At 40.8% G+C, this 57671-nt stretch carries 46 protein-coding genes (2 of these 46 only partly in view); 15 read left to right on the top strand and 31 right to left on the bottom strand.

The annotated features are described in order from the left end of the window. The 5 genes from nirB to HWV03_RS01550 form a co-directional block, all read left to right on the top strand. On the top strand, positions 1–1492 hold the 3' portion of the coding sequence (gene nirB, locus HWV03_RS01570; RefSeq protein WP_211678195.1) for a nitrite reductase large subunit NirB. The gene continues 1043 nt to the left of window position 1, outside the view; the window shows 1492 of its 2535 coding nt (coding positions 1044–2535); its start codon lies off the left edge, out of view; its stop codon occupies positions 1490–1492. A 93-nt stretch (positions 1493–1585) separates the two neighbouring features. Next, entirely contained in the window at positions 1586–1912 is a 327-nt protein-coding gene (gene nirD, locus HWV03_RS01565; RefSeq protein WP_211678194.1) for a nitrite reductase small subunit NirD, read from the top strand. A gap of 25 nt (positions 1913–1937) precedes the next feature. Continuing rightward, on the top strand, positions 1938–3677 hold the full coding sequence (locus tag HWV03_RS01560; RefSeq protein WP_211678193.1) for a bifunctional protein-serine/threonine kinase/phosphatase: 1740 nt from the start codon (positions 1938–1940) through the stop codon (positions 3675–3677). A gap of 271 nt (positions 3678–3948) precedes the next feature. After that, positions 3949–4557 (top strand): MarC family protein, encoded by a 609-nt coding sequence (locus tag HWV03_RS01555; protein WP_211678192.1) that lies wholly within the window; start codon positions 3949–3951, stop codon positions 4555–4557. A 67-nt stretch (positions 4558–4624) separates the two neighbouring features. Further along, on the top strand, positions 4625–5260 hold the full coding sequence (locus tag HWV03_RS01550) for a bifunctional 4-hydroxy-2-oxoglutarate aldolase/2-dehydro-3-deoxy-phosphogluconate aldolase (RefSeq protein ID WP_211678191.1): 636 nt from the start codon (positions 4625–4627) through the stop codon (positions 5258–5260). Between the two features lie 88 nt (positions 5261–5348). Here the strand turns inward: HWV03_RS01550 and trpS are convergent, their stop codons facing one another. From trpS to pilM, 12 genes are all read right to left on the bottom strand, one after another. Then, the gene (gene trpS / locus HWV03_RS01545; protein ID WP_211678190.1) at positions 5349–6350 is read right to left on the bottom strand and encodes a tryptophan--tRNA ligase; all 1002 of its coding nucleotides are present in this window, start codon (positions 6348–6350) and stop codon (positions 5349–5351) included. Between the two features lie 92 nt (positions 6351–6442). After that, positions 6443–7114: a phosphoglycolate phosphatase gene (locus HWV03_RS01540; protein ID WP_211678189.1), complete on the bottom strand. Its 672-nt coding sequence runs from the start codon at positions 7112–7114 to the stop codon at positions 6443–6445. Beyond that, complete coding sequence (gene rpe / locus HWV03_RS01535; protein ID WP_211673776.1) at positions 7107–7781, bottom strand: ribulose-phosphate 3-epimerase; 675 nt, start codon at positions 7779–7781, stop codon at positions 7107–7109. The genes HWV03_RS01540 and rpe overlap by 8 nt, the downstream gene beginning before the upstream one ends. A gap of 148 nt (positions 7782–7929) precedes the next feature. After that, positions 7930–8742, bottom strand: a complete 813-nt coding sequence (locus HWV03_RS01530) for a Dam family site-specific DNA-(adenine-N6)-methyltransferase (RefSeq protein ID WP_211678188.1) — start codon at positions 8740–8742, stop codon at positions 7930–7932. Positions 8743–8811: 69 nt separating this feature from the next. Continuing rightward, positions 8812–10299 (bottom strand): AAA family ATPase, encoded by a 1488-nt coding sequence (locus HWV03_RS01525; protein WP_211678187.1) that lies wholly within the window; start codon positions 10297–10299, stop codon positions 8812–8814. Beyond that, positions 10277–11386, bottom strand: coding sequence for a 3-dehydroquinate synthase (aroB, locus tag HWV03_RS01520; RefSeq protein WP_211678186.1), 1110 nt, complete (start codon positions 11384–11386; stop codon positions 10277–10279). Before aroB ends, HWV03_RS01525 begins: the two co-directional genes overlap by 23 nt. A gap of 10 nt (positions 11387–11396) precedes the next feature. Further along, positions 11397–11912, bottom strand: a complete 516-nt coding sequence (gene aroK / locus HWV03_RS01515; RefSeq protein WP_211673772.1) for a shikimate kinase AroK — start codon at positions 11910–11912, stop codon at positions 11397–11399. Between the two features lie 212 nt (positions 11913–12124). Beyond that, positions 12125–14389 (bottom strand): type IV pilus secretin PilQ, encoded by a 2265-nt coding sequence (locus tag HWV03_RS01510; RefSeq protein WP_211678185.1) that lies wholly within the window; start codon positions 14387–14389, stop codon positions 12125–12127. 21 nt (positions 14390–14410) lie between these two features. Further along, positions 14411–14938 carry a pilus assembly protein PilP gene (locus HWV03_RS01505; RefSeq protein WP_211678184.1) on the bottom strand — a complete coding sequence of 176 codons (528 nt, stop codon included), beginning with the start codon at positions 14936–14938 and terminating at the stop codon, positions 14411–14413. Next, positions 14935–15513 carry a type 4a pilus biogenesis protein PilO gene (locus HWV03_RS01500; RefSeq protein ID WP_211678183.1) on the bottom strand — a complete coding sequence of 193 codons (579 nt, stop codon included), beginning with the start codon at positions 15511–15513 and terminating at the stop codon, positions 14935–14937. Before HWV03_RS01500 ends, HWV03_RS01505 begins: the two co-directional genes overlap by 4 nt. Continuing rightward, on the bottom strand, positions 15510–16070 hold the full coding sequence (locus HWV03_RS01495) for a PilN domain-containing protein (protein ID WP_211678182.1): 561 nt from the start codon (positions 16068–16070) through the stop codon (positions 15510–15512). Before HWV03_RS01495 ends, HWV03_RS01500 begins: the two co-directional genes overlap by 4 nt. Then, positions 16070–17101 carry a type IV pilus assembly protein PilM gene (pilM, locus tag HWV03_RS01490; protein WP_255547168.1) on the bottom strand — a complete coding sequence of 344 codons (1032 nt, stop codon included), beginning with the start codon at positions 17099–17101 and terminating at the stop codon, positions 16070–16072. The genes HWV03_RS01495 and pilM overlap by 1 nt, the downstream gene beginning before the upstream one ends. Positions 17102–17291: 190 nt before the next feature. On the opposite strand from pilM, the gene HWV03_RS01485 reads away from it, so the two are divergent. Beyond that, positions 17292–19865, top strand: a complete 2574-nt coding sequence (locus tag HWV03_RS01485) for a penicillin-binding protein 1A (protein WP_211678180.1) — start codon at positions 17292–17294, stop codon at positions 19863–19865. Positions 19866–19973: 108 nt separating this feature from the next. Here HWV03_RS01485 and oxyR read toward each other — a convergent pair whose 3' ends face one another. After that, positions 19974–20870 (bottom strand): DNA-binding transcriptional regulator OxyR, encoded by an 897-nt coding sequence (oxyR, locus tag HWV03_RS01480; RefSeq protein WP_211673765.1) that lies wholly within the window; start codon positions 20868–20870, stop codon positions 19974–19976. A 298-nt stretch (positions 20871–21168) separates the two neighbouring features. Here oxyR and HWV03_RS01475 point away from each other — a divergent pair, with 298 nt between their 5' ends. Next, a complete protein-coding gene (locus HWV03_RS01475; protein ID WP_211678179.1) occupies positions 21169–22770 on the top strand; it encodes an Lcl domain-containing protein in 1602 nt (533 codons plus the stop codon). Positions 22771–22781: 11 nt separating this feature from the next. Continuing rightward, positions 22782–23357, top strand: a complete 576-nt coding sequence (locus HWV03_RS01470; protein WP_211678178.1) for an Lcl C-terminal domain-containing protein — start codon at positions 22782–22784, stop codon at positions 23355–23357. Positions 23358–23435: 78 nt separating this feature from the next. Here the strand turns inward: HWV03_RS01470 and dapA are convergent, their stop codons facing one another. Then, the gene (gene dapA / locus HWV03_RS01465; protein WP_211678177.1) at positions 23436–24353 is read right to left on the bottom strand and encodes a 4-hydroxy-tetrahydrodipicolinate synthase; all 918 of its coding nucleotides are present in this window, start codon (positions 24351–24353) and stop codon (positions 23436–23438) included. A 397-nt stretch (positions 24354–24750) separates the two neighbouring features. Between dapA and rsmC the strand changes: the two genes are divergently transcribed. Beyond that, positions 24751–25785, top strand: coding sequence for a 16S rRNA (guanine(1207)-N(2))-methyltransferase RsmC (gene rsmC / locus HWV03_RS01460; RefSeq protein ID WP_211678176.1), 1035 nt, complete (start codon positions 24751–24753; stop codon positions 25783–25785). Positions 25786–25944: 159 nt separating this feature from the next. On the opposite strand, the gene HWV03_RS01455 is transcribed toward rsmC, so the two are convergent. Both HWV03_RS01455 and parC read right to left on the bottom strand, forming a co-directional pair. Beyond that, positions 25945–26664 (bottom strand): 1-acylglycerol-3-phosphate O-acyltransferase, encoded by a 720-nt coding sequence (locus tag HWV03_RS01455; RefSeq protein ID WP_211678175.1) that lies wholly within the window; start codon positions 26662–26664, stop codon positions 25945–25947. Between the two features lie 59 nt (positions 26665–26723). Continuing rightward, positions 26724–28988, bottom strand: a complete 2265-nt coding sequence (parC, locus tag HWV03_RS01450; RefSeq protein ID WP_211678174.1) for a DNA topoisomerase IV subunit A — start codon at positions 28986–28988, stop codon at positions 26724–26726. A 249-nt stretch (positions 28989–29237) separates the two neighbouring features. Between parC and HWV03_RS01445 the strand changes: the two genes are divergently transcribed. Further along, positions 29238–29837, top strand: a complete 600-nt coding sequence (locus tag HWV03_RS01445; RefSeq protein ID WP_211678173.1) for a LysM-like peptidoglycan-binding domain-containing protein — start codon at positions 29238–29240, stop codon at positions 29835–29837. A gap of 110 nt (positions 29838–29947) precedes the next feature. Here the strand turns inward: HWV03_RS01445 and ftsX are convergent, their stop codons facing one another. The 3 genes from ftsX to ftsY form a co-directional block, all read right to left on the bottom strand. Further along, positions 29948–30907: a permease-like cell division protein FtsX gene (gene ftsX, locus HWV03_RS01440; RefSeq protein WP_211678172.1), complete on the bottom strand. Its 960-nt coding sequence runs from the start codon at positions 30905–30907 to the stop codon at positions 29948–29950. Between the two features lies 1 nt (position 30908). Continuing rightward, on the bottom strand, positions 30909–31580 hold the full coding sequence (gene ftsE, locus HWV03_RS01435; protein WP_045112086.1) for a cell division ATP-binding protein FtsE: 672 nt from the start codon (positions 31578–31580) through the stop codon (positions 30909–30911). Positions 31581–31728: 148 nt separating this feature from the next. Further along, the gene (gene ftsY / locus HWV03_RS01430; protein WP_211678171.1) at positions 31729–33189 is read right to left on the bottom strand and encodes a signal recognition particle-docking protein FtsY; all 1461 of its coding nucleotides are present in this window, start codon (positions 33187–33189) and stop codon (positions 31729–31731) included. Between the two features lie 173 nt (positions 33190–33362). On the opposite strand from ftsY, the gene rsmD reads away from it, so the two are divergent. Next, a complete protein-coding gene (rsmD, locus tag HWV03_RS01425; protein ID WP_211678170.1) occupies positions 33363–33956 on the top strand; it encodes a 16S rRNA (guanine(966)-N(2))-methyltransferase RsmD in 594 nt (197 codons plus the stop codon). Positions 33957–33990: 34 nt separating this feature from the next. Here rsmD and HWV03_RS01420 read toward each other — a convergent pair whose 3' ends face one another. Then, positions 33991–34905 (bottom strand): AraC family transcriptional regulator, encoded by a 915-nt coding sequence (locus HWV03_RS01420; RefSeq protein ID WP_211678169.1) that lies wholly within the window; start codon positions 34903–34905, stop codon positions 33991–33993. Positions 34906–35072: 167 nt separating this feature from the next. Here HWV03_RS01420 and HWV03_RS01415 point away from each other — a divergent pair, with 167 nt between their 5' ends. Beyond that, a complete protein-coding gene (locus tag HWV03_RS01415) occupies positions 35073–35981 on the top strand; it encodes a DMT family transporter (RefSeq protein WP_211678168.1) in 909 nt (302 codons plus the stop codon). Between the two features lie 91 nt (positions 35982–36072). Here the strand turns inward: HWV03_RS01415 and metH are convergent, their stop codons facing one another. Further along, complete coding sequence (gene metH, locus HWV03_RS01410) at positions 36073–39792, bottom strand: methionine synthase (RefSeq protein ID WP_211678167.1); 3720 nt, start codon at positions 39790–39792, stop codon at positions 36073–36075. 82 nt (positions 39793–39874) lie between these two features. Further along, positions 39875–40786, bottom strand: a complete 912-nt coding sequence (gene metA, locus HWV03_RS01405; RefSeq protein ID WP_211678166.1) for a homoserine O-acetyltransferase MetA — start codon at positions 40784–40786, stop codon at positions 39875–39877. A 252-nt stretch (positions 40787–41038) separates the two neighbouring features. On the opposite strand from metA, the gene HWV03_RS01400 reads away from it, so the two are divergent. Beyond that, entirely contained in the window at positions 41039–41656 is a 618-nt protein-coding gene (locus HWV03_RS01400) for a trimeric intracellular cation channel family protein (protein WP_211678165.1), read from the top strand. Here the strand turns inward: HWV03_RS01400 and HWV03_RS01395 are convergent. From HWV03_RS01395 to ampD, 9 genes are all read right to left on the bottom strand, one after another. Beyond that, positions 41653–42024: a UPF0231 family protein gene (locus HWV03_RS01395; RefSeq protein ID WP_211673749.1), complete on the bottom strand. Its 372-nt coding sequence runs from the start codon at positions 42022–42024 to the stop codon at positions 41653–41655. The two genes, HWV03_RS01400 and HWV03_RS01395, sit on opposite strands and share 4 nt — an antisense overlap. Positions 42025–42192: 168 nt before the next feature. Beyond that, positions 42193–44772: a bifunctional aconitate hydratase 2/2-methylisocitrate dehydratase gene (acnB, locus tag HWV03_RS01390; RefSeq protein ID WP_211678164.1), complete on the bottom strand. Its 2580-nt coding sequence runs from the start codon at positions 44770–44772 to the stop codon at positions 42193–42195. A gap of 277 nt (positions 44773–45049) precedes the next feature. Further along, positions 45050–47356: a patatin-like phospholipase family protein gene (locus HWV03_RS01385; protein WP_211678163.1), complete on the bottom strand. Its 2307-nt coding sequence runs from the start codon at positions 47354–47356 to the stop codon at positions 45050–45052. Between the two features lie 167 nt (positions 47357–47523). Then, the gene (gene lpdA, locus HWV03_RS01380) at positions 47524–48954 is read right to left on the bottom strand and encodes a dihydrolipoyl dehydrogenase (RefSeq protein WP_211678162.1); all 1431 of its coding nucleotides are present in this window, start codon (positions 48952–48954) and stop codon (positions 47524–47526) included. A gap of 244 nt (positions 48955–49198) precedes the next feature. Further along, a complete protein-coding gene (gene aceF, locus HWV03_RS01375; RefSeq protein WP_211678161.1) occupies positions 49199–50776 on the bottom strand; it encodes a pyruvate dehydrogenase complex dihydrolipoyllysine-residue acetyltransferase in 1578 nt (525 codons plus the stop codon). A 10-nt stretch (positions 50777–50786) separates the two neighbouring features. After that, a complete protein-coding gene (gene aceE, locus HWV03_RS01370; RefSeq protein WP_211678160.1) occupies positions 50787–53447 on the bottom strand; it encodes a pyruvate dehydrogenase (acetyl-transferring), homodimeric type in 2661 nt (886 codons plus the stop codon). A gap of 85 nt (positions 53448–53532) precedes the next feature. Continuing rightward, complete coding sequence (gene pdhR / locus HWV03_RS01365; protein WP_211678159.1) at positions 53533–54294, bottom strand: pyruvate dehydrogenase complex transcriptional repressor PdhR; 762 nt, start codon at positions 54292–54294, stop codon at positions 53533–53535. 539 nt (positions 54295–54833) lie between these two features. Further along, positions 54834–55682: a beta-lactamase regulator AmpE gene (ampE, locus tag HWV03_RS01360; protein WP_211678158.1), complete on the bottom strand. Its 849-nt coding sequence runs from the start codon at positions 55680–55682 to the stop codon at positions 54834–54836. 1 nt (position 55683) lies between these two features. Continuing rightward, on the bottom strand, positions 55684–56256 hold the full coding sequence (gene ampD / locus HWV03_RS01355) for a 1,6-anhydro-N-acetylmuramyl-L-alanine amidase AmpD (protein WP_211678157.1): 573 nt from the start codon (positions 56254–56256) through the stop codon (positions 55684–55686). A 144-nt stretch (positions 56257–56400) separates the two neighbouring features. Between ampD and HWV03_RS01350 the strand changes: the two genes are divergently transcribed. Beyond that, a complete protein-coding gene (locus HWV03_RS01350) occupies positions 56401–56907 on the top strand; it encodes a retropepsin-like aspartic protease family protein (protein ID WP_211678156.1) in 507 nt (168 codons plus the stop codon). Between the two features lie 24 nt (positions 56908–56931). Further along, positions 56932–57671: the 5' portion of a carboxylating nicotinate-nucleotide diphosphorylase gene (nadC, locus tag HWV03_RS01345; RefSeq protein ID WP_211673739.1), read on the top strand. The gene runs 103 nt beyond the window's last position; 740 of the gene's 843 nt are visible here — the first part of the coding sequence; its start codon is at positions 56932–56934; its stop codon lies off the right edge, out of view.

Below are 57671 nucleotides of genomic sequence, written 5' to 3'. Positions count from 1 at the left end.
TGAAGCAGACCAAGTTTACAAAAAGCTGGTTATCAGCGAATGTGGTAAGAAACTGCTTGGCGCGGTCATGGTTGGTGAAGCGGAAGATTACGGTACTTGGTTACAAATTTATTTAAACGACATGGATATTCCAGGAGCACCTGAGAATATGTTAGTCCCACCAGCAGAAGGTGGTGCAGTCACGATGGGGATTGATGCTCTCCCTGATTCAGCCGTTATCTGTTCATGTCTTGATGTCACTAAAGGTCAAATATGTGCTGCAGTACAGGATGGCGCAACCAACCTCGGTGATATCAAATCTATCACTAAAGCCTGTACTGGTTGTGGTGGTTGTAACGCATTAGCAACTCAGGTTCTTAACGCTGAACTGGAAAACATGGGGGTGGAAGTTAATACCGACCTTTGTGAGCATTTCCCGTACTCACGTGCCGAACTGGCTGACATAGTGCGCGTTAAACGTATCAAAACGTTCGAAGCATTAATCACCGAGTTTGGTTCTGGCCATGGTTGTGAAGTTTGTCGTCCAACAGTAGCTAATATTCTAGCTTCATTCTGGAATGACTATATCTTAGAAGACGATCATCTTGGTCTACAGGATGTAAACGACGTTTACTTAGGTAACATGCAAAAAGACGGTACTTACTCTATCGTACCGCGTATTGCCGGTGGTGAAATCACCCCTGATAAATTAATTGTATTAGGTCAAATTGCCAAAGAATATAACCTCTATACAAAAATTACCGGTGGTCAGCGTATTGATTTATTCGGTGCACAACTTCACGAATTACCTGAAATTTGGAAATGGTTAGTCGATGAAGGTTTTGAAACTGGTCATGCCTACGGTAAATCCGTACGTACGGTTAAATCATGTGTTGGTAGTACTTGGTGTCGTTACGGCGTAAAGGACAGTGTTGGTTTAGCGATCGACATCGAAAACCGTTATAAAGGTTTACGCTCTCCCCACAAACTTAAATTTGCGGTATCAGGTTGTACACGTGAGTGTGCCGAAGCACAAAGTAAAGATATTGGTATCATCGCGACAGAAGGCGGTTGGGGTCTATATGTCTGTGGTAACGGTGGTATGCGCCCTCGTCATGCAGACTTATTTGCAACTGACCTCGATACTGAAACACTGTACAAATATGTTGACCGCGTATTGATGTTCTATATACGCACAGCAGACCGCCTACAACGTACATCAGTTTGGTTAGAAAATCTTGAAGGTGGATTAGATTACCTTAAAGAAGTGGTTATTAACGACAAACTTGGTCTTGCCGCAGAGCTCGAAAGTGAAATGGAAGCGAATATTGGTAACTACCAATGTGAGTGGAAAACAACGATTGAAAGCCCTGAAAAACTTATCCGCTTTAAACACTTCATTAACTCTGAAGAAAAAGACAATGCGGTTCAGTTTGTTGAAGTTCGTGACCAGATCCGCCCTGCGACACCTGCAGAACGTGAAGGTCTCATCGAAATTGTTGAAGTGAGCTAACGATTACCTGACGACTCACACGACTATTTATCAATATATAACCAACAATTAGCAGGTGGCGACACCTGCTAAAACAAGATGTAAGGATTTATTATGACTAATTGGACTCCTATTATTGCAAAAGACAAGCTAACACCCGATACAGGTGTGTGTGCATTAGTTAACGATAAGCAAGTTGCAATTTTCTTTGACCGTAAAACAGATCAACTATTTGCGATTGATAACTACTGCCCAGCCAGTAAAGCCAACGTATTATCACGCGGTCTAATTACTTCTGTGAAAGATGTATTAACCGTTTCATCACCACTTTATAAAGAACATTTCAGCCTAATCACAGGTGTATGTCTTGAAAATGAGACTTTATCGGTACCCGTATATGAGATACGAGTCACTGATGGTATTGTAGAAGTGTCAGCATAAAAGATAATATTTACAGGGAGTTATTATGTCGCCATGGCACTTACAAGGCGGTGCGACCTTTACCATTGGTCAGCGCTCAGTTGAAGGGATAAAAGCACATAATGAAGATGCCATTGGTATTCGCATTCCAGATGACTTACTGCTCACAACCAAAGGTGCTGTTGCCATTATCGCTGATGGTGTTAGCGCGTCAGAAGCAGGTAAAGAAGCCAGTGAAACCTGCGTACATAATTTCTTATCTGATTATTACTCTACACCTGAAACCTGGTCCGTTGGTAAATCAACAGGTCAGGTATTAACAGCCCTCAATCGTTGGCTATACAGCCAAGGTCGACAATTTGCCGATGCTCAAAAAGGCTACCTCACCACCTTAAGCGCCATTGTCTTTAAATCACATGCTGCGCATTTACTGCATGTTGGTGATTCACGAATATACCGTTTACGTAACAATAGCCTTGAGCAATTAACCCGAGACCACACCACTGTTGTTAATAGTAAACAGTCTTATCTCGCCCGTGCAATGGGCTTAGATGTCACCCTCGATGTGGATTATAAAGAAGTAGAATTGCAAGTCGGTGATGTGTTTTTATTATCAACCGATGGTTTGCATGATTTTGTTAGCGATAAATTATTACGGAATATGGTGCAACAAGCGCATACATCTGCAGAGAGTGATTTCGAAGCATGCTGCGATCAACTAATTCAACATGCAATGACCAATAACAGTAATGATAATATCAGCTGCCAATTGTTGCGTATCGACAGTTTACCTAAGCTCAGTGCCGAAGATGTGCATGTGCACCTTGCCTCCATGCCTTTCCCTCCCGCATTACGCACTGGGTTATCAATTGATGGACTAAAAGTCATTAAAGAGTTGCATGCCAGTAGTAGCAGTCATTTATATTTAGTCGAAGATAAGGAGACCAAACAGCAATACTGCATGAAAGCACCCTCGGTCAATTATATCGATGATCATGCTTATATCGAGCGTTTTACCATGGAGACCTGGATTGGCTCACGACTGCATAACCCGCATATTTTAAAAATTGTCGAAACCAACAGGAAAAAAAGCCACCTCTATTATTTAATGGAAGTCATTGAAGGTATTACCCTAGAGCAATGGATAAGTCAAAATCCGAATCCGCCGATCCAAGATGTACTTAATATTGTTGAACAGGTCATTAAAGGCTTACGTGCTTTTCATCGTAAAGAAACACTGCATCAAGATTTAAAGCCGGGTAATATTATGATCGATAATAATAGCCAAGTGAAGATCATTGATTTTGGTTCTTGTTTCGTCAAAGGCATCGCAGAAATAGCCACCCCATTGCAGCGAGATAAGATCCTTGGCACAGCAGCCTACTCCGCCCCAGAAACCGTAATCAATGGTGACAGTACTGCGCAATCCGATATCTTCGCCATTTCAGTTATAATTTTTGAAATGCTCACAGGTAAACAACCTTTTAATGGCAAACTCGAAACCTGCCGAACCCAAAAGGCCTATCTTAATACCAAGTATATTCCGGCCTATGAACACAACCCATTAGTCCCATTCTGGTTAGATGGCACAATAAAAAAAGGCCTGCGCTTCAATCCAAATAAGCGTCATGCAGATGTATCCGAACTCTTATATGAGTTACAACATCCTAATCCCAAATATAAGAATAATCGTAAGCAAACATTGGTTGAAAAGAATCCGGAACGTTTTTGGCAAGTTATCTCACTATTATTACTCTTTGCTTTGTGCATTTCATTATTTAGCTAAGCCATACGAGGTTAAATCTAACCTTATATGTAAACATACGTAAAACACCTCAATATCATTGGGTATTAAATAAATGCGTATACTATACAAGGTATAATACTGATCTATAAAGTTGAACCTATTTAACCGCAGATCATTAAAAACCAACTGTATGACAGGAGCCCATTACCGATGAATAATGTGTTTACACTCATTATAAAAATAACGACGCCAACATTACTCCACACACTTTTCTGCCATCAGCACACACCTCAGTTAATAGGTAACCACTATGATTGATTATATATCGGTATTTATATTTTTCTTTGCTGTGATTGACCCAGTGGGAACTGTGCCTGTATTTATTGCAGCAACCTGTCAGTTTGATGAAAAATCGAAACGCAAAATTGCACTACAAGCAGCCTGTGCCGCAGCAGTCATTTTGCTCTTTTTTATTGTCGCAGGAGAATTAATTTTAACGGCGATAGATATACCGTTACCAGCATTTGAAATTGCTGGCGGAATCATCTTATTTTTATTTGCCCTGTCCATGATATTTGGAGATAGCAAACCTGATACTGAAATGCAGATGGTCAAAGATAGTGGTGAGACAGCCATCTTTCCACTCGCCGTACCTTCCCTAGCAAGCCCTGGAGCGATGTTAGCAGCTGTATTACTCACTGAGAATTCGAGCTTTAGCATTTTCCAACAAGTGCAAACCGCGGGCGTGATGCTGTCGGTATTATTTATCGCTTTTCTCTTCATGCTCGCAGCAAGTTGGATCCATCGCTACATTGGCAATAGTGGCGCCAGTATTATCAGTAAGGTGATGGGCATGATCTTGGCAGCCGTCGCGACCAACAGTGTGTTATCAGGTATTAAGGTTTATTTCTTACTTTAATGTCATGACATCTGGGCTATTATTCCCCAATAGCGACAGACAAATTTCAAATAGCAGGAGCATAACCATGTCTAAAGATCTAATTGCTAAATTAAAGCAATTCAAAATCATCCCAGTGATTCAAATTGATGACGCTTCACAAGCCGTGCCATTGGCTAAAGCCTTAGTAGAGAATGGTTTACCGGTTGCAGAAGTCACATTCAGAACAGAAGCGGCAACTGAAGCTATCCGCCTAATGCGTGAAGCCTACCCTGACATGTGTATTGGCGCAGGCACAGTATTAAACGCCGAACAAGTAGATAAGGCAAAGGCAGTAGGTGCTGAATTTGTCGTAGCACCAGGGCTAAACCCAACCACAGTAAAATACTGCCAAGAAATTGGTATGCCGATCGTTCCTGGCGTTAATAGTCCCAGTCAAATTGAGCAAGGTTTAGCGCTTAACTTAACGTTTATGAAATTCTTCCCTGCTGAAGCGTCAGGCGGTATTGCAATGGTAAAATCGTTACTCGCGCCTTATGTCGACGTTTCTCTAATGCCAACTGGCGGCATCAGTAAAAACAATGTGTCTGATTACCTCGGTTTAGAGCGTGTCGTCTGCTGTGGTGGTACTTGGATGGTCGCGCCGAAACTGATTACGGCAGGACACTGGGAAGAGATTGGCCGTCTCGTACGTGAAGCTGTTGCACATGTAGCGGAACACTAAATCACAAAAGGCCCTATACCAATATGATATAGGGCTTTAACAATTAAGTTATTCAGTAATACTTTTATTTAGTAATGGGCCTAACAGTTTATTTATTAGCAATAAAACCAACAGCCTCGTATGCTTTAGCTAACGTAGGAGCAGCACGCTCAGACGCTTTTTCAGCACCAACACGCATAATACGCTGTAATTCAGTCTCATCAGCACGTAACTCATGGTAGCGCGCTTGAATCGGCTCTATCATAGCGACTACTGCATCCGCCGTATCACCTTTCAAATGGCCATACATTTTATCTTCGTATTCAGGCACAAGATCAGCAACTGAGCGTTTCGTTGCAATAGAAAGTAGCGTCAATAAATTAGATACACCCGGTTTTTCTTTATTATCAAAGTAAATACGCGCTTGTTCATCACTGTCTGTGACTGCACTTTTAAGCTTCTTAGCAATCTTTTTCGGATCATCTAATAACTTGATAAATGCTTTTGGATTAGCATCTGATTTTGACATTTTCTTCAGCGGATCTTGCAAGCTCATAATACGTGCGCCCAAAGTTGGGATCATCGGTTCTGGCACTTTAAATACATCACCGTAGATATTATTAAAACGAGTCGCGATAGTACGCGCTAACTCTAGGTGCTGCTTTTGATCATCACCAACAGGCACTTCATCAGCTTGGTAAAGCAGGATATCTGCAGCCATCAATACAGGGTAAGTATATAAACCTGAATTACTGCTGCTAGAGTTATTCGATTTATCTTTAAACTGCGTCATGCGGTTTAATTCACCCATCTGCGTATAGCAGTTAAGTAACCAACTCAATTGTGCATGTTCTGGTACTTGAGATTGTAAGAAGATAGTCGATTTTTCAGGGTCTAGACCACATGCAACATACATTGCGAGGCCTTCAAGCACCTGAGATTTAAACTCTTTAGGGTCTTGACGTACCGTGATGGTATGTAAGTCCGCAAGCATGAAATGACAGTCGCTGTGTTCCTGCATGTCCAGCCATTGATTGATTGCACCAATATAGTTACCAATAGTCATACTGCCAGAAGGCTGAATACCACTTAATACCACAGGTTTTGTCATAGATATATTCCCAATCTCTTAATTTATTCAATTGTGGGCAAGCTTACTTACCCAATCATGTTTATCACGCTATTTATCGCTAAAGTAGGCGATTACTTTAATTTCACTGCCGTTAATAGCTCACTGATATCATCTGCCACAAAGTCAGGATTACTGTCACTAATTGGAATGCCGTAGTTATAACCATACGTTAAACCAAAGCTAGTGAAGTTTGCCGCTTGTGCTGCAATAATATCGTTCTTAGAATCTCCCACCATTAGCGCATCTTCAGCTTTAAACTGATAGTGCTCTAAACAATGTAATAACGGTAATGGATTAGGTTTTTTCTCAGCCAGCGAATCGCCACCAAGTACCAGTTCAAAGAACTCACTGATACCCGCTAATTCAAGTACTGGCGTGGTTTGAACCATAGGTTTGTTGGTCACTATAGCAAGTTTAAACCCTGCCTCTCTCAATGCTGTTAGCGTTTCTTTTACATTTGGGTATAACACGCTGTGTGTATATACATTTGCAGAATAGTGCTTTAAAAATGACGCCAGCGCATCATTAAATAATGCCGGATCAATATCATCAGATATATTAACACTGCCTGATAACGCACGTTGCACGAGTACTTGGGCACCATTGCCAACCCAACCGCGTACTTCATCTTCCGAGAAATGAGCACGTTCAAAATCACTCAGCATACAATTAACGGCAGCTGCAAGGTCAGGTACACTATCAACAAGGGTACCGTCTAAATCAAAACAAATAAGCTTAAACATTGGCTTTTTCTAACTCCGAACGCATTTCATCAATGACTTTTTTATAGTCTTCTTGGCCGTAAATAGCAGAGCCTGCAACAAACATATCAGCACCTGCTTCTGCAATTTCACGGATATTATCAACTTTAACACCACCATCAATTTCAAGAATGATGTCATGACCACTGGCATCAATCAATTTACGTACATCACGTAATTTTTGTAAGGTGGAAGGAATAAAACTTTGACCGCCAAAACCAGGGTTTACCGACATCAATAAAATCATGTCCAACTTGTCCATCACATAATCTAAGTAATGCAGAGGTGTCGCAGGATTTAATACTAACCCAGCTTTTAAACCATGCTCTTTAATTAGTTGCAAAGAACGGTCTACATGATCAGACGCTTCAGCATGAAAAGTGATCATTGATGCACCCGCTTTGGCAAATTCATTAATCATATGATCAACCGGTCGTACCATTAAATGCACATCGATCGGCGCGGTCACACCATGATCACGCAATGCTTTACAGATCATTGGACCAATAGTTAAATTAGGGACGTAGTGGTTATCCATAACATCAAAATGAATGACGTCAGCACCAGCAGCTAGTACAGCATCGACTTCTTGGCCAAGGCTAGCAAAATTAGCAGACAGAATTGAAGGGGCAATCAGAAAGTTTTTCATTTAGCGTGCTCTCAGTTGTTATTATTCCATTACTCTGTGCAAATCTTACCCTAAGTTAGCCCCTAGGGTAAAATAATAAAACCAGAATAACACTGACAACTCAGCATTGGCCGATAAATTAAAGCGAATAGTGTTAATACATTAGGATTTAGCTGTATAACGCCAACAGTTCGTCGACTTTATTACGCTTACCAGCATTACGGCTGATGGTACGTTTAACCTGAACAACCTCAAATATAGAACCATGATAAAGTTCACGCGTTAAAGGAATGTCATGATTCGAAATCAATATCGGGATCTGTCGCTCTTGTGCTGTTTCACGAGAAACTTTAGCCAGTAGCGCCTGATCATCCAGACTAAATCCATTGGTCGCATACGAAGTAAAACTTGCAGTTGTACTTAATGGCGCATACGGCGGATCACAATAAACGACATCATCACTGCGTAAACGTTTATAAACTTCAGAATAAGATTCACAAATAAACGTGGCTTTTTTCGATTTTTCAGCAAAAAAACGTAATTCTTTTAACGGGAAGTACGGCTTCTTATAAGAACCAAATGGCACATTAAAACCACCTGATTTGTTATAACGGCATAAACCATTAAAGCCATGACGATTCATGTAAAGAAACATTAACGAACGCTGATAAGGGTCACGAGTTTTGTTAAACTTTTCACGTACTTTGTAATAACGCTCTTTATCATTAAATTCAGGCGTAAAGAAACGCTGAGCATCGGCAATAAATTGCTCTGGTTTTTGTTGCAGAATCTTATACATATTAATCAAATCAGGATTAATATCATTCAACAGGTATTCGTCATAATCAGTATTTAAAAATACTGAACAAGCGCCAACAAACGGTTCAACTAAACGCTTACCAGTCGGTAGTTTTTCACGTAGATGATCAACCAGAGAATACTTACCTCCGGCCCATTTTAAGAAGGCTCGCGTTTTCTGCATTTGTGACTTATATCGCTAAATAAAAGGGGGCCGATTGTACATGGATTACAGCTAAATTGCGCTGTTTATTTATAAATCTCTTTGGATCTGAGCGAATCGTTTCAGCCACGGTTTATCTTTTTGTACGGACGCCGGCAATTTTAGTTTCGCGGCATTCGCCTGCTCAACACTGGTAAAGCTACCATAAAGAACCACATACCAAGGCTTGTTGTTACGTAGTGTTTGATATGTCCAGACATTTTCAGGTAATTCGTTCTCGTTTAAATACTGCTTTAGCTGTGATTGACGACTTAACCCTGCAATTTGAAATGTATAATTTTTCGCCGGTTGAGCCATCAACCAAGCTTGACTGGTTAATGTTTTAGCTGTATTTACAGCGTCTTTTAGTACTACTTTGTCAGCGACTTCCACAACCATTTTACTATCAATTACTTTTGCAGTATCTGATGTTTTTTGCTCGGCAATCATCTTATTCACAGCAGCATCATCAATCACAATTCGCTGTTTACCCACTTGCGGTCTTGGTACGGACACAACAGGATCTGTTAACGTGATAGTTTGACCTATTTCGGTTGGTAACTCATCATCCCAATCACTGGCCAACATTTGAGGTTCGCTCGCATCGACGATAGCCCCTGCACCTGTATTTACATCCGTTGTCACTGCATCATCTTGTGTCATCACAGGAGAAAGCAATAGAGGCTCTTTCAGTACGGTATCAGCAGCTTGTTCCTGCTCAGTTTGATAAGTGTCATATAAAAATGTGCCTACACTACCTAACAGCAACACGCCAGTAATCATCGCCGCTAAATAAAATGACTTATTTGATGTTATCACAGATTTATCCGTCGTACTCGGCGTTGGTGATTCAGCGCGATAAACCTGCCCCTGCATGATCGCTTGCGCACATTTTGCTAATTCAGCTGGATTACCATGACACGCTTCAATTTGACGATTAATTGCATCCTGATTAACAAACGTGGGTTTATAATCAGCTTGACTAAATTGCTGCTCAACAAATTGCACAGCGGCTTGCGAATCTAATACGGTCATTTCCAACTCCAATACATTGGTTGCTGATTTTGCCAATGGCAGTATGGTTATATCAACCCACTTACTTTCTGCAAATGAAATGATATTTACTTTAATATTAATTTTATGATTAAGACTTAATTCTACTAATTGCGCAAACTCAGCAATACTTGCTGGCGATAATGACATGGCATTATCAATACATAGCGTGAATTCATGTTCAAGCTGCTGAGCAAGTAACGATAAGCTCTCGGCTAACATTATATGCGCATTGAAACGACCATCATAGCTGATCTGCTGTAATATTTGCGTTCTAACTTCCGTATCATCATGGCACTGCTGCGCATCAATTGTAATGGTTTTTTGATTAAGATCTGATTCTACATAATTACGTAATACCGTTGATTTACCTGAACCGGATTCACCGCTTACGAATAATAAATGTGAAGAGAATTGTGTGAGATGACGCAGCCGTTCACACAGCTGCGTTTGAGAATAAATTTCAGTTTGAACTGAATAGTGCACTAGAATCCGCCTGATTATGGAAATTAACCACATCGCGTAACGTACTTTCAGTTACTGTCGATAATACTTCGGCACTGCCAATTGATGTTGGTAAAATAAAACGAAGCTGGCCATTAAGTACTTTCTTGTCACGTTTCATGTGCTTCATAAATGCATCAAAGCTCATTTCTGCTGGCGCCAGTAAAGGCAACTCAGCAGCCGCGATTAATGCAGCAATACGTGTTACTTGAGATGCTGTTAATAGCCCCATTAATGCCGATGTTTGTGCTGCCATTATCATTCCAGCAGCAACCGCTTCACCGTGTAACCAAACGCCATAACCCATTTCAGCTTCAATAGCATGACCATATGTATGACCAAGATTGAGCAACGCGCGTAAGCCCTGCTCTTTTTCATCAATAGCAACAATTTCAGCTTTAATTTCACAACAACGATAAATTGCGTATTCCAACGCAGCCGTATCGAGCGCCATTAGCGCTGCAATGTTTTCTTCTAGCCAAACAAAAAAGTCCGCATCATAAATGATCCCATACTTAATCACTTCAGCTATACCAGCCGCCAGTTCGCGTCGAGGCAAGGTCGCTAAACAATCCGTATCGATAAAAACAGCATTGGGCTGATAAAAAGCACCAATCATATTTTTACCCAACGGATGATTAACTGCCGTTTTACCGCCAACCGAGGAATCAACTTGACTCAACACAGTCGTCGGGATTTGAATAAAGGGGATACCGCGTTGGTAACAGGCGGCCGCAAAGCCAACCATGTCACCAATAACACCACCACCGAGAGCGATCAACGTGGTATCACGTCCACAGTTCTCACGCAGTAGCGCGGTAAAGATCTCATTTAAAGTATCTAGGGTTTTAAATTGTTCACCATCAGAAAGAATAATACTGTCAAATTTATAGTCGTGTAACAATGCTTGTACGCGTTGTAAATACAACGGTGCAACCGTATCGTTTGAGATCACGACAACTTTATTGGTTGTTATTGCAGCCGTAAATTGCGCTACTTGCGTTAATACGCCTTCACCAATATAAATAGGGTAGCTCCGCTCACCCAGTTCAACAGTTAAACTTTCCATGTTACTCCAATTAAAAATCCAATAACTTTATAATTTGATTCGCCACAACTTTCGCACTTTGTTCGTCTGTTTTAACTGTAAAATCAGCAATCTCTTCGTACAAAGGATTACGAGCATCAGCTAATGTTTCCAGAACTTCACGTGGTTCTTCAGTTTGTAGTAAAGGGCGACGCTTATCGCGTGATGTTCTTACTAACTGCTTATCAATAGTTGTTTCTAAATAAACAACTACACCACGAGCAGAAAGGTAATTACGACTCTCATTACTTAAAATAGAGCCACCACCCGTTGCTAACACAATACCTTGCTCTTGTGTTAGATCGTCAATCACTTCCGCCTCACGAACACGGAAACCAGCTTCACCTTCAACATCGAACACCCATGAGATATCAGCACCTGTACGGCGTTCAATTTCATGATCCGAATCGATAAAGTCTAAATGCAACTGGCTCGCTAGTTGGCGACCAATTGTACTTTTACCTGCGCCCATTGGGCCTATTAGGAATATATTACGTTTTTCAGCCATTTTAACTCTTCAATAAATCTAAAGTAATAACACCCTTTTTCTTAGGGGCACCAGACCTACCTATAAAATGTCCTCTGATTGCAGCAACCAGTGATGAGACATTTGGCAACAGCCAAAATCAGCAACACCCGGTAAAAAAACCAGGTGATGACATTTCAGGCAGAAAAAGACCGCTATTTATATAGTTTTTACGGCCTTTTGTCAAAGGTAGGTTACAACGTATCCACTACCACTTTTGGTGTAACGAAGATTAACAGCTCTCGTTTTTGGTTAACATTCTTAGTACTACGGAACAATACACCTAACCAAGGGATATCACCGAGAACCGGAACTTTCGTTACAATCTTTTTAATTTCATGCTTAAATATACCGCCTAACACGATAGTTTCGCCATTCTCAACCAACACTTGCGTGCTAATAACTTGGGTATCAATGGAGACAGCTTCACCACCAACGGTTTTCACATCATCACCACGAGTATCCTGATTAATTTTCAAATCTAAGATTATTTTATTATCCGGAGTAATGTGTGGTGTAACTTGTAAACCCAATACCGCTTTTTTAAAGGCGATAGTGGTTGCACCACTTGAACTTGATTCAACATACGGGATTTCCGTACCTTGTTCAATATACGCAGACTTTTGGTCAGTAGTGGTAATTCTTGGACTCGCAATCACTTCAGCTTTTTGTTCTGCTTCTAATGCTGAAAGTTCTAAATCGAGTATCTGACCATTCGCTAATTCAGCAATCTGAAAAGCGATAGAACCAGCAGGTGATGCCACGGGTAAATTAACATTGAGTCTGTCACCAATAGCAGGTACATGACCACCAGCAGTAGCATCGTTACCTTCAATCGAACCCGATGATAAACCAAAGCCTCTGCCAATGTCAGTACTACCGCCTAGACCCCAACGGATCCCAAGTTCATCATCCAGATTATCAACTACAGACACCATTCTCGCTTCAATAACCACCTGGCGAACCGGAATGTCCAATACGTCAACAATCCGCCTCACATTAGCGATTGCTGTCGCTGTATCTTTAATTAATAGCGTATTCGTACGTGCATCAAAACTAACCGAACCCCGCGATGATAACAGACTAGAATCTTTTTGTGCTAAAAGCTTTGTGATATCAGCGGCTTTTGCAAAGCTAATCTGAATAAATTCTGATTGTAACTCAGCTAAATCTTCCACTTCTTTTTTACTGACAAGATCACGGCGCTCTAATGCCGATAATTCATCCGAAGGGGCAACCATCAGTACATTACCTTCAAGCTGCTTACTTAAACCTTTCACTTTCATGACAATATCAAGAGCCTGCTCCCATGGTACACTATCTAAACGCAGGGTGATATTACCATTCACAGAATCAGTGGTAACTAAGTTAAACTCATTAAAATCAGCGATTAACTGTAATACTGTACGCACAGGAATATCTTGGAAGTTAAGTGAAATCGCTTGTCCTTGATATTTACTGGTTTTTTCATCTGGATCTTGCTTAGTAATTTCAATCACAAAAATATTATCAGCTTGATCATAACGGTAAGTAAAATCATCACTCACGTCTAATTCAAACGCAGTCACACCTTCAGCATGAAAAGTTTCAATCGTGGTTACAGGTGTACCAAAATCAGCCACATCTAAAATATAGAGCAATTTTTTCAAAATAGCCGTACTGTGAAACTTTGCGATTAATTTATTGCCTTTACGTTGAATATCAACGGCCATAGAGCTGTTTTTCATGGTTAAAATTAACTTACCACTGCCATCATTACCAGTTCGAAAATCAATCCCGCGCACTTGGTTTACAAAACCGCTAACATCTTCTTCAACCGGTATAATCTCTTCAATTTTAGGCGACTGCACTGTCACTTGACGACCATCTTTAGTGACTAACAATGAAGGATTTACTGTCGCAGAAGGTACATCAAGGCTAACAATATTACTATCAATAACAGAGGCAGCTGGCAGCACTGCACTATTGCCGGTAGTGGCAACTGTCGGCTCAACAGCAAGCACCAAAGTATCCATATCCGCGGTATTATCTGTGATTTCAGGTACGGTCACATCACTAGTAAGTAAACCAAACGTTGCGATTAAGCTGTTATTAGTTTGAATGATTTGATACGGTACGAGTTCATCTAAAGCAATGGTAATTTTAAGGCCTAAATCAACACGTTCTGCTGCTACATTTAATACATTACCTTGTTCGATAACCACGGGGTTAAGTAGTAAGGTTGAGCTAGCATCCGGTACTAAAATAATTAATTGATGTGGTGAATATTGCAACTTATCTGCATATTCAACAACATTTTCACTAAACTCCAGTTCGAGCTCTAACTGCCCCTCTGCCAAAGCGTTTAAATGAATTTGTTTTAGTTGCGGTTCAGCAAAGCTGAAAGCAGAACATAAAATGGTCGTCCATAACACCAAAATTTTTGCTATTTTGGCACATCTTACATGTGATTTAGTCATTTTATCATCCCTGAAAATGGCTTAACTGTGGTCTTGGTTACTGAGTGGAATTTGGGTCGTACGTACTTGCCAGCATCCCTTTCCTGTTAATATCAACTCAGAAAGTTCAATATAGTTTTTAGTAATATCGAGTATTTCACCGTGATTAAGTCCAATATAATCACCTGGTGAGACTCTAAATATTTCCCCCGAACTTGCTCTAATCAATCCCCAAAGGTGTTTATCACTTCCAAGGGTGCCATGCATGTCCAAATTATCTAATGAGTAAGTTTCTAACGGTCCTTTAATCCGCGCAAAATTAGGCTGCGGACAATCTTGTGGAAACGGTGTTTCTGCTTTTACCGATTCCGGACGAGGATTTGAAAAGGGATTACGCGCCCCTGTTTCAGAATAATGTAAAGCTACAAAGCTTTCCATATCCGGTACACTTTCAATTTGAACCATTTTACGCGCTTTAACTTCATTAATATAATCAACAAGATCCTGATTATCCGTGGTACAACCACCTACCGTCAGAGATAGAAAAATTAGGCTACTAATACGCTTCATTTATCCCCCTTATAACGATAAGTACGGGCAATCATATTCACTTTGAGTAATTCCCCTTGCAACTTAGTAATAGTGAAATCTTCTAGCGTTACAATCCGTGGCAACGCTGCAATATCACTGGTAAACTGACCAAGTTGATGAAAAGTCCCTATCACTTCAAGATTAACGGGTACTTCATAAGAAAAGTCTCGTTTTACTTCCTGCAACCATTTGAATTTACGTAATTGCAAACCATTATGCTGACCAATATAGCTCAAATCATCAAGCAATCCAGCTGTCTCACTTTTGGATGGTAACTGCCTAAGCATACTGTTAAATAAATTTTCCATTTCCGACATCTGATCGGTATATAAACTTAAGTTACCAGCAAGACTTGCTTTTGCTTCAAACTGTAACCTTAAACTCGCCTCTTTCTTTTCAAGATTATCGAGTGTTTGTAGTGAAGTCGAAATAAAAACCCAATAAAATAACGCAGCAATTAACACTGAAAATATAATATTAATGGCTATTTTAGCGGGCTTAGGCCAATTACCAAGATCTTCAAGATCAAGTTCATTAAGTTCCTGTAAATTCATTCTAGCTCTCCCTCATCCGTCATCATTGGCGTTACCGAAAATCGCATTTCAAAACGATTTCCTTCTGCTTCTGACAAAGCAATAATGGAGTCTAAATTACCATCACTGAGCCAAGTTGATTCCTCAATATTTCGCAATAATACCGCAAGACGCGTATTCGAATCACTGGTGCCATTTATTTTAATAATGTCATTTTTAAACGTGAGAGTGGCGAGATTAACACCGGCTGGAACCAATTGCGGCAAGGTGTTCATTAACTGTGTTGGAGTATTGCGACTACGCTGTAAACTTTGAATTAAATCAATACGTTCTTGTAGTTTATCTTTACGCCCTCGTAACTCTTTAATTTTACCTAGTTTGACATCAATAACTTGCATCTCTTGCATCAACAAGGCATTACGTTGCTTTTGATTACTGATGTAACCACCAACCACCATATTTAATATCATCATAACCAACAAGGTAACACCTAGGCTCATGCCACTTAAGGTAAAGAAACGCTGCTGTCGGGACTTTTTCTCGGTTTCTCGCCAAGGTAGAAGATTAATATTTGACATTATAAAGCCCTCATCGCTAAACCAAGTGCCACCATATAACGAGGACCATTAGCGATTAAACGCGCTTTATCTTCGACATCTTCAGAATAATCAAATTGTGCAAAAGGATTCGCGACCCGAGTAGTAATCCCCAATTCGTTTTCAACTTGTTGAGCCAACTCCATGATTAATGCAGAGCCACCACTCAATGTGATCATATCAATCTTTTGTAACGATCCTGAGTTAGTAAACAATTGTACATTACGACGGATTTGTTGGATGCATGCAGTTATATAAGGGGCGAGAACATCAATGTCGTAATCCAACGGCAAGTTTTGAGCGAGTTTCATTTTCTCTGCTTCGTCACGCTTTAAACTATAATGCTCGCTGATTGTTCGCGTGTAATTTTCGCCACCAAAATTTTGCACACGAGAATAAATCGACTCACCCTGATGCAACATTGAAAAAATAGTCATATTGGTGCCAATATCTATTGCAGCAACCACCTTGCTATCATCTTGTAATTCAGCCAAACGTAAATAAAGATCATGAGATCGTGCTAACGCATGTGCAGCTACATCGACAATTTGAGGGATAAAGTCATTTTCTTCTAAACAGCCCGCTAATGAAGTAACGCTTTCGGTACGAGTAGCACTCAACAACACATTATGCTTGCTGGGATTATTGTCATTAACGCCTAATATTTCAAAATCTAGGCTGATTTCGTCAAGCGGAAATGGAATTAAACTCTCCGCTTCCAGTTCGATATGCATTTCAAGCTCTGGGCCAGAAAGGTCTGTATCAACATATATAATTTTTGTAATAACATTCGTACCAGATACGGCAGTAGCAGCTTGTTTATAACGGAAAGGAAAATCTTGACGCACTTGTTGCAACACATTAATTAATGCTTCTATATCTTGCAATTGGTGATCAACGACACATCCTTTTGGCGTTGCAACCTCTGATACCATATCTACCACATAATGCTCTGATCGCTTAGACAGCGCTAGGGCTTTTACGGACGATGATCCAAAATCAACTCCGATCATTGCCACTGTCTGATTCCTTTTAAACAGCTTTAGCATGATGACCTTCAACTCTATGTAATAACAATGAATTTTACTTGTTAATTATTTGTTACAAACAAAGCATACAGTCTTAAATGTATTAGGTCTATCATAAAGAACTCGTACTATTTCACAAAACAGAGATATAATGGTTAATCCTTGGTAAATCATTGTGGAAATTATTGTGAAATGGGCTAAACGATTATCCGTATTTATATTGGTTAGTGGGTTATTAGGAATAGCGAGTATTTTTGCGCTTTATTTCTATATTAAGCCAGAACTACCTGATGTTAGTAGCTTAAAAACGGTACAGCTGCAAACACCAATGAAGGTCTACAGCCAAGATGGTAAACTGATCTCGCAATTTGGTGAAAAACGGCGTATCCCTATAGAGATTGACGATGTCCCGCCCTTAATGATCAAGGCATTTCTTGCTACAGAAGATAACCGCTTTTATACCCACCCAGGCATAGATCCAATTGGAATCATACGCGCAGCCAGCATTATGATTATGACAGGTGAACGTAAACAGGGTGCGAGTACCATCACCCAGCAGGTTGCTAGAAATTTCTTTTTAACCCGAGAAAAAACCTTTATTCGTAAGATTAAAGAGATCTTTTTAGCGTGGCATATCGAACAAAATCTCACTAAAAATGAAATCTTAACGCTATATCTTAATAAGATCCCTCTCGGTTACCGCTCGTTTGGTATTGGTTCCGCAGCACAAGTTTATTACGGTAAAACGTTAGATGAGTTAACCCTAGCCCAAATGGCGGTCATTGCCGGATTACCAAAAGCTCCTTCTGCATTAAATCCAATCCGTTCACCAAAGCGCGCCAAAGCACGTCGTCACACAGTATTATTACGCATGCTAGACGAGAACTATATTACTCAAGCGCAATTTGAAGAAGCGAACAATACCCCTATCACAGGTAAATATCACGGTGCAGAAATTGACTTATCTGCGCCTTATTTAGCTGAAATGGTACGTAGTGAAATGATTTCACGCTATGGTGAAGATAAAGCCTACACCCAAGGCTTTAACGTTTATACGACAGTACTCAGCGATCGCCAAACTGCAGCAACCACTGCATTGATAAATAACCTACTCAATTATGACTTGCGCCACGGTTATCGTGGGCCCCTTGGTCAAGCTTGGACTAATGATGAAGTACTAAGCAACGAAGATATCTTGTTATTGCTTAAAGATAAGCCAAGTTATAAGCCACTACAGCCAGCCGTTATCATGACTGTAAAAGAGCAACAAGTTGAAGCTTTACTTGCCAATGGTGATCAAGTTACCGTGAGTTGGAATGGACTGAAATGGGCTCGTCCATTCATTTCTGATAAAAAACAAGGTCCGGCACCGCAAACAGCAGATTCGATCGTCAACGCTGGTGATATAGTACTATTACGTCCAATGTCAGTGAACAACAAGCAAAATCAGTGGATGCTGGGTCAGATCCCTGATGCAAGTTCTGCATTCATCGCCATTGATAATAAAGATGGAGCCATTGAAGCCTTAGTGGGCGGCTTTAATTATCAACAGAGCAAGTTTAACCGCGTGACGCAAGCTGAACGTCAAATTGGCTCAAACATCAAGCCATTTGTTTATTCGGCTGGTTTAGCACAAGGTGCAACGCTCGCAACTCTTATCAATGATGCGCCTATTAACCAATGGGATCCACGAGCAGGTACAGCCTGGCGACCAAAAAACTCACCACCAACATATAATGGGCCAACGCGTTTACGTTTAGGTTTAGCACAATCAAAAAATGTAATGTCAGTACGTTTATTCCGTCAAGTCGGTCTGAGCAACGCCATTAATTACATGGCAAAATTCGGTTTTGATAAAAGCAAACTACCACGTGATGAGTCATTAGCATTGGGCTCTGCATCTTTAACTCCGCTTGAAGTTGCAGTTGCGTTCGCAACATTTGCGAACGGTGGCTTTAAAGTTGAACCTTACTTTATTGACCGTATTGAAAGTGCCAATGGTGAACTCCTTTATCAAGCAGCACCAAAGCAAGCCTGCCTAACGTGCGAAAAACAAATTGCGTTAAACACTGATGATCCTGAATATTGGTCAAAAATTGAAGGTGATGCACACGCCCTCTGTGATATAGCGCCTTACGGTACATTACAAGTTGCTCCGCGTATTATTACTGAACAGAATGCATTCTTAATGCGTCAAGTGATGGCGAGTGTGATTTGGGGCGGCGGTAGTTGGCGTCATAAAACTGGCTGGAATGGGACAGGTTGGCGTGCAGCTAGTGCACTAAAACGCCATGATCTTGGTGGTAAAACAGGTACAACAAATGAAGCAAAAGATGCTTGGTTTTCTGGCTTTAATCCAGACCTATCAGCAACAAGCTGGATTGGTTTTGATGATCATCGCCGTGAATTAGGTCGTGTAAGCCGCAATATTAATTTGGATAAACATCAGATTATCGGTGGTGAAGCGGGTGCAAAAACAGCCCAACCGGCTTGGATTGCGTTCATGAAATCTGCGCTAAAAGGGATCCCAGAGCGCCCGAATGTACTACCTGAAAACATTGTGCAAGTCCGTATTGATCGTAAATCAGGCTTGTTAACGTATAAGTCTGATTATACTTCCCGTTTTGAATACTTTATCCAGGGTACGGAACCAACGGAATATGTTAACAATCAAGATGTTGACTCTTCATTTGAACGCATCAATGAAAACAGTGATGAGGCGGAAGAATCACTGGATGACTTATTTTAATGCCAATTGCATTAAACAAATAAACTAAAAATGGCGCTGCTTTATTTTAAAGTAGCGCCATTTTATATCTACACTCTAGCCACCGCTCACTAATCAGCAGGGTTTATATCAAGCGATGGTTGCAGTCACTTGTTTATTAATCACTTGCGCAATATCGTTAAAACAAGGACGTCTTACCGAACCCTTACGGTATAATAAAACAATACGTCGAATAGGCTCAGGTTCAGTCAATTTTATATATTCAACACCTTCGGTAAAGCGGTTGCGAGGTATCGCAAGATGCGGTAATAAAGTAATCCCAGCTTCTGCTGCAATCATGTGACGCAACGTTTCCAAACTTGTCGCTTTAAAACTCGGATCTTCTGTTGCACCTGCGGTAAAGCAATAGTCCATAGCTTGATCACGTAAACAATGACCATCTTCCAACATTAAAATATGCTCACCACGTAACTCCGATAAATCAACACGGTCACGCCCCTTAAAGCGATGTGAACTTGGGACAATAAGCTCTAATGGTTCTTTATATAACTCAATATGACCGTACTTTTCCATACCCGGTAAATAAGCCAATAGCAAACAATCCAACTCACCTTCATCAAGTTGTTTTAATAATTCATTCGTTTGATTTTCATGTAAAAACATATCCAAATCTGGAAATTTTTTCTTCATAGACGGTACGATTAGCGGTAATAAATACGGTGCAACTGTTGGAATCAAGCCTATATGAATGGCCCCAGCGGTCGGGCTGGCATAGCTCTTCGCTATTTCTTTAATGGCTTTCGATTCTAATAATACCGTACGAGCTTGATCCGCAATTTGATCTCCAGCAGGCGTAAACAATACCTTTCTTGATGTACGCTCAATTAAAATAACATCCAGCTCATCTTCTAACTTTCGGATCTGGCCACTGAGTGTAGGTTGACTAACAAAGCATTTTTCAGCGGCTTTTCTAAAGTGCTTTAACTCTTGTAGCGCGACAAGGTATTCTAAATCTCTTAAGTTCATATCGACCCAACTTAAACGGTAATAACAATGAAATAACTAAAAACGATTTGTACATACTATCAATAAAACATTAATTACCACACCCTTTATCACCAAAAACACACAACAAATTGATCATAAATAAAAATATTATAACCATTTGTGACAATTGACACTTCTCAGGCGTTAAAATTATCGGTATTATCATAACCCTACTCAAAATTAACATTTCAGCAACATACCTCCGAGTGTTGATTTAGAGAATAAAGCACACTTATTCAGTAACGGATTACTGTCGTAGCAATAATAAGGATTTTATATGCGCTTAAAAAAGTTAAGTTTCTTAACTATTTTACTGCTATCTCTCGGCTTAACTGGCTGTGGTAGTGATAACTTAGACGCAGCCACAAGTGGCTCTGGTAATACTAATAATGGTACAGACTCCGGTGATAATGGAAACTCCAGTGGCGATACTGATAACGGTAGTAACGAAGATACCGTTTACACTGCCAGTGGTAATTTATTACCTAAGGTTATCCAACGTGGACAAACATTTACTTTCAACTATTACTTAGATAAAACACCTGACGCTGCCGTTATTTACGATATTGACATTGTTGGTACAGCCGTCCAAGGTACAAGCGAAGATTACACCATCAGTAATGCATCAACCCTCACCTTTGCTAAAGGCTCGACGACAACAAGCCTCACTATCACCACCTATCAAAAAAGTGATGTATATGATGCGCGAACCCTGTCATTAACGTTTACTGGTAATGTCGGTGAACCAGCAACAATTAATCTGCTAATCTCGGGTAATGTTTATCTTAATGATACTGGCATTACAGCTTATTCTGATGGTAGTACTTTCGATATACAAACTCAAACTAATGATAAATATAAGCAACAGGATGCTGCATATGGTCTTGATATCATCATTAACTCTGCAGCAACAGAACCGGACACTGGAGATAATAAGGATAATACAAAACAACTTTATAAAAACTTATTTGACGTAAATCCAAGTGATTCAGAATATAAAGGCAAGGCAGGATTTCGCTTCGTGAAAATAGCGAATAATGGAATGCCAGTTGTTGCCAACAGTAATAATTACGAGTGTGTGACTGATGAAGTAACAGGATTAACTTGGCAGGTAAAAGGCCCACGTAATATCATTACTCATGAGGCAAAAGCAGACCCATCCGATCCAGACGTTTTTACAATGGCCAACGGACAAAATTATAAAGCAGCTAATTTTCACTATCCTTGGATGCCATCGGCATTGGGTACAGCAGGAAGTGGATGGGCCTCAGGTCTAAATGACGCGACATTAGATGAAGGCGCCGAAGAAGGGGCGCATAATGCAAATCAGGCATGTGGCTACTTAGGCGGCGAGCGCAATGATGGTCAGCCTCTATACTGTTCAACCGGCAGTTATGCGGACGAAGTTAATCGACTTGGCGCTTGTGGTAAAACAAACTGGGTTGTACCTAGCGTTGAACAATTACGCAGTATCCTCAATTATAATGACGTCGTTGATTACTCTACCGTTACAGGTACCCAAAATCATGCATTTGATGACTCTTTCTTTGATTGTAAAAGTACGGATAATTGCGTTATCGACAAAAGCTATATTACTGAATGTGCTTTTATTCTGGATAGTGATGGTAATCCAGCTCCAGATGCTGATGGTAACCCAAAGATTAGCTGCATACAGCTAGAGACTCCGGAGTCAGACCCTGTTTATTGGACTGCAAATCAAGTAAAAGATTCGGAACAGCTCGCGTGGTGCGTAAACCTACAGACAGGTAGCGTGAATAAGTGCCATAAAAAAGAGCATCATAGAGTATTAGTTGTCAGTAGCAATGTACCTACTGAGTTCTTCACCCCTGTAGCCACAACAGATGATTCAACTGAGTAGGAGCAAATAATATGAAAACCTCAAAATTGTTACTTATTAGTACCACTTTATTTACTGCGAGTACTTTTGCTGCCTCAGATCCCGTTAACTTAAACTGTGACCCTCGATTAGATCAGGAATATTCAACATTCGAATTTATTGATAACCTCAATGGTACAGTGACAGATTTACGGACCAGCCTTATTTGGGCAAAATGTACCCTTGGTCAAACTTATATTTTAAGTACAAACTCTTGTTCGAGTGTTGGTGCTGAAAATTATCTAGACTGGGGAGATGCGCTATCCGCTGCAGCATCTTATGAAGTGAATAATATTTCAGGCTGGCGCATGCCAAATATTAAAGAGTTAGGTTCCTTGGTTGATCGCAGTTGCGCTGCACCAACAATTAACTTAACGCTGTTTCCGAATACGGTATCAAGTATTTATTACTCCAGTACCCCCTTTAAAGGCAGTGGTGTTCATGCAAATTATGACCATCTTGTATCGCGAGTCATTAATTTTTCTGATGGCACAGAAATGCCTCTAACGACACCAGAAAGTTCGAACACTAGCTACGTAGTACGGGCTGTAAAGGGCGGTTATAACTAAACTTTGAATGATTCAAGATCAACAACGGCGAGCTTAGCTCGCCGTTTTCATTTCATACTAGCGATTATGTATGCAAGGTTAAATAAGCGCTAATTCAACCATGGCTGCACGAATTTCATCTTTAGTACCTTGCGTCAATTCAATCACAGGTAAACGGCACTCAGGTTCACACAAGCCTAATAACGACACTGCATACTTGACACCTGCCGGGCTAGTTTCTTTAAACATTAAGTTATGTAGCGTAATCAAACGATCTTGCAGTTCTCTCGCTTCTACATATTTACCCGCAAACGTTAATTCCTGCACTTCTGCATACAGTTTTGGCGCCACATTAGCTGACACAGAAATTAAGCCATTACCACCAGACACATTATAAGCAACCGTTGTGCAATCATCTCCAGATAGGAAAGAGAAATCACCTTTAATTAATTGACGCTCTAACCAAGGACGCGACAGATCACCTGTTGCATCTTTAATACCGACAACATTTTCGAGCTCCGCCATACGCGCTAACGTTTCAGGTTGGATATCAACAATTGCACGGCCTGGAATATTATAAACAATGATAGGTAAGTCATTATTATCGTTAATTGCTTTAAAATGTTGATATAAACCTTCCTGGCAAGGTCGGTTATAATAACCAGCAACATGTAACGTCGCGATAGCACCCGCCGCTTGCGCATGATTAGAAAGTAGGATTGCATCAGTTGGGTTATTTGAACCTGCACCAGCGATAACCGGTAAACGACCAGCAGCTTGATTCACCACAATATCAAGGATCTGGCAATGCTCTTCTAATGAAAGTGTTGGGCATTCCCCCGTTGTACCCACAGCAACAATACCATGCGTACCTTGCTCTACATGCCAGTCAACAAGGTTACGTAATGCTGGTTCATCAATTTCATTATTTTTAAACGGGGTAACCAAAGCAACAATTGAGCCTTTAAGTAATTCTTTCATTGCTGATTTATCGGTGACCGTTGAGTTAACACTCATAGAAGCTCCATTTCGATTATAAAAAAACCTCGATTACATAAATTGCGGTCGAGGTTTCTATAGGGATTTATATGTTCTCGAGTCACATGCTACATTAGCTTTAATTTGCCTTGTTTATCTTGTTTTCGTTTAGAATTAAGCATGTATTGAACTCGTATAGTTTGAAAAATTATTTATAAAACTGATTGTGTATCATTCAATAATTCTTCATTCACCGCAAAATGTCAAGCGGGTTAAGCATAAGAAAAAACAAAGAAGACCATCCCACAAGGTAAAGCGATACTTAAGTAACGCCAAGGTGCATAGTCAGCAAACCGAAAGGAGAGGATATTGAAGTAATTTGGGTATATACTCTCCGGCCAGATCTTCGACCAAATTAAGTAAAGAGTCCAGACCCATGATCAGCAATAGCTATACCCCAGCAAGTCAATTACTCGAACGTAATACTGCACATTTTGAAGATAAAGACCTGTTGATTGCGGGTTACATCGAAGACACATTTCCTGCTGAGTTAGCAAAAATAGCTAAAAAAGTAACGCTATTCAGCTACGATTACTCTGCTAAGCTACATTATGATAATGTCAGCAATATTGATAATCATTGCTCTACAGAATATCAAGCAGTTAAGAAACACCAAGTAGCATTGATTTATATGTCAAAATCAAAAGCAGAAGTAGAGTACCTATTAGCCAACATTACAGAGCATCTTGAAGATGACGCGATGATCTTCATGGTTGGTGAAAATAATGCAGGTATTCGCAGTGCCAATAAATTCTTTGCCCCTTATGGCGATATTTGTAACAAACTAGATGCGGCACGTCGTAGCTCACTGTTTGTAACTCAATTGAATAAACCTGTGGCTAAATTTGTGCAAAGTGATTGGATCACGACATTCCCAATGACAGTGAAAGGGATCGAGCTAACCGTATGTACATTACCGGGGGTATTTAGCCACGGTAAACTAGATACAGGCAGTAATATTCTACTTAATAACCTACATAAAAAACCATCAGGTCGTGTGCTTGATCTTGGTTGTGGTGCAGGTATTATCGGTAGTTATATCGCGAAACGTTTCCCTGAAAGCAAGGTTGAAATGACAGATATTAGCGCGCTTGCAGTTAAATCAAGTCAATTAACATTAGCGGCAAATGAATTAGCGGGTAAAGCTTACCTTTCTGATGTGTATTCTGATATTAGTGGTAAGTTTGATTATATTATTTCTAACCCACCGTTCCATGCAGGTTTAAAAACACATTATGCAAGTACTGAAACATTCTTAAAAGAAGCGCATAATTACATTAATCCACGCGGTCATTTAGTCTTAGTTGCAAATAGCTTCCTTAAATACCCAGAAATCATCGAAGCTGCCTTTGGGCATTGCTTACTACAAATAAAATCATCTAAATTCGCAGTCTATTATGCTAATAAATAAGTCCGCGAATAAATAGTTACGCTAATAACGCATTGCGTTAATAAATAGTATAAACAAAAACGCCCATCACAATTCGATTGTGATGGGCGTTTTACTATTAACAAAACGTTATTTATCTTGAATTCAGATACAGCGTTTAAGCTAAACTTACCAATCTAATTAAGCATCTCTTGCTTCTACAGATAACTCGTCAATACGCTTTTTCATAATCGCGTGTACGTCCGTTGATAATTTTCTTACCGAACGACGTTCTAATCCCACCGTTGGAATCGGTGCCATGATCTCAATAATCACTTCGCCATTATCCCAGCGGTTTAAATTTATTTTGTTATGCGTATTTGAGCAACACACTGGCACAATCGGTACTTCCGCTTGCATTGCAGTGTGGAATGCGCCGGTTTTAAACGGTAATAAACCACGGCCACGGCTACGCGTACCTTCGGCAAACATCCAAATACTCAAGTGACCTTTACGAATACGATCCGCAACCTCAGAAATAGTACCGACCGCTTTACTTTTGTTATTACGGTCAATCAAAATATTACCCGATAACCAATATACAAAACCAAAAATAGGTACCCAAACTAAGCTTTTCTTACCGACTGATACTGTCCCTGGTTGTACTGCAGCAGTCATGGTCATCAAATCAAAATTATTTTGATGATTACCAACAAATACATACGGTCCACCATCATTCAAATCCGCAGGTTTCCGCACAATTAGTTTAACGCCCATAAGTCGTGCCAAACGAGAGAAGTTTCGCGCCACACATGCCACGTGTTTTGGATTTCTAGGTTGTAAGCTAAAGCGCAATACGCTCATGATCAATAAATAGATCATAAATAGCATGACCAAGACTAAACGACTAATTAATAACATTTGTAACCCTCTTATAACATGGCACTGAGTATACCTAGCCGATACTCAGTGTACAAGCGTTAGCTGAATCGTTCATCCACGATTTCTAACGTATCAACACGCTGTAATCCGCGTGGCAACTTAAACCCACGACGTCCACGTTCACCTTTATAGTGTTCTAAATCAGCGGGTTTCAACGTTAATTTACGCTTACCAGCATAAAGCGTTACCGATTGCCCATCAGGAACTATCGTCAACATTTGTACAAATTCTTCACGACTTTTTACGCGTGCTGACGGAATATTCATTAACTTATTCCCTTTACCTTTCGATAATAACGGTAATGATGATAGAGGGAAAATCAGCATCCGCCCTTCGTTAGAGATAATTAAACAGTGATCAGTCGTTATATCTGTCACCGCTTGTGGTTCAATCACCAAACCGCCAACTGGCAAGGTTAATAATGCTTTACCGTTTTTATTACGACTAACCATGTCACTAAACTTACCAATGAAACCATAACCCGCATCAGAACTCAGTAAGAACTGTTGGTTATCTTCAGCCATGATAGCGTGGGTAAAGGTTTTCCCCGCAGCTAACGTAAAGCGGGTCGTTAATGGTTCACCCTGACTACGCGCAGATGGTAATGTGTGCGCATCAAGTGCAAACGAACGACCACTTGAATCTATAAATACCGCAGGACAGTTACTGCGTCCTTCTGCGGCATCTTTATAACCGTCACTGGCTTTATAACTGAGTCCTTTAGCATCCACATCATGACCCTTGGCACAACGTGCCCAACCTTGTTGTGATAACACCACCGTCACGGCTTCATTTGGCATTAATTCTTTTTCGGTTAACGCTTTCGCTTCTTTACGCTCGATGATCGGTGAACGGCGCTCATCACCGAATTTCTCTGCATCTGCGATTAACTCTTTTTTCACTAATGTCGCTAAACGGCGATCTGAACTTAATAGTTGCTCAAGTTTATGGCGTTCGGTGTTTAATTCACCTTGCTCACCACGAATACGCATTTCTTCTAACTTGGCTAAGTGACGAAGTTTAAGTTCCAGTACTGCTTCTGCTTGTTTAACCGATAAATCAAAACGTGAAATTAACTCAGTTTTTGGATCATCATAGTTGCGAATGATTTCAATCACTTCATCAATGTTTAAGAATGCGATTAATAAACCGTCGAGCATATGTAAACGTGCAAGTACTTTATCCAAACGGAATTGCAGACGACGACGTACCGTAGTACGACGGAACTCCAACCATTCTAATAATATTTTCTTTAAACCTTTAACTTGCGGTTTGTCATTCAAGCCAATCATGTTCAAGTTAACACGGTAGTTTTTTTCAAGATCAGTACTGGCAAATAGATGCGCCATTAGCTGCTCGATATCGATGCGGTTAGAACGTGGTATGATTACTAATCGCGTTGGGTTTTCATGGTCAGACTCATCACGCAAATCAGCCACCATCGGTAATTTTTTCGCCTGCATTTGTGCAGCAATTTGTTCTAAAATTTTACCGCCAGACACTTGATGAGGCAGCGCGCTAATCACGATATCGCCACTTTCAATACCGAATACCGCACGCATTTTAATGCTACCCTTACCAGTTTCGTAGATCTTAGCGATATCTTTTTCTGGGGTGATAATTTCTGCTTCAGTCGGGTAATCGGGACCTTTCACATACGCCATCAATTCTGACAGCTCAGCTTTTGGCTTATCAATCAAATGCAGGCATGCATTCGTCACTTCACGCACGTTATGTGGTGGAATATCAGTTGCCATACCAACCGCAATCCCGGTTACTCCATTAAGTAAGATATGCGGTAAACGTGCCGGTAATAATTGAGGCTCTTTCATAGTGCCATCAAAGTTAGGTAACCAGTCAACGGTACCTAACCCTACTTCACCGAGTAATACTTCCGCAAACTTAGATAATTTAGCTTCGGTATAACGCATTGCCGCAAATGATTTAGGATCATCTGGCGCCCCCCAGTTACCCTGACCATCGACTAATGGATAACGATAAGAGAAAGGTTGCGCCATAAGTACCATGGCTTCATAACAAGCACTATCGCCATGCGGATGGTACTTACCGAGTACGTCACCAACAGTACGTGCTGATTTTTTATATTTAGCCCCTGCGTGTAAACCCAGTTCTGACATTGCGTAAGTGATACGACGTTGTACTGGCTTTAACCCGTCACCAATATGAGGCAAGGCACGATCCATAATCACATACATGGAATAATTCAAATATGCTTGCTCAGTAAATTCCCTTAGCGGTTGCTCTTCGACACCCTCTAAGCTCATATCAATAACGTCAGTCATCAAGATTCCTGTTATTTAGAATAAAGTAAAAATTTCACATTCAAAGGCGAAAACAACATATGCTATTTTTCAGCATTTATACTATGATAAAACGCGCAATAAAATTATCTTAGATAATAACAAAAAATTGTATTGTTTAGTGCCGTTATAGATAGTTATTTCAACTATAACGCGCCAATATTATTATTATCTAAAGTGACTTAATTAGCTCAAAATCCGATTAAAAACACAAATGACAGGAAATTAATCATGGGGAACAGTGCATTATATTCTCTTATCGAAAAAACTAAATTATTATTTCCATCATTGACAAAACGCGTTAATGCGTTAAGTAGTACATATCAGACGCTGCCCAGTGTTCACCGAAAATTACTGCCCTTATTATCACTGGCAGTAATCGCGTTACTCATTATTCCAATATCAGATGACGCGACGAATAGTGAAGATACGATCAACGAACGCAAGTCAATCGAACTGACGATCACAACGACACAAAATGTAGCAAATAAAGCGGGCTTAGGACAGAGTCAAACCCGTAATACGCCGCCACCAGTACAAATTAAAGTGCTCGATCCTGAAAATATCGATGGAGAATGGCGCGCGCATGTCATTCGAAAAGGAGATTCTGTTTACCGGATTTTTCGTCAGTATGATATTCCCTCCGCTGTACTCCATGATTTAATCGCATTGCGTACACCCGCGCGATACATTACGCAAGTGAAACCGGGACAGATCATGTCATTTTATATCTCGACGACAGGTAAGCTAATACAGCTTCGCATTAGTGATGTAGATAGTGAGCCAGCGCTATTTTCGTTACGTGAAGATGGCAGTTATATTTATCAGTAAGATCCTATATAGATAATAAAAGAACAGGGTAACTCAAGCACACACTTGATTACGCCTGACTCTTTTACATTTTCCTCTGAGTCCTGTCGCACTCTACGCTGAATTCAGTCTTAGCTCGGTTCAATTTTAGCAATATAATAATTAACAGAAATAGCAGCAGAGATAAGTCCCATGCCAATAGCGGTCATGAACAACAACATTATCTCGCTAAAAACTAATCCTTCAATCGTAAATTCAGTGTTATATAACTGAGCAAGATTAAGGACAGTATCTTCCATCCAATACACCATGAATATAGTCACTAACCAAGCTAAAATCCCTCCGATAGCACCATACCAAAATCCGGTATATAAAAATGGCCGTTGCACAAATGCATTCGTGGCACCCACCAATTTTAATACTTCAATTTCGGCTCGATTAGATAAGATGTTTAACCGTATGGTATTACCGGTTATTAATAACACTGAACTTAATAATAGTACTGATACCACGAATACCGCATCACTGAAGATAGAGATAATACCTTCTAGGCGTGCTAACCACATAATATCCAACTTGCCTTGTTGAACTTCCGGTTCGCGCTCTAACTTCGCTAATAGCTCTTGGGCGGCAATTGAGGTGCGGTAATAAGGTTTAGGCGTCACCACGACCACTGCCGGTAATGGGTTATGATCTAACAGTGTCAATGCCGAAACTAATCCAGAAGAGCGCTTAAATTCGTCCATGCCTTGTTCTTTGGAAATGTACTCAAAAGTATCGACTTCTTTGTAAGTTTTTAATCGGTGCAATAAATTTTTATAACGCGATTCAGGTAGGTCTTTCTTCAAGAATAGATTAATATCGGTCGGGCTAGTCCAGCCTTCACTGACTGTTTGACTATTTTTTAATACGACATACAGGGTACTCGGCAAGGCTAAACTGACGCCAAGAACTAGCATAGTCATTAAGGATGCAATGGGCGTACGCCATACGTCGGTCAAACTCGATATCGCTTGGTGGATATGCTGCTGACAACGAATTTGGATACGCTTAATAAATGATACATCAGGTCGATTGGGTTGCTTATTCATGTTAAATCCCTTGTAACTCGTCATTACACATCTCACCACGCCTAATACGTAAGGTGCGATAGCGCATTTTAGCAATCAAACCCAAGTCATGAGTGGCAATCAATACCGAAGTGCCAGTGCGATTGAATTCTTCAAACAGTTTGATAATTTCCATCGATAGTTGTGGATCCAAATTACCAGTAGGTTCATCGGCCAACAACAATTTAGGACGAGAAATAATAGCACGAGCAATGCCCACACGTTGTTGCTCACCACCAGAAAGCATGGGCGGGTAACACTTGGCTTTATTGTATAAACCCACTTTATCTAATGCCGCCAACACTCTGTTGTTAACTTGTTTGGCAGTATAACCTTTGATAATCAGAGGTAATGCAACATTGTCAAATACGGTTCGATCAACTAATAAGCGATGATCTTGAAAAATAATACCTATATCTCGACGTAAAAAGGGGATCTCAGATTTGCTAATTTTAGTGACGTTACGACCATTTAAGGTGATCTCACCAGCGGTTGGTCGTTCTAGCATGCTGATTAGTTTTAATAAGGTACTTTTACCAGCACCCGATGGGCCCGTTAAAAAAGCCATTTCACCTTTTTCAAGATGAAAATTTACCTTTTGTAGTGCACTAAGGCTGCCAGGGTAAACTTTAGATACATTATCAAACCGAATCATGATGACCGTGTCCTTGGTATATTTTTATGAACATTAGAATAGTAAAACCAAATACTCATCGTATGATCGATGAGTATTTGGTCAATATATGATTAACAGCACCTGCTATAAGCAGTGATAGCAACGTGATCTCGCTGTATTAACCTTATTATTTTTGTTCTTCAGTACTAAAGAGCGCATCAATAAACTCTTCAGAATTAAAGGTACGTAAATCATCAATACCTTCACCAATACCGATAAAGCGAATTGGGATCTGGAATTTATCTGCTACCGCAAAAATAACACCACCTTTCGCTGTTCCATCTAACTTAGTTAGAGTAATGCCGGTAAGACCTACGGCTTCTTTAAATAGTTCCGCTTGGCTTAAGGCATTTTGACCGGTACCTGCATCAATCGTTAACATGATCTCGTGCGGCGCAGTCGCGTCGTGTTTTTTCATCACACGCACAACTTTCTTCAGCTCTTCCATTAGATGCGCTTTGTTTTGCAAACGACCCGCAGTATCTGCGATCAGTACGTCTACATCTTTTGCAGTTGCCGATTGCATGGCATCAAATAGCACCGAAGCACTATCCGCACCTGTGTGTTGTGCAACCACAGGGATGCCGTTACGATCACCCCATACTTGTAATTGCTCAACCGCTGCGGCACGGAATGTATCACCTGCAGCCAGCATCACAGATTTACCTTCGCCTTGGAATTTCTTCGCCATTTTACCGATAGTCGTGGTTTTACCCACACCATTCACACCAACCATTAAGATCACGTGTGGTTTGTTGTTACTGTCGATTTCTAACGGCTGCTCAACTTTTTTCAACATTTCCGCCATATCTTTTTTCAAGATATCGTACAAAGCTTCAGCATCTTTTAATTCTTTACGCGAGGCTTGCTGCGTTAAGTTATCAATGATGCGAGTCGTTGTCGCGACACCAAGATCAGCAATTAATAGTTGCTCTTCGAGTTCTTCGAATAACTCATCATCGATATGCTTACCGCGGAAGAAGTTTTTAAAACCACTACCGATATTACCTTTGGTACGTGATAAACCACGTTTTAAGCGGGTAAAGAATTTATCTTTTGGTTCTTCATCAGCAACATCATCTGCGCGATCATCAATAACAGCGGTAACTTCAGTTACAGGCGCACTTTCAGTGTCGACAACAGGAGCGGTCTCGATAGCCGTTGCCGTTGTTTGAACCTCATCTGTAATCTCAATCGTCGCTGGCGTAGCGACAATATCTGTTACTTGTTCGTCTATCGTTTGTTGCGGTTGCGCCTCGGCTTGTTCCGTGTCCTGTTTTAATTGTTTCTTTTTGCCAAACTGGTACCACTTTGGAGCGTCAACATCCGCACTGTCAGTCTCTGTCGTTTCAGCGCTAGTCGCGTCAATAACACGTTCTTCAGCGTTATCAATAGTCGTAGTTTCTACCACCTCAACGTCTGTTTCAGTTATCTTAGTATTGCTAACTTGAGCGCTGTCAGTTTGAATACTGTCAATTACGTTATCCTGTTGAATATCTTCATTATTTACTAACACTTCATTTTCATGTGTGTCTTCTGCTTCTTTTTTACCGAAGCCAAACCAATTTTTCATGCCTTTCTTTGCCATTTTCGGAAAACCTTACTTTCAGCAGCATTGACCTGCTACAATGACTCAATATCGATATAATTAAACTTCACCTACAAGTGACAGTGTGATCCGGTATCATCCCGAGCACTGAAACTTGCATTTCTAAGTTGCTTGAGTATATTACCATTATTCTGTCCAGACAAAGAATTACTATGGCAAAATCTAACAGCAAACAACAAAATCAACGTCCTTCTGGACAAATTCGGATCATCAGTGGCCAATGGCGCGGCCGAAAACTCCCCGTTAAAGATGTTATTGGTCTAAGGCCCACCACAGACCGAGTGAAAGAAACCGTGTTTAACTGGTTATCACCTTATGTCCGTGACAGCCATTGCTTGGATCTTTTTGCTGGAAGTGGCGGATTAATCTTTGAAGCTTTATCCCGCTATGCTGAAACGGGTCTACTGTTCGAAAAGGACGCTGACGCAGCGGCACAACTACAACAAAACATTAATTTATTAAAAGCAGAGAATGCCCAGTTAGTACGTGGTGATACGCTGCAGTTACTAACCAAGGTACCAGTACAGCGCTATGATCTGGTGTTTATTGACCCACCTTTTCGTCAGGCTTTGTTAGAAGAGTGTTGCGCTAAGCTGGAAGAAAACAATTGGTTAAGCGCCGATGCAGTAATTTATATCGAGCGTGAAAAAGAACTTAATCAAGTTAAGCTACCAGCTAATTGGACAATATTAAAAGAAAAACAAGCGGGACAAGTTTGCTTTGAGTTGTATCAGCGTCAGCAATAGCGACCAGTAAGCGTGAATAAATATTAACTCGCGGTTAACCTACCGTTAGCAGTCGATACTGGCGTGGTGATATACCCACCAGCTTTTTAAAATAGCGCCCCATGTGGCTTTGGTTAGCAAAGCCACACTGTAACGCAATGTCAGCCATACTCGCCTGCCCAGTACGCATACTTAACTTCGCTTGCTCTATCCGAATAGCTAACAAGTATGCTTGTGGTGTTTGCGCCATACTTTGTTTAAACATCCGGCAAAAATGATATTCACTTAATTGAGCTAACTCTGCCAGTTCCGCAAGGTAAACCTGACGGTAAAAATTCGCCTGCATATAATCACATACCAACGCCGTAACTTTGGGTGATAGCCCGCCTTTCACCGGTGCAGTAAGTTTAGTGATGCTCATATTTTGCAACATCGACACTAAAATAGTGTTAGTCACTTGTTCCATGGCGAGATGATCATCGCCACTGCGCCAATCACTCGTCGCCATACAATGACGAAACAAAGCTTCGGTTGCCACATCATTGGTAAAGGTTAATTCCGGCAGTTGTAACATGCGCGGATCAATATCAAACACTTTCAAGGCTAATTGCTTAAGGTAATCATCACTGAAATATAAGTGCATGAATTGCTGCGTTTGCCCCAGTTGCCAATGGCTTTCAGAGTCTTTCGGCATTAAACAAAATTTACCAGGCGCACCAAATCCTGAATCGACATCGGTACGGTGGGTTTCATAACCACCCGACATGTACAAACTCAAGGTGTGCTGCTTATCATTCACATAATATAAGCGTTCATGTTCATTTTGATAATGCGCCCACGACAGTGCATCCGTTAATGACGTTTGTCGTAAACAGATCTTACTGGGCGATTGTTCAAAGCTAGTTGCACTGGTCTCAAGTTGAGGTAAGGCAATATCCAGCGGGTCCATTACAGGCTTTATTAAAGGCATAACAAAATACTACCATTAATGTCAGATTGCTCAACTGATACCGTGATCATGCTAATAATTAAACCGCAATATTGTGTTAGTTTTACCGACATCGTGATATTTCCAACATCAAAATACTTTCATAATGCAGACTAATTAATTGTGGGCGTAATAAAGAAGGAGCCGCTATGTCAGCACTACTCTATGTTTCAATGATATTTATTTGGGGGTTTTCGTGGATATCAATCAAGTGGCAACACGGTGATGTGCCAATGGAAGTCTCAATCTTTTACCGCTTTGCAATTGCCGCAGCGGTCATGTTTGTTGTCGGTAAACTTTGGGGAAAACTACAACCAGTAAAACGTAAAGACCATGCTTTTTTGGCATTCCAAGGCGTGTGTTTATTCTGTTGTAATTTCCTCGCCTTTTACAGTGCGACTTTGTATATTCCCAGTGGTTTAGTGGCGGTATTTATGGCAAGCGCGCCAGTATTCAATGCCTTTCACAGTAAGCTGTTTTACAAAACCCAAACCAATGCTAATTTCTGGTTAGGTGCCATATTGGGGCTTGCTGGTATTAGCTTGTTGTTTGCAGGTGATTTACTGCAAACAGATTGGTCGCAAGGTACGTTGTACGGGCTGTTATTTGCCCTACTGGGCACTTGGTGTTTCTCGATGGGTAATATGCTTAGCATACGTAATACCAAGAATAATGTGCAGCCCTTCACTGCCACCAGCTATGCCATGGTTTATGGTTGTATTGCCTTGTTATTGATTATTTTAGTCCGTGGCATTTCGTTTGAATTTACCATGAGCACGCAATATATTGGCAGTTTATTATATCTGGCCATTCCAGCATCGGTTCTTGGTTTTACTTTTTATCTTATCCTAGTCGATCGTTTAGGTGCCAGTAACGCCGCTTATATTTTAGTTATCACTCCGGTTGTAGCCTTAAGTGTTTCTGCGGTATTTGAAGATTATCACTGGACGCTATATTCAACGCTGGGACTGGGACTGGTGATATTAGGCAATGTATTAACCCAACGTAAAAAATCGTTGCTAGTACGTACTAAAGTACAATCATTACAGCCGCATTAATCATTACAGGTAAATGTATTAACAATACTTTATAAAAATGCCCGTATCGTTAATTAACGATACGGGCATTTTTTGTAATCAGTATGTCACGTTAATCGGGCGAATACCCTAAGTTAGGCCCTAACCAACGTTCGGCTTCTTCGAGCGTCATGTTTTTACGTTCTGCGTAGTCTTTCACTTGGTCTTCTTGAATCGATGCAACCGCGAAGTAACGTGATTCAGGATGGGAGAATATCCAGCCTGATACCGCCGCACCCGGCCACATTGCATAAGAAGAAGTTAGCTTCATACCTATGCTCTCTGGGTCAAGTAATTCCCAAATAGTGCCTTTCTCCGTATGTTCAGGACAGGCTGCATAACCCGGTGCCGGACGAATACCTTGGTATTTTTCACGGATCAGGTCATCGTTGTTCCACTCTTCCGTTGGTGTGAAACCCCACTCTTCTTTACGTACTAATTCATGCAGGCGTTCAGCCATTGCTTCAGCTAGACGGTCACACACAGATTGAACGAGAATAGCGTTGTAATCATCTTCAATACCTTTGAAGTAATTCGCAACGTCATCTTCACCGATACCGCCCGTTACTGCAAATGCACCCACATAATCGAATTTACCAGAATCTTTAGGTGCTACGAAGTCCGCTAAACAATTATTATATTGACCAGGTTTCTTTTTAGTTTGCTGACGTAGATGCTCAAGTTTGGTTAATACCTGTGATCGCGTTTCATCGGTATACACTTCAATGGTATCGTCATTTACGGTATTCGCAGGGAATAGACCAATCACACCGTTAACAGCAATTTTATAATCGTCAGGCACGCCTTCAAGCCCTGCACCACCTTCTTCTAAACGGTCAAGCATGTCGTTAGCATCATTGAATAAACGCGTCGCTTCTTCACCCACAACTTCATCCGTAAGAATACGTGGATATTTACCCGCCAGAGTCCAAGTCATGAAGAACGGCGTCCAATCAATGTATTTCCGCAATTCCGCAATCGAGTAACTAATATATTTCTGCACACCTAATGTTTTTGGTTCTGGCGGCGTATAGTTAACCCAATCAATTGGTGCTTTATTTGCACGTGCAACATCAAGTGTAACTGGTGCACTGCGTGGTCGTTTACGGGCATGTTGTTCACGGGCAGTGTCGTACTCTTTCGCCATCCTAGCGACGAGTTCAGGTTTTTTGGTTTCTGACAATAACGCCGAAACCACACCAACTGCGCGTGATGCATTAGAAACATAGATAACTGGTTCGTCATAATTTTGCTCAATCTTAACCGCGGTATGGGCTTTCGATGTTGTCGCGCCACCAATCAGAATTGGTAGTTTTAACCCTTTACGTTTACATTCTTTAGCAACGTGTACCATTTCATCTAGTGACGGCGTGATCAGTCCTGATAAACCAATGATGTCGCAGTTTTCATCCACTGCTTTTTTCAAAATATCATCACAAGATACCATGACGCCCATATCGACAATTTCATAGTTATTACACTGTAGTACAACGCCTACAATATTTTTACCGATATCATGCACATCGCCTTTTACCGTGGCTAATAAAATTTTACCGTTTGAAGAGCCTTTTTGTTTTGACGCTTCGATGTAGGGATTTAAATAAGAGACTGCACGTTTCATTACGCGGGCAGATTTAACCACCTGAGGTAAGAACATTTTACCGGCACCAAACAAATCACCAACGGTATTCATACCGTCCATTAACGGACCTTCAATCACTTCTAATGGCAGCGTTGCTTGTTGACGAGCTTCTTCAGTATCTTCATCGATAAACTCAGTGATACCTTTGACTAATGCATGTTCTAAGCGTTTATTAACCTCAAAAGTACGCCACTCTTGCGTTTCAGCTTCCACTTCAACACCTGAATCACGATATTTATCAGCAATATCTAACAACGCTTCCGTACCTTCAGGAGTACGGTTAAGGATCACATCCTCAACAGCATCCAACAGCTCTTTCGGCAGATCATCATAAATGGCTAACTGCCCAGCATTAACAATACCCATATCCATACCTTCACGGATACAGTAATACAAGAACACAGCATGAATTGCTTCACGTAATGGATTGTTACCACGGAACGAGAAAGATACGTTAGAGACACCACCAGAAATCATGGCGTGGGGTAACTCACGTTTAATGTCTTTAACGGCTTCGATGAAATCAACCGCATAGTTATTATGTTCTTCAATACCCGTTGCAACAGCAAAAATATTTGGATCGAAGATGATATCTTCTGGCGGGTAATTTAATTCGTGTACCAAGATATCGTAAGAACGCTTACAAATTTGGAATTTACGCTCTTGGGTATCCGCTTGGCCATCTTCATCAAAAGCCATGACGATCATCGCAGCACCATAACGGCGGATTAATGCTGCTTGGCGGCGGAAGTTATCTTCACCCTCTTTCAATGAAATCGAGTTAACAATCGCTTTACCCTGAACGCATTTCAGACCCGCTTCAAGGATCTCCCACTTCGAGGAGTCAATCATGATTGGCACTTTCGAGATTTCAGGTTCTGAAGCAACTAGGTTTAAAAATCGCTGCATACAATGCAACGAATCCAGCATACCTTCATCCATGTTGATATCGATGATTTGTGCGCCAGACTCTACTTGCTGCTGAGCAACATGTAGTGCTTCGTCATAATTTTCTTCTTTGATCAGACGTTTAAAACGGGCAGAACCAGTTACATTAGTACGTTCACCAACGTTCACAAACAGGCTTTCTTTAGAAATTGTTAATGGCTCTAAACCACTTAAACGGCAAGCAATTTCGATTTCAGGTAATTGACGTGGCTTAATACCTTCAACCGCATCAGCCATAGCTTTAATGTGTTCAGGTGTCGTACCACAACAACCGCCAACCATATTTAAGAAACCAGACTCAGCCCATTCCTTAATATGCTCAGCCATGTCTTCAGGGCTAAGGTCATACTCACCAAACGCATTCGGTAAACCAGCATTAGGATGCGCAGTCACATAGCTTTCTGAAATGCGTGAGAGTTCGCCGACATATTGGCGTAATTCATCAGGCCCTAATGCACAGTTAAGACCAAAGGTGATCGGCTCTGCATGGCGTAATGAATTATAAAATGCTTCTGTGGTTTGCCCCGTCAATGTACGACCCGAGGCATCGGTAATGGTACCTGAGATCATAATCGGTAATTCGTAACCGAGTTCTTCGTATACTGTTTTCACCGCAAAAACCGCAGCTTTAGCGTTCAAGGTATCAAAGATAGTTTCGATCAGAATAAAATCAGAACCGCCTTCGATTAACGCTTTGGTTGATTCGATATACGCTTCAACCATAAGGTCAAATGAAGTATTACGGAAAGCAGGATCATTTACATCAGGAGAAATAGAACAAGTACGGTTGGTTGGTCCTAATACTCCAGCAACAAAACGTGGACGGTCTGGGTTTTCTGCGGTTTTTTCATCGGCAGCTTGACGTGCGATACGTGCAGCTTCACGGTTAATTTCTGCCGATAATGATTCCATATCATAATCAGCCATCGCGATAGTAGTGGCATTAAACGTATTGGTTTCAAGAATATCGGCACCCGCATCGAGGTACTCTTTATGAATGTCAGCAATGAGCTGTGGCTTACTTAATACCAATAAATCATTGTTACCTTTGACGTCGCAATGCCAGTCAGCAAAGCGTTCACCACGGTAATCTATTTCTTCTAATTTATAGTCTTGGATCATCGTCCCCATGCCGCCATCGATGAGCATGATACGTTTTTTTAATTGCTGTTCCAGTTGCTGTTTATTTTTTATAGTAGCCACAAGATCCCTCGTTTAATTTACTGCAGACCCAGTCCTGAGTCTTATTATTTGATACATCTCTAACGTCTATAGATCATTGCATTTATAGATCATTTAAGTCATATGGCGTTTGTTGATAAACATAATAGTTTAACCAGTTGCTATAGAGCAGATTACCATGACTACGCCAAGTAACACGAGGAGCATTTTCAGCATCATTACCTTCATAGTAATTCGCCGGTATTCCGGCTTCAACGCCTTCGGCAATATCACGCATATATTCTTGGTGTAAAGTATCTGCACTGTATTCTGGATGACCCGTTACAAATACCTGACGGAAATCTTTGGATGCAGCTAAATACACACCCGTTTCATCATTCGCCGCTAAGATATTTAGATCTGTACCTGCAAACATCTCTTCAGAAAAGTTGGCATAACGCGACATCGGCACGGAAAATTCATCATCAAACCCGCGCACTAATGGATTATGACGGTGGAACGTTTGCTGTGGATAGACACCAGAAAATTTATTCTCATGGACTTTTTTATCAATGCCATGCAAGACTTTTAATGCCGCTTGTGCAGCCCAGCATAAGAACAGGGTGGATACCACGTGAGTTTTCGACCAGTTAATGATCTCTTCGATTTGTGGCCAATACACGACTTCATCATGACCAACTAAGCCTAATGGCGCACCTGTGATGATCAAACCATCGTAATTATTATGACGAATACGTTCAAAATCGTGATAGAACTCATCAATATGTTCCTGGGGGGTATTCTTAGAGGCACGATAATCAATCCGCAATAACTCTACATTTACTTGCAGTGGCGTATTTGATAATAACCGTAGAATTTGATTTTCAGTCTCAATTTTCTTCGGCATAAGGTTAAGAACAACAACCTGCAGCGGTCTAATTTCTTGCTTGGTTGCTCGTGACTCTAGCATCACAAAAATATTTTCATTACCTAATATTTCCGCAGCCGGAAGCCCGTCTTTAATTCTAATCGGCATTATTCCCATCCTTAAGTAATACATTAGCCATCCAGAAGTCTAACCTATTTGTGTAACCTTTGTAAGTGTTACAACAAATTTAATCCCGCATTACAGAGTTTACAATCTAAGTCGAAGTAAAATCCTGACCTCAAATTCAGTTTAGGTTGACCATAAAAATGTTTATGTATAGGATCGCCAACTTGTAAGGAGCTAAGCATATTTTAAATGGATATCTCCCCCAAATTTCGTTAACTTAAAGGGTTCGCAATAATGCTAACTTATATCTATTTAATCGCGATAACTGCCGAAGCGATGTCGGGTGCATTGATGGCGGGTCGCCGTAATATGGACATCTTCGGCGTGGCTGTGATCGCGTTTGTTACTGCGCTTGGTGGTGGTACAGTCCGTGATCTGTTATTGGGTAATTTTCCAATATCTTGGACCCAACACCCCCACTATGTCTATATCACCATATGCGCAGGTTTGTTTACTATTCTGATAGCTAAGCACATGAATCATTTACGCCGTTTATTCTTAGTACTTGATGCGGTAGGCTTGATAGCATTTACCATTATTGGTTGTAATGTAGCGATGAAACTCGGTTATCACCCAACCGTGATTATTATGGCGGGTATGATAACGGGTATTTGTGGCGGGGTAATACGCGATCTACTCTGTAATCGTACCCCGGTGGTATTCTGTAAAGAGATCTACGCGGGTATCTCATTATTAGTCGCGGTACTTTATCTGGGCTTAGAAACGTTTGGTATTGACCACAATATCAATCTTATTGTGGCCTTCTGCCTCGGTGTATCACTGCGCCTATGTGCTATTTATCGGAAATGGTCATTACCAACATTTAGCTACACATCGGAAGAGTGGGATTAACGCTGACTAAAGAATTCTAACCAGGCTTGGAGTATGATCTCAAAATCCTCCAAGCCACAAACTGCTACAGTTTCCGCATCATAAAAATTCATATCGTCATCTAGCTCTTCGCCAGTATCAATTAACTCCGAATTCATACAAGCACAGACATCTTCTTGCGTCATGGTTAATGTCATCTCATCACCAACTAAACGGTACTCTTGTTTTTTACGTGCTTTTAATAAATCAACTTCCGCTTGAATCAACGCAATAGTGGCCTTATCCGTACCTAAAGTGCCTTGGATCCAACTACCTAATGCCGTCTGTTCCATTGATATGATGACGCGGTATGTATCTGTAAGGGTATCTTTTCGAAATTCAAAATCCACGGTTATGCCTGCTTCTTATTAGTTAATAAATATAATAGCTGTTCAGCGCTGGAGTGTAACAAAAAACAACCGAAACAAAAACGGCTCCCTATCGAGGGAGCCGTTTCATTATTATTTTATCTATTTCTGTTTAATTAACAGTTCAGCATCCAGGATGGTACGCGTTAATTATACTGCTTCTTGAACAATCACTTCGTTCGCTTTCTCAATGTAAGAAGCAATTTGATCGAAGTTTAAGTAACGGTATGTATCCGCTGCTGTTGCATCAATTTCAGAAGCCAGTTCCATGTACTCAGCAACTGTTGGGATCTTACCTTTAATCGCCGCTACTGCAGCAACTTCAGCAGAACTGAGGTAAACGTTAGCGCCATTACCTAAACGGTTCGGGAAGTTACGTGTTGAAGTAGAAACAACCGTCGTATTATCGCCTACACGTGCTTGGTTACCCATACACAGTGAACAACCAGGCATTTCTGTACGAGCGCCCGCTTTACCGAAGATTGAGTAGTAACCTTCATCACTTAATTGTGCGGCATCCATACGCGTTGGTGGTGTTACCCACATACGTGTTGGTAAAGTACCACTGAATTTCTCAAGTAGTTTACCAGCTGCACGGAAGTGACCGATGTTAGTCATACATGAACCAACAAATACTTCGTCAATTTCAACACCAGCAACATCTGTTAATAATTTAACGTCATCAGGGTCGTTTGGACAAGCTAGGATAGGCTCTTTAACGTCAGCTAGATCGATTTCGATGATCTCAGCGTATTCTGCATCCGCGTCAGCTTCAAGTAATTGTGGATCTGCGATCCATGCTTTCATTTCAGCTACACGGCGAGCAATCGTCTTCGGGTCGCCGTAACCTTCAGCAATCATCCAGTTTAACATCACGATGTTAGACTCTAGATATTCAATGATTGGCGCTTCATTAAGCTTGATTGAACAACCTGCAGCAGAACGCTCTGCTGATGCATCTGATAATTCGAATGCTTGCTCAACTTTCAGCTCTGGTAGACCTTCAATTTCAAGTACACGACCAGAGAACGCATTGATTTTACCCGCTTTCTCAACAGTCAGTAGCCCTTGTTGAATCGCATAGTAAGGGATAGCATTAACTAGGTCACGTAGTGTGATACCAGGTTGTAGTTCACCTTTAAAGCGTACTAAAATAGATTCAGGCATATCCAATGGCATAACACCAGTTGCTGCTGCAAATGCAACAAGACCAGAACCAGCAGGGAAAGAAATACCTAATGGGAAACGTGTATGTGAATCACCACCAGTACCAACTGTATCTGGTAATAACATACGGTTTAACCATGAGTGAATAACACCATCACCTGGACGTAAAGAAACACCCGCACGATTACGAATAAAATCAGGTAGTGTATGATGCGTTTGCACATCTACAGGTTTCGGATAAGCAGCTGTATGACAGAAAGACTGCATCACTAAATCAGCAGAGAAACCAAGACAGGCTAAATCTTTTAGCTCATCACGTGTCATCGGACCCGTAGTATCTTGAGAACCAACAGTTGTCATTTTTGGTTCGCAATATTGGTTAGGACGTACGCCTGCAACCCCACATGCTTTACCAACCATTTTCTGTGCTAAAGTATAGCCCTTGCTTGAAGCGGCAACATCTTCAGGTAAACGGAATACCGTTGAATCTTCTAGACCTAGTGCAGTACGTGCACGCGCAGTCAAACCACGACCAATAATAAGTGGGATACGGCCACCAGCACGTACTTCGTCAAGAATCACATCTGTTTTGATTTTAAATTCAGTGATAGTCGCGCCAGTTTCGTTCGCTTTAACAACACCTTCGTATGGGAAGATATCGATAACGTCACCAGTATTTAAGCTAGTTACATCAAACTCTAATGGCAACGCTCCAGAATCTTCCATGGTGTTGAAGAAAATAGGCGCAATTTTAGAACCAATACAAATACCACCACCACGTTTGTTCGGTACGAATGGGATATCATCCCCCATGCACCATAACACAGAGTTAGTTGCTGATTTGCGTGAAGAACCAGTACCAACAACGTCACCAACGTAAGCAACTTGATGACCTTTTTCTTTTAGTTCTTCAATTGCTTGTAATGGATTTGCAGCAACACCTTCACGCTCATTCTTAAGCATAGCAAGTGCGTGTAGTGGGATATCTGGGCGAGACCATGCATCTGGTGCAGGTGATAAGTCATCTGTATTCGTTTCGCCAGGTACTTTAAATACAGTAACTGTTAATTTTTCAGCTACTTCAGGTTTGCTTAAGAACCATTCTGCATCAGCCCAAGACTGTAATACTTGTTGTGCGAATTTATTACCCGCTTTTGCTTTTTCTTCAACAGTATAGAAAGCATCGAACATTAATAGCGTGTGTGATAAAGCTTCAGCAGCAATCGGAGCCAGCGCATCAACATCGAGTAATTCAACCAATGTTTCGATGTTGTAACCACCTTGCATCGTGCCAAGTAGTTCAGTAGCACGTTCTGCAGATAAGATCGGTGATGTCGCTTCGCCTTTAACAATCGCAGTTAAAAATCCTGCTTTTACATAAGCAGCTTCATCCACACCTGGTGGTACGCGATTGGTTAAAAGATCTAAAATAACTTCTTCTTCGCCAGCAATTGGGCTTTTCACCAATTCAACTAGAGCAGCAACTTGTTCAGCATCAAGAGGTTTAGGTACAACCCCATCAGCGGCACGTTCTTCGACATGTTTACGATAAGCTTCTAACACGACTCATTCCTCTTAGTTTATGCCACCTATGGTGGACATCCTTGTTATATGTAACCTTAACCTATTCATTTGCTATGTGAATTCAACGGTTATTGATGTGAATTCAACAATAATAAAGTTAAGGCCTCTTGCAGAGTGTTCACAAATATAACATTTTTAACCTAAAATTAAAATTAAAGCAGCAAGTGCAGAAGGATTTTTACATCAATACTCAACATTCATCAAACTTATGGTGTAAAAAGAAGAGTTAATTCATATGAATAGTGCTAGCGCGTATTTAGAAATTATTACCAATAAAGAGATAACCAGAAGCGTGTCCACCTTCAGCATAACCATAAGACAACATCACAGGACCTATACCCGTGTCTAAGGCTATAAATACACTACCCGCAGAAATGGTTGAATCAAAGCTGATGTCATCTTTATCATTCCAAACATTCCCTCGTTCGATGGACGCGCCCAGATAAAGCGGGAATGAGAATGCGCCAAAATTGTTATCCAATAAACGATGTCGATAAATTAGAGCAACTAAACCTTTATAACTACCCGTGATCTCGTTAATGCCATAACCCGAGAGGTTTTGGAAACCACCGAGCCCCACTTCAAATGTTGGTGAAATAGGAGGGCCATCATAGCTTGCCATCGACGCTTTAAATTCAAAGGTCGAACGATTAAATGACATTGCATTACGCCAATCTAAGCTGAAGAACACATTGCTTTCGCTACTATCAAAGTAGTCACTTGTATCTATGTATATATCAGAGTCGAGCTTAAAACCTTTAGTTGGAAAAGAGATATTATCGAATGAGTCTAAGCGCGTCTGTAAATACCATCCCTGGCTATCAAAATTAGTATTGATACTGGAACCCTCGATGTCTGCATTACCAGTTTGATAATAACTACCAACCGCAATTTGCGCCCAATCAAAAGGAATAATACCGATCTCTGCATAAACATTGATTTGTTCTGTGGTCACAACAAAATATTCAAAACTAGAATTAACAGGCTTGAGTTCAGGAGCATTTATTGAGCTTAGGTATAACTTACTTTCATAGTCTTCTAGTCTTATCCCCGCTTTAAAAAAGAAATTTTGGTTATAATCAATCGGTGAATAAAATTCGGTACTGATATTAGAATCCGTGCCATACACTAACTCAGAGCGCCATTCCGCACCCAATCGGTTTAAATCCGTTAGTATGTATTGTAAGCCAATTTGCTGACGATCATCACTGGTAGTTGACTCTTGAATATTAAATTTAAAATCAACATACCCTGGCCCCCAACTTTTCTCTACTACGTTGATATGTAGGTCATGGAGCCCCTCTTTTTCAGTAATGCTGTAATCGACTTTTTGGAATAAATTTAATGCATAAAGCACATCAATTTGCGTCTCTAATTCAGCAACAGTGATCTTATCACCACGTTTTAAGTTTAATTTATTTTCAATCACCTTGGTACTTAAAAGGGTATCAGTGGTGATGTCGATATCATTGATTTGAATAATATCAATTTGTGCCAACAGCTGTTTTTTAACAGCCTTTTGTTGTTGATATAATGCGTAATCGTCATCAGATAACGACAAACCCATTAATTTAGCACTCGCACTCTGCGCAGACTTTTCACCACGATCCACCGCATCTAACATCAAATCAAAATCTGCAGTGCCAATACCGTCAATTTCAGGACTGAGTAAAACATCTTGTTCGGATAGTTTCAATATCTGCTCATTGGCACTAGTACGTGTCATCGAACTCGATAGCTGATCAAAAATAAGGAAAGCACTGGTGATCTCCTCTTCGCGATAAAGCTGAGAGCCAATATCAACCGCAATAATAATATCCGCACCCATATCTTGTAATACCGATATAGGTAAATTATTCACCATACCGCCATCGACAAGATACTGACCTTCAATAAACACAGGGGTTAACGCACCGGGAATAGACATACTCGCCTGCATCACTTTGGACAAATCACCACGCTCTAATACCACTTCGCTCATGGTTTCAATATTAGTGGCGACCGCACGATAAGGTATTGGTAATAAATCAAAATGACGCACATAAGGCAAACTATTCGTTGATAAACGCAATAATTTTGCCATACCTTGACCTTGGACAAAACCAGATGGGTATTCCACACTAGCGCCATCAAAACCAATATTGGTTTGCAATTGAAAGGAGTCTTGGCGTTGCTTTTCTCTTACCGAGAGAGCATCACGTGGTACGTCATCATTGTAACCTTGGTTCCAATCATACTCTGCTAGCATAGCTTCAATTTGCGCAGATGAGCGCCCCATGGCATACATGCCACCAATAAACGAGCCCATACTGGTACCCGCGATATAATCAATAGGGATATTATTTTTTTCTAAATATTTAATCACCCCTAAATGCGCAGCACCTTTAGCACCGCCACCACTCAATGCCAGACCAATTTTAGGCCGTTGCTGTTCATTGTTATGACCACTATCTAAAGCTGTTTCTGCGGCAATTGCAGTATTTAAATGCAGGCTGATGAAAACGAGTAATAACCCATTCAGCATGTTAAATGAAGAACAAAAAATCCGTTTAATCAGTACCATATCTTGATGACAATCCTAAAATTAATCCATCGTATCCAATCGGAACAACTGGTTATATTACATATAACTTAACTATATTAGCAGCACCTGTTTTAAAAAACCTAATTTCAGATATAAAAAAAGCGACCCTAAGGTCGCTCTCTAATATTAACGATTAAATCGCTAAATTATTTTTTCTTCACAGCTTTTGCATTAGGAAGATCTGTAATAGAACCTTCATAAATTTCTGCAGCCATACCAACTGATTCGTGTAACGTTGGGTGAGCGTGAATTGTTAATGCGATATCTTCTGCATCACAACCCATTTCAATTGCTAGACAAACTTCACCTAGTAATTCACCAGCGTTAGTACCAACCATAGCACCACCGATAATACGGTTAGTGTCTTTGTTGAATAATAACTTAGTCATACCGTTAGATGCGTCAGAAGCGATCGCACGACCTGATGCAGCCCAAGGGAATACAGCAGCTTCGTAGTTTACGCCTTGCTCTTTCGCTTCTTTTTCAGTTAGACCAGCCCACGCCATTTCTGGCTCAGTGTAAGCAATTGAAGGAATAACTTTAGGATCGAAGAAGTGTTTCTTGCCAGCAATGTTTTCTGCAGCAACGTGACCTTCATGCACACCTTTATGCGCCAACATAGGTTGACCAACGATATCGCCGATTGCATAGATGTGTGGAACGTTCGTGCTCATCGTTTTATTTGTTTCAATAAAACCACGTTCAGTTACAGTAATACCTGCTTTTTCAGCATTTAAGCCTAGACCGTTTGGTACACGACCAACAGCAACAAGAACAGCGTCATAACGTACTGGTTCAGCAGGCGCGTTCTTGCCTTCAAACGTAACATATAAGCCGTCTTCTTTTGCGTCAACAGCTGTTACTTTTGTGCTTAGCATTACGTTAAATTTGTTTTTAACTGCTTTAGCATAAATTTTAACGATGTCTTTATCCGCTGCAGGTACTAATTGATCTGCAAACTCAACAACGTCAATATCAGAACCTAGTGCAGAGTACACTGTACCCATTTCTAGACCGATGATACCACCACCAAGTACAAGTAATTTACCAGGAACTTCTTTCAGCTCTAGTGCATCAGTTGAATCCCAAACGCGTGGATCTTCATGCGGGATGAATGGTAGTTTAACTGGACGTGAACCCGCTGCAATGATTGCATTATCAAATGTAACAGTTGTAACGTTACCGTCACGGTCTGTTGCTTCAATAGTGTTAGCGCCAGTAAATTGTGCTAAACCTTCAACCACTTTAACTTTACGCATCTTAGCCATACCGCCAAGACCACCAGTTAATTGACCAACAACTTTTTCTTTCCATGAACGGATTTTAGTGATGTCAGTTTGTGGTTCGCCGAACACGATACCGTGGTCTGCTAATGATTTTGCTTCTTCAATTACTTTAGCTACGTGTAGTAAAGCTTTTGAAGGGATACAACCAACGTTAAGACAAACACCACCTAGGGTGTTGTAACGTTCGATGATTACAGTTTCTAAACCTAAATCTGCAGCACGGAATGCAGCAGAGTAGCCCGCAGGACCAGCGCCAAGTACTACTACTTGAGCTTTAACTTCATTACTCATTATGACCTCGTTGTCATTTAATTATCTGGAATGGCGGTTACCTCACTCAGAGGCACAATTTAAAGCTTCTGAGTAATGATGTTCGAATCCAGATAATTTTACATATATGTTAAATAAATGAGAAGTAAAAAGAGTTAAAATATTGCAAAAATGCGATAACTCTTCTCTATTAACTAGTAAAACTTCTCTTTAATTAAATACTAAAACTATTACGCAATTAAAATTAACGATTCGTTAATTAAAATTAAAGTACTAGTTGACGAAGATCTGAAAGATATCCGTTTAATGCTGTAACAAAACGAGCACCGTCAGCACCATCGATCACGCGGTGATCATATGAAAGTGCCATTGGTAACATAAGACGAGGAGCAAAGTCTTTGCCATCCCACTTAGGTTTAATTTCAGAGCGTGATACGCCTAAAATTGCAACTTCTGGCGCATTAACGATTGGTGTAAATTGAGTACCACCGATACCGCCAAGACTAGAAATTGTGAAACAACCGCCTTGCATGTCAGAAGAAGTCAGTTTACCAGAACGTGCTTTCTTAGAGATAACAGCAAGATCTTGGCAAAGCTCGTAAATACCTTTCTGGTCAACGTTACGGATAACCGGAACAACTAGACCGTTTGGTGTATCAACAGCAACACCAACGTTGATGTATTTCTTCTGAATGATGCTTTCGCCATCTTCGCCGATTGAAGTGTTGAACTTCGGATAATCAGCTAACGCTTTAGCTACTGCTTTCACGATGAAGATAAGTGGAGAAATCTTGAAGCCTTTATCTTGCTTAACAAGTTTGTTGTTTTCAACTTTACGGAATGCTTCTAGTTCAGTGATGTCTGCTTCGTCGAACTGTGTAACGTGTGGGATTTTAACCCAGTTACGGTGCAGGTTCGGACCAGAAATCTTCTGGATACGAGTCATCTTAACTACTTCGATTTCACCAAATTTAGCGAAATCAACTTTCGGCCATGCTAGTACGTCCATACCAGAACCATTGCCGCCAGTAGCGCCAGATTCTAAACGTTTAACAGCGTTTTTAACGTAAGTTTGTACGTCTTCTTTCGCGATGCGACCTTTACGACCAGTTGCGCCAACTTTATCTAAGTTAACACCAAATTCGCGTGCTAGACGACGAACTACTGGTGATGCATGGTGGTAAGCATCGTTTTCAACGAAACCAGTTGCTTCAGGTGCTTTTGCAGCAGCTGGAGCAGCTGCTTTCGGAGCTTCAACTTTTGCAGCAGGTGCAGCCGCTTCAGCTACAACAGGAGCAGCAACAGGTGCAGCACCAGCAACTTCAAACGTCATGATGAAAGAACCAGTTGTTACTTTATCGCCTACAACTGCTTTAATTTCTTTCACAACACCAGCGAATGGTGCAGGTACTTCCATTGAAGCTTTATCGCCTTCAACAGACATTAATGTGTCTTCTTCAGCAACAGTATCGCCAACGTTAACTGAAATTTCAGTTACTTCCACTTCATCGTCGCCGATGTCAGGAATGTTAATTTCTAGTACTTGTGGCGCAGCGGCTGCAACAGGAGCAGCTTCAACAGCTACTTCTGCAGCTGGTGCCGCAGCACCCGCTTCTGCAGCAAAGACAAATACTAATGAGCCAGTTTTAACCGTATCACCAACATTTATGCGAATTTCTTGTACTACACCTGCTTGTGGTGCAGGTACTTCCATAGACGCTTTGTCACCCTCAACAGTAAGCAAAGTATCTTCTTCTGCAACTGTATCTCCGATTTGAACGGAAATCTCAGTTACTTCTACTTCATCATCACCAATGTCTGGAACGAAAATTTCAATACTCATTTTTTATACCTTATGCGTATAGAGGGTTTAATTTATCAGCGTCGATGTTATATTTTGCAATTGCATCAACAACAACTTGATTTTCAAGCTCGCCTTTCTTAACTAATTCAGATAATGCAGCAACAACTACGTATTGCGCGTTAACTTCGAAATGACGACGTAAGTTTGCACGGCTGTCTGAACGACCAAAACCGTCAGTACCAAGTACTTTGTATGACGTTGGAACATAAGCACGTACTTGATCAGAATAACTCTTCATGTAGTCAGTCGCAGCAATCGCTGGAGCATCACCCATTAAGTTAGTGATATAAGGTACTTTTTTCTCAGCTTCCGGATGTAACATGTTGAAACGTTCAACATCTTGACCATCACGAGCAAGTTCATTAAATGAAGTTACAGCGAAAACATCAGAACCAATACCATAATCTTCACTTAAGATACGAGCCGCTTCGCGAACTTGTATCATGATAGTACCTGAACTTAACAATTGTACTTTTGCTTTATCGCCAGTATAAGTTTCTAGCTTATACATACCTTTACGGATACCGTCTTCGGCACCTTCAGGCATAGCATGATGCGCATAGTTTTCGTTCATTAGCGTTACATAGTAGAAGATGTTTTCTTGATCTTTACCATACATACGACGGATACCGTCTTGTAAGATAATAGCAACTTCGTAAGCGAATGTTGGGTCATATGCCACACAGTTAGGTACTAGACCTGCTTGAATTAAGCTGTGACCATCTTCATGTTGAAGACCTTCACCATTCAATGTTGTACGACCAGCTGTAGCACCTAATAGGAAGCCGCGAGCTTGTTGATCACCTGCCATCCATGCTGAGTCACCGATACGTTGGAAACCAAACATTGAATAATAGATGTAGAATGGGATCATCGGTAAATCATTTGTACTGTATGATGTTGCAGCAGCAACCCAAGAAGACATTGCACCAAGTTCGTTGATACCTTCTTGTAGTACTTGACCACTCGTTGATTCTTTATAATAAGAAACAAGCTCTCTGTCTTGAGGTGTATATATCTGACCTTTCGGATTATAGATACCCACTTGACGGAATAGACCTTCCATACCAAATGTACGCGCTTCATCAGCAATAATCGGTACTACATTTTTGCCAATACCTTTATGCTTAAGTAACACGTTCAATGCACGAACATACGCCATAGTTGTAGAGATTTCACGTTTTTGAGCACCAAGTAGTGCAGTAAAATCATCAACTTCAGGAATAGCTAGTTCACCAGAGAATGTTGGTTTACGCTGTGGTAAATAACCATTAAGTTCTTTACGACGCGCATGCAGATATTCATGCTCAGGCGTACCTTCTTCTATCGTCACATATGGAAGATTTAACAGGTCTTCATCTGCAACTGGTACATCGAAACGATCACGGAACTGCTTAAGCACATCCGATTTCATTTTTTTCACGCCGTGCGCGATATTTTTACCTTCTGCAGCTTCACCCATACCATAACCTTTTACAGTTTTAGCTAGGATCACAGTAGGCTTACCAACTGTTGCTTGTGCTTGTGCATATGCAGCGTAAAGTTTGCTGGTAGAATGACCACCACGCTTAAGTGCGTAGATCTCATCATCAGTCATATCTTTAACTAATTCAGCAGTTTCAGGGTAACGACCAAAGAATTGCTCACGTACATAAGCGCCGCCTTTAGCTTTCAGCGTTTGGTAATCACCATCCACAGTTTCATTCATTAGCTGTAGAAGTTTACCAGACGTGTCTTTAGCAAGAAGTTCATCCCACTCTTCACCCCAGACAACTTTAATCACATTCCAGCCTGCGCCTTTAAATACGCCTTCAAGCTCTTGAATGATCTTACCGTTACCCATAACAGGACCGTCTAGTCGCTGTAGGTTACAGTTAATAACGAATACTAAGTTGTCTAAACCTTCACGAGCAGCAAATGATAATGCGCCACGTGACTCAGGTTCATCCATCTCGCCATCACCTAGGAAAGCGTATACAGTTTGATCTTCAGTTTGTTTTAGACCACGGCCATCTAGGTATTTCAAGAAACGTGCTTGATAGATAGCAGAAAATGGACCAAGACCCATAGATACTGTAGGGAACTGCCAGTATTCAGGCATCAACTTAGGATGTGGGTATGACGGGATACCTTTACCATCGACTTCTTGACGGAAATTATCTAGCTGTTCTTCAGTTAGACGACCTTCAACAAATGAACGCGCGTAAATACCAGGAGAAATATGACCTTGGTAATAAATTAAATCACCACCATCTTTTTCAGTAGGTGCACGGAAAAAGTGATTGAAACATACATCATAAAGTGCAGCAGATGATTGGAATGATGCCATATGGCCACCCAAATCTAATTCTTTTTTCGACGCACGCAGTACGATCATTAACGCATTCCAGCGGATAATCGAACGGATACGGCGTTCTAGTTTTTCGTCACCTGGATATGCAGGCTGGTCTTCAGTACGGATGCTATTGATATAATCGGTAGTGATACCACCTTGACCTATTTCAATACCGTCTTGATGTGCTTTTGCAATTACTTTTTCTAACAAATACTGTGCGCGCTCAAGACCTTCTTCACGGATAACTGATTCAATTGACTCAAACCATTCATTCGTTTCGATAGGATCTATATCATGCTTTAAGATGTCGGACATTTGAGATTCCTTACTATTAGATCTCTACAACATTAAAGAAATATTCTTAAACATATTTTATGTTTAAGCATATTCATTATTAATACTATTTAGCCTGTTTTATGCGGCGTGTCGCTCGGCTGATACGACTATCCTCACGCCCAATATCAAGCAATGCTTGCTCGATATAAGCCAGATGGGCATGACATGCTTCTCTGGCTGTTTCTGGTTGTCGGTTAAGAATTGCAGCGAGCATATCACCACGGTGTTGGCTAATTTGTTCAACCACACCTTGACGCTTTTCCAACAACCTAAAATTTTGGCAGATGTTATCTTCTAACAATGGATTCAATCCACGCAGAAGGTGTAACAACACTATATTGTGTGATGCAGCGGTGACCGCAATATTAAACACACTGACTGCTTGCGCCTGTAGCTGCGGATCATGTGCTAATTCAGACGCTGTCACTGCATCAAGCGCAACGCGTAATTGTTGAAAGTCGGTTTCAGTACCACGCAACGCCGCGTAATACGCTGAAATACCTTCCAACGCATGACGAAATTCTAATAGGTCTAATTGCGCTTCAGGGTGTGTCGTCAATAATTGAAACAGTGGTTCCATCAGCGTTTGGTCCATGGCCTTTTTCACCCATGTACCACGTCCTTGACGACGTTCCAATAAACCTTTGCTTTCCAACCGTAAGATTGCATCGCGTACAGTAGGGCGAGACACCCCTAGCTGCAGGGCTAAATCACGCTCTGAAGGTAAGCGCTGGCCGGATTCTAAACTACCTTCCAAAATCATTTGCTCAAGTTGCTCTGCAATCGCATCGGACAACTTCGGCGGCTGAATTTTTCGATAGACCATGTGAACCTCAAAATGACCAGTGGTAAATTGGTCAGACCAATTTAATATTAAGTCATGACAATTTACCAAAACCACGTTCGATTGTCATTAAAAATAGACGTTTTTGTTCGTATTTATCGTGTTTAAATCAAAAAAGGCAATATAAATACATCTAAGCTACCGGATAAACAAAGCATAAAGACATGGAAATAAGCACCTAAGGCAGTTTAAATAACTGTCAACTCAAGATTAACAGTTAATGACGTACCCCCAAAGTAATAACGCAGATCTATTGGTCTTACCACATAATACTATTCTTTAGCTCTTTAATAGCAGGTCGACAGAAAGCCCCTGGGTAAAATAAAAAATAAAGATATAACAAGGATTAAGCGAGATAAGAGCATCTTGGTAAACAGTTAAATACTGAAACACCGCCGATACGTATGCCATGAAAAGTTATTTGAAGGAAGGAAAAAAATGGCATCGTTGTAATCAAGGTTACGAACGTATCTGTCAACGCTAAGACTCGTTAATAACCTTGCTTAAATACCATGTTTCAGCTAATTAAGCGTACCGTTAATGGTAAGGAGAGAAATGATGGTCACAAAAAAGATAATGTTACGTTTGGCCAGTTGCACTAAATAACAGGTATAGTCATAACACTTGTCTGTTGTCATGTTCGCTTTACTTGCTAGGCAAACGACTTTCCCTAGCAAGTCAAACTCCGGTGTTGATAAATCACGCCAACTACGTAAACTCTGAGGTAAAGCAGCCTGCTCTTCTGCGACCACTGCATAGCCAAACATGGTTAAGCGTGCTGGTAACCAATCAACGACACGCATAACACGGTGAATACCAGTGCGGTTTAATTGCTTACTATGATGCTGAATAATATATTTATGATAACTACGAGCCACTACATACATAGTTAAACCTACGGGGCCAGCCACCACAAAATAAAAGATCACCGCAAAATAAAAACGATAATTAATCCAGACTAGTTGTTGGGCAACCGCTTCAGTCAGTAGTTTTGCACAAAAACGTTCGCAATTTACATCCAAACACCCGGCATACATACCTTTCGCTTCTAAATCATTACGACTTAATGCTTTTAAGTACTGACGATAATCACGGCGATAGTCACTGCCACCAAAGCTCATTAATAACAGCATCAGCCAAGCGAGTACCGTAAAAGCACCATAATATAAACCTGAAATAGCATCTAACAAGCTATACATAACCGCTGTCGGCAACGCAATAATAACCAAGGTGCCAAACAGACCCTGGTTAATAAATGAGGGTAATAAAGGGTAAAGGTAACGCTGCAAGACATTATCCAATTGTAACTTAGCACTCAAATGCACCACCCGTTCAATGAGTAATGCGAGCAGCAAAGAGATTAAAGCCATATTAATTATCCTTCGAATTTAAACATGCAAAATAATGCTGCCAGTCAAAATGTGGTCCAGGATCATCTTTACGCACAGGGGCAATATCGCTATGACCAGTAATGCGGTCCAAGGTAATTAAAGGGTAACGTTGCTGGATGTCAGCTGTGACAGTCGCCAAACACTGATACTGCACAGATGTATAAGGATGATTAACATCCCCTTCCAGCTCAATACCAATAGAGAAATCGTTACACCGCGATTTGTCTGCAAATTCAGAAAGCCCTGCATGCCAAGCGCGTTTATCCAAAGGCACAAACTGAATCAATTGGCCGTCTCGCTTAATATATAAATGTGCCGATACCCGCACTGACTCTAATTGTTGAAAATAAGGGTGTAAGCTACAATCGAGTTTACCAAGAAAAAAATCTTCGACATATTCTGCACCGTATTGTTCCGGTGGTAAACTGATACAATGAATAACCAGTAAATCAATATCAGTCTTCGGCGGACGCTCATCAAAATGCGGCGATGACAAGAAATGTGCACTTGCCAATAATCCTAAGCTTGATTGTCTGTTTGTCACGCTGTTCATACCTTCTTACTATAATCGAGTGACTGCTATTCAAGACGACTCTTCACAATTGCTCCACTTTACAATGATATCGTTAGCAATAACATAGCAGAGTCCGTAAAATACAAAACGAATAAATTAACGCACTCATAACGGAGAGAGACAATGGATGGAAATCAAAAAATCGCCAAAACCATGACTTACATCGCCTGGATCAGTGGGTTAATTATTATGACTCTATTCTTTAATAATTATTTGGCCAAGCAAGAAAATCCCAATACCCGACCAGAAAGCTACCAACAAAATGGCAATGCAGTCGTTATGCTGCAACAAAATCGTGCTGGCCACTATGTTACTAATGGTTATATAAATGGTTATCAGGTAAAATTTTTACTCGATACAGGGGCAACAGAAGTTTCGATACCAGCTAACATAGCGAAACAGATCGGACTTACCGCTGGCTATAGCCAATCAGTGAACACCGCCAATGGCGTGATTGAAGTATTTTCGACACGTCTCGACAGCTTATCTGTGGGTGAACTGACGCTCTACGACCTCAGTGCGAATATCAATCCCTACATGGAAGGTGATACTATTCTGCTTGGTATGAATGCATTAAAACAAGTTAAATTAGTCCAGCAAGGCAAAACCCTCACTTTAAGTGAATATTAGTTTTTAATCGACCTAGGAATTATTATGTTACAACAAGAAATACGCCGCGCAGTAAGCACTGCATTAGCAGAAGACCTTGGTGGTCAAAGTGTGGCTGAAGGTGATATCACGGCAAACTTAATCGCAGCAGAAACACAAGCTAAAGCCAAAGTGATCAGCCGTGAACAAGCGGTATTTTGTGGTAAAGCCTGGGTTGATGAAGTTTTCCACCAGCTAGGTGACACTGTAACAGTGACTTGGTTTGTTGCTGATGGTGACCTAGTCGCTGCCGATCAAACACTATTTACGCTAGAAGGCCCTGCCCGTACATTATTAACGGGTGAGCGTAATGCACTCAACTTTGTACAAACATTATCTGGCGTTGCCACATTAACTAAAGAATACGTTGATCAACTTGCAGGTACTAAATGTCAGTTATTAGATACGCGTAAAACAATCCCAGGTCTACGCTTCGCCCAAAAATACGCAGTGACTTGTGGTGGCGGTAAAAACCACCGTATCGGCCTATTCGATGCTTACCTGATTAAAGAAAACCACATCATGGCCTGTGGCGGTATTGAAAACGCGATTGCCAAAGCAAAAGAATTACAACCAGGTAAACCAGTTGAAGTTGAAACCGAAAGTCTTGCTGAACTGCAACAAGCATTGGATGCAGGTGCGGACATCGTTATGATCGATAACTTTGACATTCCAATGATGCGTGCAGCGGTTGAATTAAACCAAGGTAAAGCAAAATTAGAAGTATCAGGTAATGTGACAATTAA

The sequence above is a fragment of the Moritella sp. 36 genome, assembly GCF_018219415.1.
Taxonomy (GTDB): Bacteria; Pseudomonadota; Gammaproteobacteria; order Enterobacterales; family Moritellaceae; genus Moritella.
The sequence above is the reverse complement of the archived record's forward strand: the minus strand, read 5'-3'. Positions and strand labels throughout refer to the sequence as shown.

Excerpts from the sequence above, each read along its gene's own strand:
- HWV03_RS01350 (WP_211678156.1), top strand. The coding sequence starts at position 56,401 with ATGGATGGAAATCAAAAAATCGCCAAAACCATGACTTACATCGCCTGG.
- HWV03_RS01560 (WP_211678193.1), top strand. The coding sequence starts at position 1,938 with ATGTCGCCATGGCACTTACAAGGCGGTGCGACCTTTACCATTGGTCAG.
- HWV03_RS01445 (WP_211678173.1), top strand. The coding sequence starts at position 29,238 with ATGGGGAACAGTGCATTATATTCTCTTATCGAAAAAACTAAATTATTA.
- oxyR (WP_211673765.1), bottom strand. The coding sequence starts at position 20,870 with ATGAACTTAAGAGATTTAGAATACCTTGTCGCGCTACAAGAGTTAAAG.
- pilM (WP_255547168.1), bottom strand. The coding sequence starts at position 17,101 with ATGATCGGAGTTGATTTTGGATCATCGTCCGTAAAAGCCCTAGCGCTG.
- HWV03_RS01455 (WP_211678175.1), bottom strand. The coding sequence starts at position 26,664 with ATGTTATTAATTAGTCGTTTAGTCTTGGTCATGCTATTTATGATCTAT.
- trpS (WP_211678190.1), bottom strand. The coding sequence starts at position 6,350 with ATGACAAAACCTGTGGTATTAAGTGGTATTCAGCCTTCTGGCAGTATG.
- HWV03_RS01540 (WP_211678189.1), bottom strand. The coding sequence starts at position 7,114 with ATGTTTAAGCTTATTTGTTTTGATTTAGACGGTACCCTTGTTGATAGT.
- rsmD (WP_211678170.1), top strand. The coding sequence starts at position 33,363 with ATGGCAAAATCTAACAGCAAACAACAAAATCAACGTCCTTCTGGACAA.
- nirD (WP_211678194.1), top strand. The coding sequence starts at position 1,586 with ATGACTAATTGGACTCCTATTATTGCAAAAGACAAGCTAACACCCGAT.
- HWV03_RS01510 (WP_211678185.1), bottom strand. The coding sequence starts at position 14,389 with ATGACTAAATCACATGTAAGATGTGCCAAAATAGCAAAAATTTTGGTG.
- rsmC (WP_211678176.1), top strand. The coding sequence starts at position 24,751 with ATGATCAGCAATAGCTATACCCCAGCAAGTCAATTACTCGAACGTAAT.
- HWV03_RS01415 (WP_211678168.1), top strand. The coding sequence starts at position 35,073 with ATGTCAGCACTACTCTATGTTTCAATGATATTTATTTGGGGGTTTTCG.
- ampD (WP_211678157.1), bottom strand. The coding sequence starts at position 56,256 with ATGAACAGCGTGACAAACAGACAATCAAGCTTAGGATTATTGGCAAGT.
- HWV03_RS01550 (WP_211678191.1), top strand. The coding sequence starts at position 4,625 with ATGTCTAAAGATCTAATTGCTAAATTAAAGCAATTCAAAATCATCCCA.
- HWV03_RS01505 (WP_211678184.1), bottom strand. The coding sequence starts at position 14,938 with ATGAAGCGTATTAGTAGCCTAATTTTTCTATCTCTGACGGTAGGTGGT.
- parC (WP_211678174.1), bottom strand. The coding sequence starts at position 28,988 with ATGACTGACGTTATTGATATGAGCTTAGAGGGTGTCGAAGAGCAACCG.
- HWV03_RS01500 (WP_211678183.1), bottom strand. The coding sequence starts at position 15,513 with ATGAATTTACAGGAACTTAATGAACTTGATCTTGAAGATCTTGGTAAT.
- aroK (WP_211673772.1), bottom strand. The coding sequence starts at position 11,912 with ATGGCTGAAAAACGTAATATATTCCTAATAGGCCCAATGGGCGCAGGT.
- ampE (WP_211678158.1), bottom strand. The coding sequence starts at position 55,682 with ATGGCTTTAATCTCTTTGCTGCTCGCATTACTCATTGAACGGGTGGTG.
- ftsY (WP_211678171.1), bottom strand. The coding sequence starts at position 33,189 with ATGGCAAAGAAAGGCATGAAAAATTGGTTTGGCTTCGGTAAAAAAGAA.
- HWV03_RS01385 (WP_211678163.1), bottom strand. The coding sequence starts at position 47,356 with ATGGTACTGATTAAACGGATTTTTTGTTCTTCATTTAACATGCTGAAT.
- HWV03_RS01475 (WP_211678179.1), top strand. The coding sequence starts at position 21,169 with ATGCGCTTAAAAAAGTTAAGTTTCTTAACTATTTTACTGCTATCTCTC.
- HWV03_RS01420 (WP_211678169.1), bottom strand. The coding sequence starts at position 34,905 with ATGCCTTTAATAAAGCCTGTAATGGACCCGCTGGATATTGCCTTACCT.
- ftsX (WP_211678172.1), bottom strand. The coding sequence starts at position 30,907 with ATGAATAAGCAACCCAATCGACCTGATGTATCATTTATTAAGCGTATC.
- pdhR (WP_211678159.1), bottom strand. The coding sequence starts at position 54,294 with ATGGTCTATCGAAAAATTCAGCCGCCGAAGTTGTCCGATGCGATTGCA.
- lpdA (WP_211678162.1), bottom strand. The coding sequence starts at position 48,954 with ATGAGTAATGAAGTTAAAGCTCAAGTAGTAGTACTTGGCGCTGGTCCT.
- HWV03_RS01470 (WP_211678178.1), top strand. The coding sequence starts at position 22,782 with ATGAAAACCTCAAAATTGTTACTTATTAGTACCACTTTATTTACTGCG.
- HWV03_RS01530 (WP_211678188.1), bottom strand. The coding sequence starts at position 8,742 with ATGCAGAAAACGCGAGCCTTCTTAAAATGGGCCGGAGGTAAGTATTCT.
- ftsE (WP_045112086.1), bottom strand. The coding sequence starts at position 31,580 with ATGATTCGGTTTGATAATGTATCTAAAGTTTACCCTGGCAGCCTTAGT.
- HWV03_RS01400 (WP_211678165.1), top strand. The coding sequence starts at position 41,039 with ATGCTAACTTATATCTATTTAATCGCGATAACTGCCGAAGCGATGTCG.
- metA (WP_211678166.1), bottom strand. The coding sequence starts at position 40,786 with ATGCCGATTAGAATTAAAGACGGGCTTCCGGCTGCGGAAATATTAGGT.
- rpe (WP_211673776.1), bottom strand. The coding sequence starts at position 7,781 with ATGAAAAACTTTCTGATTGCCCCTTCAATTCTGTCTGCTAATTTTGCT.
- aceE (WP_211678160.1), bottom strand. The coding sequence starts at position 53,447 with ATGTCCGACATCTTAAAGCATGATATAGATCCTATCGAAACGAATGAA.
- aroB (WP_211678186.1), bottom strand. The coding sequence starts at position 11,386 with ATGGAAAGTTTAACTGTTGAACTGGGTGAGCGGAGCTACCCTATTTAT.
- HWV03_RS01555 (WP_211678192.1), top strand. The coding sequence starts at position 3,949 with ATGATTGATTATATATCGGTATTTATATTTTTCTTTGCTGTGATTGAC.
- HWV03_RS01495 (WP_211678182.1), bottom strand. The coding sequence starts at position 16,070 with ATGTCAAATATTAATCTTCTACCTTGGCGAGAAACCGAGAAAAAGTCC.
- aceF (WP_211678161.1), bottom strand. The coding sequence starts at position 50,776 with ATGAGTATTGAAATTTTCGTTCCAGACATTGGTGATGATGAAGTAGAA.
- dapA (WP_211678177.1), bottom strand. The coding sequence starts at position 24,353 with ATGAGTGTTAACTCAACGGTCACCGATAAATCAGCAATGAAAGAATTA.